This is a genomic window from Pseudomonas sp. (assembly GCF_049645325.1).
Classification (GTDB): domain Bacteria; phylum Pseudomonadota; class Gammaproteobacteria; order Pseudomonadales; family Pseudomonadaceae; genus Aquipseudomonas.
In genome coordinates, this window is sequence record NZ_JBARTQ010000112.1 from 1 (window position 1) to 56,542 (window position 56,542).

A 56,542-nucleotide genomic window follows, 5' to 3' on the forward strand; every position below is an offset into this window, starting at 1 on the left:
GCGCCGGCAACCCCGCGCGCCACGCCCGTGGCTTGATGCCGAAGGTGTGGAGGATTTTCTTGCAGGCCAGCACCGCGTGTTGCGGTTCATCCGCCGCGTCCGGCCGGGCTGCGTGGGCCTGGGCGGTGGGGGATTCAATCGCCAGCGGGTGAAAGTTGCGTGCTTCGGTGAGGATCGCCTGGCCCAGCGCCAACGGAGTGGTCGCCTCATGCCCGGCGTAGTGATAAGTGCCCCACAGCGGCGCCGCGCAATCGAGTTGTTTCAGCACCGAAATGATCACCCGCGCGGCGTCATCCACCGGCGTCGGATTGCCACGACGATCGTCCGCCATCAGCAACTCATCCGGCTTTTCGGCCCGGGCCAGGAAGCGCCCAAGCGTGCCGTCGACGCTGTCATCCAGCAGCCAGCCAAACCGCAGCAGCACATGTTGCGGGCAAGTGGCGCGCACACTCTGTTCAATGCGCCACAACGCCTGGCCGCGCAGGCCCAGCGGCACCGGCTCGTCTTTTTCGCTGTAGGCGGTGGCGCGGGAGCCATCGAACACGCGGTAGCTGGACGGTTGCACCAAGGTGATGTTGTGGTGCTGGCACAGTTCGGCCAGGCGTTCGATGGCGAACTCCTGGGAAGCCAAGCGGGTTTCGCTGACGGCTTCGGACTGAAACCAGTCGAAATAGTAGGCGAGGTTGATCAACGCATCGGGACGGGTGTCGTCGAGCAATTGGGTGAGGCTCGCGGCATCCCAGCCGTCTTGGGGCGGTTTGGGTGCGAGGAAACCAATGTCTTCCTCTGCACCGAGGCGAATCAGCGCCTGCCCGAGGGCATTCCCGCCGCCCAATAACATAAGGCGCATTCGCATAGATTGAGCAGGCCCGGTCTGTTTGGAACGATGGCTATTGTCGACAGGCAAGTGAAGCCTGTCGTAGGTATTTGCCAGAATCGTTGCATTTTGCGGGTTTGTAGCGCAACCGTCACGGATAAAGTGCGGGGTTGCAACTTGGCCCGGGTGGTTGCATATAAGGGTTATGAACCTTCCTGAATCAACGGACACGGTCCTGGACGGCTTTCACCCTGCCGTCAGCGCCTGGTTCCGCAGCACGTTCCCCTCGGTCACAGGCGCCCAGGCCCAGGCATGGCCGCTGATCCGCCAGCGCCGCTCGACCCTGATCGCCGCGCCCACCGGGTCCGGCAAAACGCTGACGGCCTTCCTCGCGGTGCTCGACGACCTGGTTCACCGAGGCCTCGCCAATGGCGGGCAACTGCCGGATGAAACCCTGGTGGTCTACGTGTCGCCGCTCAAGGCGCTGTCCAACGACATCCAGATCAACCTGCAAAACCCGCTGGCCGGGATCACCACGCACTTGCAGCGCCTGGGCCTGCCGCCGTTGGTGATCCGTACCGCCGTGCGCACCGGCGACACCCCGCAAAAAGACCGCGCGCTGATGCGCAAGCGCCCGCCGCATATCCTCGTCACCACGCCAGAATCGCTTTACGTGCTGCTCGGCTCGGACTCCGGCCGGCAGATGCTGGCCAGCACGCGCACGGTGATCGTCGATGAGATCCACGCGATCGCCGCCGGTAAACGCGGCAGCCACCTGGCCCTGAGCCTGGAACGCTTGCAAGGCTTGTGTGCGGAACCGTTGACGCGCATCGGCCTGTCGGCCACGCAAAAGCCGATCAAGGCAGTGTCGCGCTTTCTGGTGGGCACGGGGCGTGACTGCGCGATTGTCGACATCGGCCACGCCCGCCCGCGCGACCTGGACATCGAAGTACCGCCGGTGCCGCTCTCGGCGGTGATGGCCAACGATGTGTGGGCGTTGGTCTACGACCGTCTCGCGGCACTGGCCCGCGAACACCGCACCACGCTGATTTTCGTCAACACCCGGCGCCTGGCCGAACGCCTGGCGCGGCATTTGAGTGAACGCCTGGGCAAATCCGCCGTGGCCGCGCACCACGGCAGCCTGGCCAAGGAACTGCGCCTGGACGCCGAGCAACGCCTCAAGGCGGGCGCGTTGCAAGTGTTGATCGCCACCGCGTCGCTGGAGTTGGGGATTGATATCGGCGACGTGGACCTGGTGTGCCAGATCGGCTCGCCGGGCTCGATCAACGGCTTTCTGCAACGGGTGGGCCGCTCCGGGCATCAGGTCGGCGGCACGCCCAAGGGGCGCTTGTTCGCCACCACCCGCGATGACTTGATTGAATGCGCCGCCCTGCTCGACTGCGTGCGCCGGGGCGAACTGGACACGCTGCACATTCCGGTCGCGCCGCTGGACGTACTGGCCCAGCAAATCATCGCCGAAGTCAGCGTGCAGGAATGGTCGGAGCCGGCGCTGCTTGACCTGATCCGTCGCGCCGCGCCTTATGCGGCGCTGGATGAGCGCCATTATCAGGCGCTGCTGCACATGCTCGCCGACGGCTACAACGGCCGCCAGGGCATCCGCAGCGCCTACCTGCACCGCGACGCCGTGACGCGCACGCTCCGCGGCCGGCGTGGCGCCAAGCTGACCGCCGTGACCAGCGGCGGCACCATTCCCGACAACGCCGACTACAGCGTGTTGCTGGAACCCCAGAGCCTGAACATCGGCAGCGTCAATGAAGACTTCGCGGTGGAAAGCATCGCCGGGGATATCTTCCAGCTTGGTAATACGTCCTACAGAATCTTGCGGGTTGAAGCCGGCAAAGTGCGGGTTGAAGACGCCCACGGGCAGCCGCCGACCATTCCCTTCTGGCTCGGCGAAGCGCCGGGCCGCAGTAACGAATTGTCCGCGGCAGTGGCGCGGTTCCAGGGGCAGTTGGACGCGTTGCTCAGCGCCACGCCCGGCGACCTCCAACCCGCGCAAGCCTGGCTCACCGACACCCTGGGCCTGAACCTCGCCAGCGCCGAGCAAGTCCTCGACTATCTGGCCCGCACTCGCCTGGCCCTCAGCGCCCTGCCGTCCCAGGACACGCTGATCATGGAGCGGTTTTTCGATGCGTCAGGCGGCACTCAACTGATCATCCACACGCCGTTCGGCAGCCGCATCAACCGCGCCTGGGGCTTGGCGCTGCGCAAGCGCTTTTGCCGCACCTTCAATTTCGAGCTGCAGGCGGCGGCCAGCGAAAATGCGATCGTGTTGTCGCTGTCCACCAGCCACAGCTTCGAGCTGGATGAGGTGTGGCGCTACTTAAACAGCCACAGTGCCGAACACATCCTGATCCAGGCCGTGCTCGATGCGCCGCTGTTCGGTGTGCGCTGGCGCTGGAATGCCGGTGTGGCCCTGGCATTGCCGCGCTTTACCGGCGGGCGCAAGGTGGCGCCGCAGATCCAGCGCATGAAAAGTGAAGACTTGATCGCCAGCGTGTTTCCCGACCAGATCGCCTGCCTGGAAAACCTCGCCGGCGAACGCGAAGTGCCCGACCACCCGCTGGTGGAACAGACCCTCGACGACTGCCTGCACGACGCCATGGACAGCGACGGCTGGCTGGCCCTGCTGCGGCGCATGGAGCGCGGCGAGGTGCATCTGATCAGCCGCGACCTGCCCGCGCCCTCGCCCATGGCGGCAGAAATTCTCAGCGCACGGCCCTACACCTTTCTCGATGACGCGCCGTTGGAAGAACGCCGCACCCAGGCCGTGCTCAACCGACGCTGGAGTGACCCGCAAAGCACCGACGACCTCGGTGCGCTGGACCTCGACGCTATCGCCGGGGTGCGCGAAGAAGCCTGGCCGGCGCCGCATGGCCTGGATGAAATGCACGAAGCGTTGATGAGCCTGGCGTGTATCGCCCCCAGTGAAATCACGCCGCAATGGGCCGACTGGCTGCACGCGTTGGCCAAGGCCGGCCGCGCCTATCAACTGCACAACGGCTTGTGGGTCGCGGTGGAACGTTTGAGTTGTGTGCAGGCGATCTACCCCCACAATTTACCGCTGCTGCCCGGCTTCGATGAGCCCTGGACCTTCGATGACGCACTGGCCGAAGTGCTGCGCGCACGCCTGGGCGGCTTCGGCCCGCTGAGCCTGATCGAGATCGCCGCGCCCCTGGCTTTGCCGGTCGCCGACGTGGCCCAAGCCCTCGCCCGCCTGGAGCAGGAAGGCTACGTCATGCGCGGCCATTTCAGCCCTGGCGCCAGCGCCGAGCAATGGTGTGAACGCCACCTGCTGGCGCGCATTCATCGTTACACGGTCAAGCGCCTGCGCCGCGAAATAGAGCCGGTGGCGTTACAGGATTTCATGCGCTTTCTGTTCGACTGGCAGCACCTGGCCGACGGCACGCGCGGTCAGGGCAGCGCAATGCTGGCGCAGATCGTTGCGCAATTCGAAGGCTATGCCGCCGCCACTTCGGCCTGGGACAGTGACTTGCTCAGCGCGCGGCTCAAGGACTATTCCTCCACCTGGCTCGACGAGCTGTGCCGCAGCGGCAAGCTGGTGTGGACGCGCCTGAGCAACAAGGCCAGCGCCATGGCGCTGCGCAGTACTCCGGTGGTGCTGTTGCCGCGCGCTCAAGTGCCGTTATGGAGTGGGCTGACCGAGCAAACCGACAGCACCACTCTGTCGCCCAAGGCGCAGAAAGTCCACTTGGCCTTGCGCGAGCATGGCGCGCTGTTTTTCGATGAACTGGTACACGAAGCCCATCTGCTGCGCAGTGAGCTGGAGACCGCCTTGCAGGAGTTGGTGGGCGCCGGACTGGTGAATGCCGACAGCTTCGCCGGCCTGCGCGCCCTGACGACGCCCGCCAGCAAACGCGTGGCTCGCAGCAGCCGGCGTGGGCGCGGTGCGTTTGTCGGCGGCATGGACGACGCCGGGCGCTGGGCCTTGGTGCGGCGCTCGCCAAACACTGCCGGGCCGCACTCCACCGAAACCCTGGAGCATGTGGCGATGACCCTGCTGCGCCGTTATGGTGTGGTGTTCTGGCGCTTGCTGGAGCGCGAGGCGGACTGGTTGCCGAGCTGGCGCGAGTTGCTGCGCACCTTCCATCGCCTGGAGGCGCGCGGGGAGATTCGCGGCGGGCGGTTTGTGAGTGGCTTGGCCGGCGAACAGTTTGCGTTGCCGGAGGCGATTCCGTTGCTGCGCGAAGTACGGCGCCGGCCCCATGACGGCAGCTTGATTGCCGTGTGTGGCGCGGACCCGCTGAACCTGGTGGGCACGCTGTTGCCGGGCAATAAGGTGCCGGCGGTGAGCGGCAACCGGATTGTGTACCGGGATGGGTTGCCGGCCGCGGTGAGGGTGGCGGGCAAGCAACAGATACTGCTGGACCAGGACCTGCAGGCGGTGCAGGAGAAGTTGATCAGGCATTGAATCGGGCGTTGAAACTACTGGCTCTATCGCAGGCAAGCCAGCTCCCACATTTGATTGGGTTCACACGGTCAACATGTGGACATGGGTCAAGCCAGCTCTCACATTTTGACTGAGTGAACCCCATTCAAATGTGGGAGCGGGCTTGCTCGCGAAGGCGTCAGCCCAGGCAACATCAATCACTGCGTACGCGGCTGCTCCGTCAGCACCACCGGAGCCGGTACCTCGGCCTCCGGCTCGTCTACGTGTGGCTGCGCCGCGCGCTTGGGCAACCAAACCTGCTGTGGATAAGTTTGCGCGAAGTGCACCTCGTCGCAGTTATCCACAAGCTTTTTCAAGCGCTGGTTAAATGCGCGACTGACCGCGTATTGCCCACCCGACACCGTGCGAAATTGCGCGGTGATTACCACGCCATTGAGGTCCATCTTGTCGACGCCAAACACCTCCAGCGGCCCTTGCAGGTTGTACTTGAGGAACACGTCGTCGCGGATCGACTGCCCGGCATCGCGGATCAACTCCACGGCCTTGTCCACATCGGTGTCGTAGGTGAACTGCACCGAGAAGAACGCATAGGCAAATTGCCGCGACTGGTTGGTGACCGCCTTGATCTGCCCGAACGGCACCGAGTGCACAAAGCCCTTGCCGTCACGCAAACGCAAGGTGCGGATGGTCAGGCCTTCAACCGTGCCGGCGTGGCCGGAGTCGAGCACTACCCAGTCGCCAATGGAAAGCGTGTCTTCAATGATGATGAACAGCCCGGTGATCACATCCTGCACCAACTGCTGCGAACCGAAACCGATGGCCAGGCCGACCACACCGGCACCCGCCAGCAGCGGCGCGACATTGATGCCCAGGTTGGCCATGGTGGTAATCGCGCAAATCACCACCAGGATGATTTTCACCGCATTGCGCAGCAACGGCAGGATGGTTTTGACCCGCGTGCTGGGCTGGCGGCTTGAGCGCTTGTTGACCGGCGGCTTGAGCGCTTCCTGGATGGCCGTGTCGAGCACCACCCAGAACAGCCAGGTCATCAGCAGGATCAGCCCGATGCTGCTCAGGGAGTCGCTGATCGCCCGGCCCACCGAGTTGCGCTGGGCGAATTCGAAGAGCGACACGCCCCAGATACGCCCGAGAATTTCGATAAAGGCGATGGCCATGACAATGCGCAAAATCGCGTGCAACAGACTCAGGAAGCGCTCTTTGTAGGCGCTGCTGCGCTGGATGGCCACTTGGCTGCGGGACTTGAACAGGTGCTGGAGCACCGTGCTGAGAAACACCGTGCCGATCAACAGAATCGTGGTGAACAGCGCGCAACGCAGGGCCTTCTGGTTGTCGTCACCGGCGCCGATCAGGTTGATCGCCGAGACCAGCACCATCAACAGGATCGGCCAGTACCAGAGCCCCGAAAATACCCGCAGCGACTGCTGCAAGGCCGGGTGTTTGAGGCGTTGGCTCAGTGGCCGGTTGCGGATCAAATGCGCCACCGGTCGGCGCAGGCGGATCACCAGCATGCCGAAGATCAGCGCCGCAAACAGCCCGGTGAACACCGCGATGCTGCTGGTGATATTGCCACCCAACTGGCGCGCGATTTGCGGGCTGGTCAGGGCGTCGCTGAGGGCGGCGAGGAAGCCGATCAGGAACAGCGGCTTGGGGCAATAATCGCGAATAATCTGCACGGCCGGGCGCTTATGTCCGACGTTGAACATGACAATGACGCACAACAGCATTGAGGTGGAAAAGATGCCGCTGCTGGTGGCATAGGCGAAACACAGCGCCAGCGCGCGGCCCACAGATGTGGGCAGAAAATGACTGACATACAGCGTCAGCGGCAGGCAAATCAGCGCGGGAATCGTATAGGGCACCACGTAGCCGAGTACGGCTTGCAGGCGTTTGCGGCGCTCGACAAATGCGCGCCGACTCAGGCGCTGTACGAAAAATCGCCCCAGCAGCGTCAGCACCGCAAAGGCGCCGATCCACACCCCCGACAACAACAGGAAATCACCGGCCACGCTCCACGGCGAGCGCGCGGCGGTCTGGTCCACCAGCCGACCGACTTCATCCGCCGCTCGATCGGCACGCAGGCGCCAGGCATCGATCAGGTTTTGATTGAGGTCGAGTTTGTCTTGCACGTCGTCGATGCTGGAACTGATGGCGCCGAGCAGGCCGCCTTCGACCAGTAATTCCGGCTTGGCCGGTGCGGCGGCCGCGGCGGGTGCAGCCGGTGTCGCCGGTGCCGTCGCAGGCGCAGCGGTCGCGGCGTGCAAGGCGCCGTTGCCGAACAACAACAGCGCGCCAAGCAGTAATGCGGTCTTTGAATTCAGCAAAACACCGGGCTCCTTCAGCAGGGTCTGTAAGGAACTGACGGGTTTGAGCGTTGATCGTTCCCGCGCGCAGCAAAGGAATGCAGCCTTGCACGCTTTGCGTCCGCGCTGGAATGCGTGACGCAGAGCGTCACTGGAGGCATTCCCAGGCAGAGCGCGGGAGCAATCTTTGCGCATGAGGCAAATATCAAATGCCGATACCTGTCTGTTTCCGCACAAGCCAACACCCGACACTGCGCTCCTGATTCAAACCCACCGGAGTTGCAGCCATGCCCATTGCCTTGCTCGCGCTGACCCTCAGCGCTTTCGCCATCGGGACGACCGAGTTCGTCATCGTTGGCTTGTTACCCACCATCGGCGCCGACCTTGGCGTCGACCTGCCGTCCGCCGGCCTGCTGGTCAGCCTTTACGCCTTGGGCGTGGCCATCGGCGCGCCAGTGCTCACTGCCCTCACCGGCAAGGTGCCGCGCAAGTTCCTGCTGCTGTCGCTGATGGTGCTGTTCACCCTCGGCAACCTGCTGGCCTGGCAAGCGCCGAGTTATGAATCCCTGGTGCTGGCGCGGATTGTCACCGGCCTGGCCCACGGCGTGTTTTTCTCGATTGGCTCGACCATCGCCACCAGCCTGGTGCCCAAGGAGAAAGCCGCCAGCGCGATTGCGATCATGTTTACCGGCCTGACCGTCGCGCTGGTGACGGGCGTGCCACTGGGCACGTTTATCGGCCAACACTTCGGCTGGCGTGAAACCTTTCTCGCTGTCTCGGCCCTGGGCGTGCTCGCGTTTATCGGCAGCCTGATCTATGTGCCGAAAAACATCCCCCACAGCAAACCCGCCTCGTTGCTGCAACAGTTGCAGGTGCTCAAGCAACCACGCTTGCTGCTCGTTTACGCCATGACGGCGATCGGCTACGGCGGCTCGTTTATCGCGTTTACTTTCCTGGCGCCGATCCTTCAAGACATCGCCGGTTTCAGCGCCGGCACCGTCAGCCTGGTGTTGCTGGTGTACGGCGTGTCGGTGGCCGCCGGGAATATCTGGGGTGGCAAGCTGGCGGATAAACGCGGCCCTATCAGCGCGTTGAAAATCATCTTTGCGCTGCTCGCCGCCGTGCTGTTCGTGCTGACCTTCACTGCCAGCAACCCGTGGCTGGCCCTGGCCACCGTGCTGGTGTGGGGCGCGGTCGCCTTCGGCAACGTGCCGGGCTTGCAGGTGTATGTGGTGCGCCAGGCGGAACATCACACCCCACACGCGGTGGATGTGGCCTCGGGCCTGAACATCGCTGCGTTCAACCTGGGGATCGCCGGTGGCGCCTGGGGCGGTGGCTTGATCGTGGCGCACCTGGGGTTGATCCACACCGCGTGGATTGGCGGCCTGGTGGTGTTGGTGGCCCTGGCATTGACGGCGTGGAGTGGTCGCCTTGATCGACTCGGCCCGGTGTATGCCGAGCGCTCGACACGCACGGTAGCCGAGCACTGATCCAGCAACACCAACCACCCAATGTGGGCGGGAGCAATGCTCCCTCCCACATTTTTTTGCCGTGTACCGTCTGTAGGAACATGGAAACTTTCCGGCAAAAACCGCAGTCATCCCAACACGGAGGTCACTTGACCCTGCATTCACGGGAGCAACCATGGCGGCGATTCACATCGGCATTTCCGGCTGGCGCTACACGCCCTGGCGCGGGGGTTTCTACCCCGAAGGGCTGACCCAGAAACGCGAGTTGCAGTTTGCCTCACGCGCCGTCAATGCCATCGAAATCAACGGCTCGTTCTACGCGCTGCAAACCCCCAAGCGCTATGCCGAGTGGTACGCCGACACGCCGCAGGGCTTCCTGTTCAGCGTCAAGGCGCCGCGCTACATCACGCATATCCTGAGGTTGCGCGAGGTGCACAAGCCTATGGCCAATTTCTTCGCGTCCGGGGTCTTGGAGCTGAAGGAAAAACTCGGGCCGATCCTCTGGCAGTTCCCGCCCAGCTTCACATTCGACCCGCCATCGTTCGAAGCCTTTCTGCAGGAACTCCCCACCGACACCCAACAGGCCGCAGCGCTCGCCCGCCAGCATGAACCGCGTCTCAACGGCAAGGCGAGCATGAAGGCGCATGGCAAAAAGCCCCTGCGCCATGCGGTAGAGATCCGGCATAAAAGTTTTGCCGTACCCGAGTTTGTGCACCTGCTCGATAAGCACGGCGTGGCGCTGGTGGTGGCCGACACCGCCGGCAAATGGCCGTATCTGGAAGACGTTACCGCCAACTTCCTGTACCTGCGCCTGCACGGCGACAAGCAACTCTACGCCAGCGGCTACACACCTGAGGCGCTCACGCGCTGGGGCGATCGCATTGAGCGTTGGAGCCAGGGCAAACAACCAACGGATGCGCACCTCGCGGCCCCGGACCATAAGCCCCGCGCCCGCAAGCAGCGCGACGTGTACTGCTTTTTCGACAACGATGTCAAAGTTCGCGCGCCCTTCGATGCGCGCCAATTGCTGCAGCGTTTCGGGCTGGACCAGCATCTGGCTACCGAGCCCGGAAATCTGCCTGAAGCCGGGGTGCTGCCATGACGCATCCAGAATTGATTCCGGCCACGCCCACCACCGCCATTACTCACTTCACGGTGTTGACGGTCAACATCCACAAGGGTTTCACCGCCCTGAACCGGCGCTTTATCCTGCCCGAGTTGCGCGAAGCGGTGCGCAGCGTGGGCGCCGACATGGTGTTCCTGCAGGAAATTCACGGCACTCACGAACGCCATCCGCAGCGCTACAGCGACTGGCCGAACATGCCGCAGTACGAGTTCCTCGCCGACAGCATCTGGCCGCAGTTCGCCTACGGGCGCAACGCGGTCTACCCGCATGGCGACCATGGCAACGCGCTGCTGTCGAAATTTCAGATCGTGCGTTACGACAACCTCGACATCTCCCAGAGCGGCCATGAAAACCGTGGCCTGTTGCACTGTGTGCTGCGCCTGCCGGGCACCGGCCAGGAGGTGCATGCGATCTGCATTCACCTGGGCCTGCGCGAAGTACATCGCCAGCAGCAATTGCGTTTGCTGGAACAGCGCGTCAGCGAGATTCCGGCGGATGCGCCGTTGGTGGTTGCAGGCGACTTCAACGATTGGCGCCAGCGCGCCGACCTCAGCCGCAGCGGGTTGCGGGATGTCTTCATCGAAACCCACGGCACGCTTCCACGCACCTTCCCGGCGCGCCTGCCGTTGCTGGCGCTGGACCGCATCTATGTGCGCAATGTGAACATCCACACGCCTCGGGCGCTGACCTCCCGGCCCTGGTCCCACCTGTCGGACCATGTACCGCTGTCGGTGGAGATTGAGCTATGAACATTGCGGTAGAGCACATCGCCACCGACCAGCCGCCAGATGAAGCCAAGGCCCGTGACCTGGATTACGGCTGGCAGGCGGGTAACCGCATTGCGCTGCTGGAAAATGGCGAGGCGTACTTTCCCAAGGTGTTCGACGCCCTGCGTGAGGCGCGACGGGAGATTCTGCTGGAGACCTTTATCCTGTTTGAGGACAAGGTCGGCCATGAGCTTAAGGGCATTTTGATCGAGGCGGCGCAGCGCGGGGTGAAGGTGGTCATCAGCCTGGATGGTTTTGGCTGCGGCGAGCTGAGCCCCTCGTTTCTCGGCGAGCTGGCGCAGGCCGGGGTGACGGTGCAGATGTTTGACCCGGCGTCGAAAACCTTGGGCTTTCGCACCAACTGGTTTCGGCGCCTGCACCGCAAGATCGTGGTGGTGGACGCCGCCGTGGCGTTTATCGGCGGGATCAATTTTTCCGCCGATCACCTGGGAGATTTCGGCCCCGAAGCCAAGCAGGATTACGCCGTGCAGGTGACGGGCCCGGCGGTGGCTGACCTGCATCATTTCGCCCTCGCGCAAAGCGGCCGCCAGGTGCGCACGCGCCGCGGCTGGCGGCGGCGCCAGCAACGGCCATCGTTGTGGTCGACCACCCACGACGATGGCCTGGTGCGCCTGATTTACCGCGACAACGTGCAGCACCGCGATGACATCGAAGAGGCGTATATCCATGCCTTGAGCAAGGCGCAGCGGCGAGTGGTGATCGCCAACGCCTACTTCTTCCCCGGCTACCGGCTATTGCGCGAGATCCGTAACGCCGCGCGACGTGGCGTCCACGTGCAACTGATCATGCAGGGCCAGCCCGACGTGCTGCTGGCCAAGCTCGCGGCGCGCATGCTCTACGACTATCTGCTCAAGGACGGCGTGGTGATCCACGAATATTGCCAGCGCCCGCTGCACGGCAAGGTCGCGCTGGTGGACGACGAATGGAGCACCGTGGGCTCAAGCAACCTCGACCCATTGAGCCTGTCGCTGAACCTGGAAGCCAACGTGCTGATCCGCGACCGTGGTTTTAATCAGCAGCTCTACGAAAGCCTGGAGACACTCGCCAGGAATCACTGCCAGACCATGCCGGAAAACCGCAAGCCACGCCTTTGGCTGTGGCGGCTGACCGTGGGGTTCCTGGTGTTTCATGTGATGCGCCACTTCCCCGCGTTGACGGGTTGGCTGCCGGCGCACAAGCCACGACTGAAACCGGTCGAGTGCCCGCCCCATGACGTCTGAAGCCGGCAGCTCACGCTTCAAGCGCTGGAAGAAGCCACTGACCATTGCCTTCTTCCTGCTGCTGATCGCGCTGTTTACGCTGCTCGCCCGGCGTATCGACTGGAGCGAAGTGTTCCAGACACTCGGCGACTTCAAACTGCGTACATTGCTGATCGCCGGCGGGCTGACATTGTGCAGTTTCCTCGTTTACGCCAGCTTCGACCTGATTGGCCGCACCTACATCCGCCAGCCCTTGGGCTGGAAGCAGATTCTGCCGGTGGGCATCATCAGCTATGCGTTCAACCTCAACCTCAGCGCGTGGGTCGGCGGGATCGCCATGCGTTACCGGCTGTATTCGCGGCTGGGGGTGAGCACGGGCAATATCGCCAAGATTCTGGGCCTGAGCCTGGCCACCAACTGGTTTGGCTACATGGCGCTGGCCGGTGCGGTGTTCATCAGTGGCTTGGTGACCATGCCGCCGGGCTGGAAGGTCAGCAGCACGGCGTTGCAGGGCATTGGCGCGCTGTTGGTGCTGGTGAGCCTGGGATACCTGGCCGCCTGCCGGTTTTCGAAAAAACGCGCGTGGTCAATCAAGGGCGTCGAGATCAACCTGCCGTCGCTGCGCATGGCGTGTATGCAACTGGCGTTGGGCGCGCTGAATTGGTCGTTGATGGCGGCGGTGATCTTCACCCTCTTGCCGGCCAAGCTGGACTATCCGCTGGTGCTGGGGGTGTTGCTGATCAGCGCGATTGCCGGGGTGGTCACTCACATTCCTGCCGGGCTTGGGGTGCTGGAAGCGGTGTTTATTGCGCTGTTGCAGCATGAAGCGTCACGGGGCAGCTTGCTGGCCGGGCTGATTGCGTATCGGGCGGTTTACTTTATTTTGCCGCTGCTGATCACGCTGGCGATGTATTTGGTGGTGGAGGCCAAGGCCAAGGCGTTGCGGGTGAAGAAGACACCGGCGTGAGACGGCGTTGGCTGACATATCGCCTTCGCGAGCAAGCCCGCTCCCACAGTTGACCGCGTCCTACGGATAAAACACGGTCAACTGTGGGAGCCGGGCTTGCCCGCGATAGCGGTCTAAAAGGCACCGCCTCATTGGGATTGAATGATGCTCAACCGCTCACCCACCACCATCTCGGTAATCCAGTCCACCAGGATCGAGGTGTAAGCCTGCTGCGAGACCGGATCACTCAAGGAATGGTCGGCGCCATCAATGATGCGGTGCGTCAGCGAATGCGTCTGCTGGCACGCCGCGCGGTAACTCATGATGGTGGCGTGGGGCACGTGGTCGTCGGTTTCCGATTCGACAATCAACACATCGCCCGTGAACTGCGCGCAGGCGTGCAAGGCACGGTTGGTTTCGGCGTGTACCAAGGTGCTGCGGTAATCCATCAAGTCAGCTTTGTTCAGGTCACGCTTGGGCTTGAGCCATTCCTGGTCGCGGTACAGCGCCGGCACCCGCAGCGCCAGCCAGCGCACCGGGCGCAGGGACGTAAGAATCGCCGCCAGGTAGCCGCCGTAACTGGTGCCCACCACCGCCACCGCCGAAGTGTCGATGGCCGGGTGGGAGAGCAGCCGGTCGTAGGCAGCCAGCAGGTCACGCAGGTTGTCCTCGCGGGTCACGCGGTTCAGCGGAATACCAGTGCCGGCGTGGCCGCGCAGGTCGAAGGTCAGGCACACGCAACCCAGCCCGGCGATGCCTTTGGCGCGTTCCAGGTCACGCTCCTGGCTGCCGCCCCAACCGTGCACAAATAACACGCCAGGGACTTTGGATTTGGGGCTCAGGAAGGTGCCGCTCATCTGTTCGTCGTCGATATCGATCGCAATGCTTTCGCTTCTAGCCGTCATAAGATTTAACCGTCACGTACTTGAGAAGAAAGTCGCTGTTTTCCGCCGGGCCGCGATACACCTCGATGGCATCCGCCGGCAGCGCTTGGTCCACGTAGGTTTCCACCGAAGACACATGAATGGCGCGCAGGCCCGGGTGATTGATGAAGCTCTGCAGCGCCGCGACTTCCGCGCTGCTGGCCCCGCCCATGCGCCAGGACTGTTCGAGTACACCGCTGCGGCGCTGGCCTTCAGTGTCCAGGCCCTGGGCGATGTCGTAATTGCGCCGTGAGGCGTAGAAACCAGGGTAAGCCTCATCGGCCGCCGTGTCGAAAACCTGGGCCTGTTCGATGGCTTCGCGCACATCGGCGGGCAGGTCGAGCGTCAACAGGTCTTCGTAGTAGCCGGGCACCACCAGCAGATTGGAGCCGCCGTAGACGTCTTCGCCCTGCCCGTCTTGTGTCAGGTATTGCTCGCCGCAGTAACTGAACACGTGGTCGCCGATAAAGCTCTGGCCCACGCTATGGGTGACCACGTCGTGCAGGTCCTGCTCCAGCACCACGCCATCGTTGAACAGTTGCGCCACGCCCGGCCGCGCCAGCAAGGCTTCGAATGCGTCGAGGCTGTGGATAACTTCCTGGCCACGCCCGGCACAGGCGTGCACCGGTTTCAGGCGGATCGGCCCGCTGTAGAGCAGGCGCGTGGCGGCTGGCAAGGCATCTTCCAGAGCGAACACGCTCAGGCCATCCAGCACGACTTTGCGCACGCGTTCGCCGAACAACGGCGACCAGCCTTCAGGCGTCTTGGCCTCAGCGCTGAGCGTGCCATGGCTGATGGCCTTGGTGCAGATGAAGTCGTGGTCGACATAACCGCCCCACAGGTCCTCGGGGCCTTTGATATTGAGTTCATGCGCTTGGTGCAGGCCAACCAACGTCTGGGTGGGCAGCAAATAAAGATCTCTCCCGGCGTGCACCTGCGGGTCGTAACTGCCGCCAAACTTGAGCCCCAGGATCTGCGCCAGCCAGCGGGCCAGCGCGCGGTTGGTTTCGACCTCGTGCTCGGGTGCATCCTCGCGGGTCGAGTGAGCGACGACGAGTTTCTTGCGTTGAGTTGGGGTCATGCGTCCCCCTTAGCCATCTTGCCCAGTGTGTGCAAGGAAGGTTGCAGGGATCAGGCCAAGGCGCGCGGGGCAAAGAGGGCTTTGAAATCAGTCAGTTGCTGAAAAACCAATGGCATTTGGCCTGCTTTATTCTGCACGACGCGCTTTCAAACGCGCGGCGTTCTGCACGATTCACACGCCAAAGCGGCTGCGGTAATCACTTGGCGCCAGGCCCGTGATTTTCTTGAACGTGGCACGAAACGCGCTGGGGTCCTGGTAGCCCACGGTCCAGGCGATATGGTCAATGGTGCCATTGGTGAACTCCAGCATCTGCCGCGCCTTGCCCACCCGCAGATGCTGGCAATACTCCGTCGGTTTCAACCCCGTGGCATTCCTGAAGCGCCGCAGGAACGTACGCTCTTCCAGGCCCGCCTCCTGCGCCATCGCTGCGACCGACACGTCCACCGCACCGCCGGCTTGCAGCCAATGCTGGACCTTGAGAATCGCGCCATCGCCGTGCCCGAGGATCGGTGCAAAGTTGCTGCCGCACTGGCTCGCGCTGTCGCTGTGTTCTATCACCAGGAAACGGGCGGTGTCGGCGGCGATGCTCGGCCCCATCAGGCGATCGACCAGGCGCAGACCCAGTTCGGACCAGGCCATCAGCCCGGCAGTGGTGATCAGGTCGCCATCATCGACGATGGGTTTATCCGCCTCCAGGCGCACGGCCGGGTAGCGCGTGGCAAAGGAGGCGGCGGACGACCAATGCGTGGTGGCGCTGCGCCCGTCCAGCAGGCCACTGCGCGCCAGCATGATCGAGCCGATGCACACGCCGCCCAGCACCGTACCGGCCGCGTGTTGCTGGCGAATCCATTCCAGTAATGCCGGCGGCGCCTGCTCTTCGCTGAACTCGCCAATCGACGGCGGCACCAGCAGCGCCATCATGGGCTGATCCGGCCCCGGGTGACTGTCGAATGCGCGCGTGGGCGTGCCATGGGCATCCACGTGCCAGTGACTGACCCGCAGCAATGGCAATTGCGCGGACTGGTGCGCAGCGGCGATCCGGTTGGCCACCCCGAACAGGTCGGTCAGGCCATGCACGGCGGCCAGTTGCGCCCCCTGGTAGATCAACACGCCCAGTTCCACAACCGCCATTGTCAGTTTTCCCCCTGTTATTGTCGGTGCTGCCAATCCTCGGCTCGGGCGCCAGCTAACATACTGGGCCCATCAACCCATCACGAGGCAACACACATGGCCAAGCAAGCGCTCATCCTAATCGATATCCAGAACGACTACTTCCCCCAGGGCAAGTGGCCACTCGACGGCGTAGAAGCAGCAGCCGACAAGGCCGCGCAGGTGCTGAAAGCTTTTCGCCAGGCGGGCGATGCGGTGATTCACGTGCGCCATGAGTTCACCTCCGAGGACGCACCGTTCTTCACCCCGGGCTCCGAAGGCGCGCACCTGCATGCCAAGGTGCTGAATGAAGCCAATGAGCCGGTGGTGCTTAAACATTTCGTCAACGCGTTCCGCGAAACCAACCTGCGTACGCTGCTTGAGCAGCGCAGCATCACCGACGTGGTGGTGGTCGGCAGCATGAGCCACATGTGCATCGATGCCGTGGCGCGTGCGGCGGCGGACCTGGGCTACAAAGTCACTGTCATCCATGACGCCTGCGCAACACGGGACCTGGAATTCAACGGGCAGGTAATCCCCGCAGCGCAGGCGCATGCGGCGTATATGGCGTCATTGGGGTTTGCGTACGCTGAAGTGGTGTCGGCGGATGAATACCTGACGGCACAAGCGGCGGCGGCTTGACCGCCACCTGCTTGCCAGGCCTTAACGGGTCGCGACGATGAACAGGCGCGGGAACGGCAGCAACACGGTGCCATCGGCCAAGGCCGGGTAAGCCTGGGTGATCCGCGCCTGATACTCACGCAGGAAGGCGGCTTTTTCAGCGTCGGTCAAAGGCGCAAGGAATGGCCGCAGCGCCGATGCCTTGAACCACTCCACCACCGCCGCATGATCTGCCAGCGGGTGCTGGTAAGTGGTGCGCCACACGTCGACGGTGCTGCAGTGTTTGCTCAGCAATTCGAAGTAGTAGCTCGCCGCGTGGCGCTCATTGTGTTTCACCGCGCCAATTTTTGCCGACCACGGACCATCGGCGGCAACTTCGCGGGCAAGGCGGTGGGCGGGTTCGTCAAGATTGTCCGGGGTTTGCACGGCCAGGGTGCCGCCAGGCGTCAGCTGGTTGACCAGGTGCGGGTAAAGCGTGGCATGGTCCGGCAACCATTGCAGGGAAGCGTTGGCCAGAATCACATCGATTTTCTGCGCCGGGCGCCAGGTACCGATATCCGCCAATTCAAAACTCAGCGCCGGCAGGCGTTTACGCGCATCCACCAGCATGTCGTCGGAGCTGTCCATTCCCGTGACGTGTGCCTGCGGGTAGCGCTCGGCCAACACTTCAGTGGAGTTGCCGGGGCCGCACCCCAGGTCGACAGCGGTGCGCACATCAGCAGTTGGAATGGCCGCGACCAGATCACGCACGGGACGGGTACGTTGCTGTTCAAACATCGTGTATTGCTTGGCTGACCAGGTCATCGCGGCGTTCCTTCTTTTTGAGGTTGGTCACAGCCTAAATCTTGTGAGCCATGAGAACAAATGCCAGGATTGGCGCTCTCCCATACCTGAAAAGTATCCCTATGTTGGAACTGCGCCAGCTTAAAGCCTTCGTTGCGATCGCCGAGGAAGGCTATATCACCCGTGCGGCCGAACGCCTGGGGATGCAACAGCCACCGTTGACGCGGATGCTGCAAAGCCTTGAAACCGAGCTGGGCGTGGTATTGATGGAGCGCTTGCCCCGTGGCGTACGCGCCACCACTGCCGGGTTGGCCCTGCTGGATGAAGCGCGGGGCATTCTCGCTCTGGTTGAAGGCGTGGCTGACGTCGTCAGCCGCGCCGCACGGGGTGAGCGCGGTCGTCTGGCGATAGGCTTCACCAGTTCCGCTGCGCTGCACCCGTTCGTACCGAGCGTGCTGCGGTTGTTTCGCGAAACCTTTGTCGGCGTCTCGGTGATGCTTGAGGAAGCAGGCACCGGCGAACTGTTGGACGCGTTGATGCATGAAAAGCTCGATGCGGCGTTCATCCGCTCACCGCTCAGTGGCACGCAATCGTTGCAGGATGAACCGATCCTGGTAGAGCCGATGCTGCTGGCGCTGCCCACTGATCACCCGCTGGCCATCGATGCCCAATCGCCCCTGCCGTTGGCCGCGCTGGCGACAGAATCGTTCGTGCTTTACCGTCGGCGCGTGGGGCTCGGTTTGTATGACGCGATTCTGGTCGCCTGCCGTGAAGCAGGCTTCAGCCCGCACGTGGTCCAGGAAGCGCCACGCATGACGGCGACATTGAGCCTGGTGGCGGCGGGCCTTGGCGTATCCATCGTGCCGGCGTCCATGCAGCGGTTGCGGGGGGACGGCATCGTCTATCGCGAACTGACGCAATGCCAAAGCCTGGTCGCGCCGTTGCATCTGGCGACGCGAGCGGGAGACAGCTCGACCGTATTGCGTCGGTTCAAGGAAATGGTAGTGAAGGCAGCTTCGGCAGAGGCCTGATCCTGGGCAATAAAAAACCCCCGAGGCGTTGGCCTGCGGGGGTTTTCGTTCTGGGGCTTAAACCCTAGAACGGGATATCGTCATCAAAGCTGTCGAAATCCGGAGCCGGTTGCGGAGCGGCCTGCTGTGGAGGTGGCGCCTGACGCGACTGCTGCGGTGCCGACTGCTGCGGGCGTGGAGCCTGCTGGCGTGGAGCAGGTGCGGACTGCTGATAGTTATTGCCCCCGCCTTGTTGCTCGCCCTGCTGTGGACGGCCGCCCAGCAGTTGCATGGTGCCTTGCATGTCGACCACGATTTCTGTGGTGTAACGCTTGATGCCGTCTTTTTCCCACTCGCGGGTTTGCAGTTTGCCTTCGATGTAGACCTGCGAACCTTTGCGCAGGTATTCACCGGCGATCTCTGCAACCTTGCCGAACATCGACACACGGTGCCATTCGGTTTTCTCGACCTTCTGGCCGGTTTGCTTGTCGGTCCACTGTTCGCTGGTCGCCAGACTCAGGTTGGTCACGGCGTTACCGTTAGGCAAGTAGCGAACTTCGGGATCCTGGCCGCATGTACCGACCAATATGACTTTGTTAACCCCACGGGCCATAACGTTCTCCTAGGCTGGGCGCGCTGTCGGCACTGGGTTGACCAGTTGCTCAAGCGTCGCGCGATCCAATAATTCGGTGTCCAATTTGATGTAGATGGCGGCTTCTTCCGCAATCACTACTGCATCCGTTACCCCCACGACGGCCTTGAGGCGCTCTACCAGACCGCTTTCACGGATCGCCTCAGGCGATAGCGGCAAACGCAGACTTGTGACGTAGGGAGGTTCGCGCATGGTAACAGCAAAGGCCAGCCAAAGTGCAGCCAGCCCGGCGCATCCGAGGAACACAACCGACAAACCGCCATGCTGAAACATCCAGCCGCCCATGATGCCGCCAAGCGCGGAGCCGAGGAACTGGCTGGTGGAATACACCCCCATCGCCGTGCCTTTGCCGCCGGCCGGTGAAACTTTACTGATCAGCGAAGGCAATGACGCCTCCAGCAGGTTGAACGCGGTGAAAAACACCACCGTGCCGATTACCAGTGCCCGCAGGCTGTCGCCGAACTGCCAGAAGAATAGCTCAGTGAGCATCAATGTCGCGACGGCGCCGAGGAGAACTCGTTTCATTTTGCGTTTCTTCTCGCCGTAGATGATGAACGGGATCATGGCGAAGAATGAAATCAACAGCGCGGTGAGGTAGACCCACCAGTGCTGCTCCTTGGGCAGGCCGGCTTTTTGAACCAGGGCCAGGGGCAAGGCGACGAAGCTGCACATCAGCATGGCGTGCAACACGAAGATACCTAAATCCAGGCGCAGCAGGTCTGGGTGCTTGAGCGTCGGCAGTAATGCCTTGCGCGCGACACCGGACTCACGGTGCGCCAACGTGCCGGTGGAGCGCGGCACCATAAAGACCACGATCACGATGCCGAACAGCGCCATGCCACCCGTCGCGAGGAACAGCCCGTGCAAACCAAACGCGCGCGTGAGCAAGGGGCCGACCACCATGGCGACGGCGAACGACAGGCCGATGGTCATGCCGATCATGGCCATGGCCTTGGTGCGGTGTTGTTCGCGAGTCAGGTCGGAAAGCAGCGCCATGACGGCGGCGGAAATCGCACCGGCGCCTTGCAGGACGCGTCCGGCAATCACGCCCCAGATCGAATCGGACTGCGCCGCAAGCACGCTGCCCAGGGCGAACACGATCAGCCCGAGGTAGATCACCGGGCGGCGGCCAATGCGGTCGGAAATAATCCCGAATGGAATCTGAAAAAGCGCCTGGGTCAGGCCATAGGCACCAATGGCGAGGCCGATCAACGCCGGGGTTGCGCCTGCCAGGTCCATCCCATAGGTCGCCAGCACCGGCAACACCATAAACATGCCCAGCATACGGAAGGCGAACACCAGGGCCAGACCGCTTGCTGCTCGGGTCTCGCCGCTACTCATGCGTTCGCTGTGGGGATCGTGCATGGAAAAACCTCGTGTGAACCGGCGGCGATTCTACCAGTCCCATCGATTAAGAGGGTATATGCGGCGGTTTGCCGCGCAGCTTTCATCTAGGGCTGCAAGCGGCCTTTTGACAGTGTATATTCATCCAGTCTTTAGCCGTATACTCCGGCATTATTTACGCCCGCCGTGCGAGGCCATCTTGGACAAGATCCTGATTCGTGGGGCTAGAACCCACAACCTGAAGAACATCGACCTGACCCTGCCCCGGGACAAACTGATCGTCATCACCGGTTTGTCGGGCTCCGGCAAATCGTCCCTGGCCTTCGACACGCTGTATGCCGAAGGCCAGCGCCGCTATGTGGAATCGTTGTCGGCCTATGCCCGCCAGTTCCTGTCGATGATGGAAAAGCCCGACGTCGACACCATTGAAGGCCTGTCGCCGGCTATTTCGATCGAACAGAAGTCGACCTCCCATAACCCGCGCTCCACCGTGGGCACCATCACCGAAATCTACGACTACCTGCGCCTGCTGTATGCGCGCGTGGGTATTCCGCGTTGCCCGGACCACGACATTCCCCTGGAAGCCCAGACCGTCAGCCAAATGGTCGACCTGGTGCTGGCCCAGCCGGAAGGTGCCAAGCTGATGCTGCTGGCGCCGGTGATTCGTGAGCGCAAGGGTGAACACCTTTCTGTCTTTGAAGAGCTGCGTGCGCAGGGTTTTGTACGCGCGCGCATCAACGGCAAGCTGTATGAGCTGGATGAAGCGCCGAAGCTCGACAAACAGAAGAAGCACTCCATTGATGTAGTCGTCGACCGTTTCAAGGTCCGCGCCGACCTGCAGCAACGTTTGGCGGAATCGTTCGAAACCGCGCTGAAGCTGGCGGACGGCATTGCACTCGTCGCGCCAATGGACGACGAGCCCGGCGAAGAGATCATCTTCTCCGCGCGTTTCGCCTGCCCGATCTGTGGCCACGCGATCAGCGAGCTTGAACCCAAGCTGTTCTCCTTCAACAACCCCGCCGGCGCCTGCCCGACCTGTGATGGCCTGGGGGTTAAGCAATTCTTCGACATCAAGCGCCTGGTCAACGGTGACCTGACATTGGCAGAGGGCGCGATACGCGGGTGGGACAGGCGTAACGTCTATTACTTCCAGATGCTCGGCTCGTTGGCGTCCCACTATAAGTTCAGCCTGGAAGTGCCGTTCAACGAGCTGCCGGCTGAACAGCAGAAAGTCATCCTGCACGGCAGTGGTTCGCAAAACGTCGACTTCAAGTACCTGAACGATCGCGGCGATATCGTTAAGCGCTCACACCCGTTCGAAGGCATCGTGCCGAACCTGGAGCGTCGTTATCGCGAGACCGAATCGGCGAGCGTTCGCGAAGAGCTGGCGAAATTCCTCAGCACCCAACCGTGCCCGGATTGCCGCGGCACGCGCCTGCGCCGTGAGGCTCGGCATGTGTGGGTCGGCGAGAAGACGTTGCCGGCGGTGACTAACCTGCCAATCGGCGATGCCTGTGAGTACTTTGGCGGGCTCAAGCTGACGGGGCGCCGCGGTGAAATTGCCGACAAGATCCTCAAGGAAATCCGTGAGCGCCTGCAGTTCCTGGTCAACGTTGGCCTGGACTACCTGTCGCTTGACCGTAGCGCCGATACGTTGTCTGGCGGTGAAGCCCAGCGTATTCGCCTGGCGAGCCAGATCGGTGCCGGCCTTGTCGGCGTGCTGTATATCCTCGATGAACCGTCGATTGGCTTGCACCAGCGTGACAACGACCGGTTGCTGGGCACGCTGAAACACCTGCGCGATATCGGCAACACAGTGATCGTGGTCGAGCACGACGAGGACGCGATTCGCCTGGCGGATTACGTCGTTGATATCGGCCCGGGTGCGGGTGTGCATGGCGGGCATATTGTCGCCGAGGGCACGCCGGCAGAAGTGATGGCACATCCAGATTCCCTGACCGGCAAGTACCTGTCGGGCCGAGTGAAGATCGCCGTGCCGGCCAAACGTACGCCGCGCAACAAAAAGATGGCGTTGCATCTCAAGGGCGCTCGCGGCAACAACTTGCGCAATGTCGACCTGGAAATTCCGCTGGGCCTGCTGACCTGCGTGACCGGTGTTTCCGGCTCGGGCAAGTCGACGCTGATCAACAACACGCTGTTCCCCCTCAGTGCTACCGCCCTTAATGGCGCGACCACCCTGGAAGCGGCGGCGCATGACAGCATCAAGGGCCTGGAGCTGCTGGACAAGGTGGTCGATATCGACCAAAGCCCGATTGGCCGCACACCGCGCTCCAACCCGGCGACCTATACCGGGCTGTTCACGCCGATACGCGAACTGTTTGCCGGCGTGCCGGAATCCCGCTCGCGGGGCTACGGGCCTGGCCGGTTCTCGTTCAACGTCAAGGGCGGGCGCTGTGAGGCGTGCCAGGGCGATGGCCTGATCAAGGTGGAGATGCACTTCCTGCCGGACATCTACGTGCCGTGCGACGTGTGCAAGAGCAAGCGCTATAACCGCGAAACCCTGGAGATCAAGTACAAGGGCAAGAGCATCCACGAAACCCTGGAGATGACCATCGAAGAAGCGCGGGTGTTCTTCGACGCGGTTCCGGCGTTGGCGCGCAAGCTGCAAACATTGATGGACGTGGGTTTGTCGTACATCAAGCTGGGGCAATCGGCGACCACGCTGTCGGGTGGTGAGGCGCAGCGGGTGAAACTGTCTCGCGAGCTGTCCAAGCGCGATACCGGCAAGACCTTGTACATACTTGATGAGCCGACCACGGGCCTGCACTTTGCAGACATTCAGCAATTGCTGGACGTACTGCACCGTTTGCGCGACCACGGCAACACGGTCGTAGTCATCGAGCACAACCTGGATGTGATCAAGACGGCCGACTGGCTGGTGGACCTGGGGCCGGAAGGCGGTTCCAAGGGCGGCCAGATCATTGCAGTGGGCACCCCGGAGCAGGTTTCGGAAATGCCGCAATCTCACACCGGTTACTACTTGAAACCGTTGTTGGCGCGCGACAGGGCCTGATTTCTCAGGCCCATGAAAAAGCCCCTGTCACCTCGCGGTGACAGGGGCTTTTTTGTAGCCGGGGAGTCAGAACTGCGATTGCAGGTAGTTTTCCAGGCCAATCAACTTGATCAGGCCCAACTGCTTTTCCAGCCAGTAGGTGTGATCTTCTTCGGTGTCGTTCAACTGCACCCGCAGAATTTCGCGAGTGACATAGTCGTTATGCTGCTCACAGAGCTCGATGCCCTTGCACAGCGCGGCACGGACCTTGTACTCAAGGCGAAGGTCGGCTGCGAGCATGTCAGGCACCGAGGTGCCCACGTCCAAGTCGTCGGGACGCATGCGCGGCGTGCCTTCGAGCATCAGGATGCGGCGCATCAGCGCGTCGGCGTGCTGCGCCTCTTCTTCCATTTCGTGGTTGATACGTTCATAGAGCTCGGTAAAGCCCCAATCTTCGTACATGCGCGAGTGGATGAAATATTGGTCACGAGCTGCCAGTTCGCCCGTCAGCAACGTGTTGAGGTAATCGATTACGTCGGGGTGACCTTGCATCGCCCTACATCTCCCTGCTTCAAAGTCTGTAGTTTGAACCAACATGACTCCAAGGTCACGGGACCAACGGCAGAAAAGCGAAGATATTCTGAGAAAAGTAGCTGAATTAACGCAAAAACCGCCCAAATGAGGGCGGTTCTGCTTCTCGTTTAGAGTCAGCTAAGCGTTACGCCCAGCGCTGTCGCGATGCCCTGGCCGTAAGCAGGGTCGGCTTTGAAAAAGTGCTGCAGTTGGCGCTGAACCACATCGCTGCTGACACCGGCCATGGCCCCAGCAATGTTGTTGATCAGCAGGGCCTTCTGCCCCGCATCCATCAAACGGAACAGCGCACCCGCGTGGCTGTAGTAATCAGTGTCTTCGCGATGATCGTAGCGGGTTGCAGCCCCACTCAACGCCAAAGCTGGCTCGGCGTATTGTGGCGCTTGTTTCGGTGCGTCAGCGTAACTGTTTGGCTCGTAGTTCGGCGCCGCGCCACCGTTATCGCCAAATGCCATCGAACCATCGCGCTGGTAGCTGTGCACAGGGCTGCGCGGAGCATTCACCGGCAATTGCTGGTGGTTGGTGCCAATACGATAGCGATGAGCGTCGGCGTATGCGAAAACGCGCCCCTGCAGCATACGGTCGGGCGACAGGCCTACGCCTGGGACCATGTTGCTCGGACCGAATGCGGATTGCTCGACTTCAGCGTGGTAGTTGAGCGGGTTACGGTTCAACTCCAACTCGCCGACTTCAATCAACGGAAACTCCTGCTGCGACCAGGTTTTGGTTACGTCAAAAGGGTTCTCATAGTGCGCGGCAGCCTGTGCCTCGGTCATGACCTGAATATTGACACTCCATTTCGGGAAGTCACCACGCGCGATCGCACCGAAAAGATCACGCTGGGCGTAATCGGGGTCGCTACCCGCCAGACGCTCCGCCTCTGCCGGTGTCAGGTTCTTGATGCCTTGTTTGGTCTTGTAATGCCATTTGACCCAGTGACGCTCACCTGCCGCGTTGATAAGGCTATAGGTGTGGCTACCAAAACCATGCATATGGCGATAGCCGTCTGGCGTGCCGCGGTCCGAAAACAGAATCGTGACTTGGTGCAGCGCCTCAGGCGAGTGCGACCAGAAATCCCACATCGCTTGACCGCTTTTCAGGTTGGTCTGCGGCAGGCGCTTTTGGGTATGGATGAAATCCGGGAACTTGAGAGGATCGCGAATGAAGAACACCGGCGTGTTGTTCCCCACAATGTCCCAATTACCTTCCTCAGTGTAAAACTTGAGCGCGAAGCCGCGTGGGTCGCGGTCAGTATCGGCCGAGCCCCGTGAACCGCCCACAGTGGAAAATCGCAGAAAGGTCGGGGTTTGCTTGCCGACGGATTCAAACAATTTGGCGCTGGTGTATTGGGTGATGTCACGATTAACCGTGAATGTGCCGTACGCGCCCGAGCCTTTAGCGTGCACGCGACGCTCGGGGATGTTTTCCCGATTGAAGTGCGCGAGTTTCTCGATCAGGTGGAAATCGTCGAGCAGCAACGGGCCACGCGGGCCGGCAGAGCGGGAGTTCTGATTGTCAGCGACGGGTGCGCCACTGGCGGTAGTAAGTGTTTTCTGGCTCATGCTCAATCTTCCTCAGGTCAGTCATGGAACTGCCGGCTAATCGGCTTGGAGGGAGTATTGACCATCAAGATGACACCATCAAATTTATTAAATCATGGACTTTGATAGAAAATAACTAACGTACCACCAGGGTAGATAGCTGTGGGCTCAGCGGCGGCAGTGAAGTGTTGAGAGTAGTCCTCTTTTGTAGCGCCCACAAAAAACCGGGCACTGGGCCCGGTTCTTCGTTACAGCTTATCGTCTTACTCGGCGCTTACAGCTTCGCCGGCAGTAGCACGATCAACCAACTCGACGTACGCCATAGGCGCGTTGTCGCCAGTGCGGAAACCGCACTTGAGGATGCGCAGGTAGCCACCCTCACGGGTAGCGTAGCGCTTGCCCAGGTCGTTGAAGAGCTTACCAACGATAGCTTTCGAACGCGTACGGTCGAAAACCAAACGGCGGTTAGCCAGGCTGTCTGTCTTGGCCAAAGTGATCAGCGGCTCAGCAACGCGACGCAGTTCTTTAGCTTTTGGCAGTGTAGTTTTGATCAGCTCGTGCTCGAACAGCGACACCGCCATGTTTTGAAACATGGCCTTGCGGTGCGAGCTGGTACGGCTCAGGTGACGACCACTTTTACGATGACGCATGGTTCATTCCTTACCAAACTCACGTTCGGTGATTACGACGATCAGGCAGTCGCCTTGTCGTCCTTCTTAAGACTTGCAGGCGGCCAGTTGTCGAGGCGCATGCCGAGGGACAGACCGCGGGAGGCCAGAACGTCCTTGATTTCAGTCAAGGATTTCTTGCCCAGGTTCGGAGTCTTCAACAGTTCTACTTCGGTGCGCTGAATCAGATCGCCGATGTAGTAAATGTTTTCCGCCTTAAGGCAGTTAGCCGAACGTACAGTCAGTTCCAGATCGTCAACCGGGCGAAGCAGGATCGGATCGATCTCGTCTTCCTGCTCGATTACCACTGGTTCGCTGTCACCTTTGAGGTCGACGAACGCAGCCAACTGCTGTTGCAGAATGGTTGCAGCGCGACGGATAGCCTCTTCAGGATCCAGAGTACCGTTGGTTTCCAGATCAATAACCAGCTTGTCCAGGTTAGTACGCTGCTCGACACGGGCGTTTTCCACCACGTATGCGATACGGCGAACCGGGCTGAACGAAGAGTCAAGCTGCAAGCGACCAATGCTGCGGCTTTCGTCTTCATCGCTCTGACGCGAGTCGGCCGGTTCATAACCACGACCACGAGCTACAGTGAGCTTCATGTTCAGGGCGCCGTTAGACGCCAGGTTAGCGATTACGTGATCGGGATTAACGATCTCGACATCATGATCCAGCTGAATATCGGCAGCGGTAACCACCCCCGAACCCTTCTTCGACAAGGTCAGCGTAACTTCGTCACGGCCGTGCAGCTTGATAGCCAGACCTTTAAGGTTCAACAGGATTTCAATTACGTCTTCCTGTACACCTTCGATGGCGCTGTACTCGTGGAGCACACCGTCAATCTCGGCCTCGACTACTGCACAGCCGGGCATTGAGGACAACAGGATGCGTCGCAGCGCGTTGCCCAGGGTGTGGCCAAAACCACGCTCGAGAGGCTCGAGAGTGATCTTGGCGCGGGTTGGACTGACAACCTGCACATCAATGTGACGGGGTGTCAGGAACTCATTTACCGAAATCTGCATGGATGCACCTATTTTCTAGCCCTTACTTGGAGTAGAGCTCGACAATCAGGCTTTCGTTGATGTCGGCGGACAGATCACTGCGAGCAGGAACGTTCTTGAAAACGCCCGACTTCTTCTCAGTGTCTACTTCTACCCATTCTACGCGGCCACGTTGGGCACACAGATCGAGAGCTTGGACAATGCGAAGTTGATTTTTTGCTTTCTCGCGAATCGCGACCACGTCACCAGCACGAACCTGGTACGACGGGACGTTAACGGTTTGGCCGTTTACGCTGACGGATTTGTGCGATACCAGCTGACGGGATTCGGCACGAGTCGAACCAAAGCCCATACGGTATACAACGTTGTCCAGACGGCATTCGAGCAGTTGCAGCAGGTTTTCACCGGTTGCACCTTTCTTGCCAGCAGCTTCTTTGTAGTAGCCGCTGAACTGACGCTCGAGAACGCCGTAAATACGACGGACCTTCTGCTTTTCACGCAGTTGGGTGCCGTAATCGGACTGGCGACCGCGGCGTTGGCCGTGGATACCAGGTGCTGCTTCAATGTTGCACTTCGATTCGATCGCGCGCACGCCGCTCTTCAGGAAGAGATCGGTGCCTTCACGACGAGCGAGTTTGCATTTTGGACCAATGTAACGAGCCATTCTTTACAATCTCCTGGATTACACGCGGCGCTTCTTCGGCGGACGGCACCCGTTGTGCGGGATTGGCGTCACGTCGGTGATGCTGGCGATCTTATAGCCACAGCCGTTCAATGCACGGACAGCAGACTCACGACCTGGACCTGGACCTTTGACGTTGACGTCGAGGTTTTTCAGGCCATATTCCAGCGCAGCTTGACCAGCACGTTCAGCAGCTACTTGAGCAGCAAACGGGGTGGACTTGCGGGAACCGCGGAAACCCGAACCACCAGAGGTAGCCCAAGACAGCGCGTTACCTTGACGGTCGGTGATGGTCACGATTGTGTTGTTAAAAGATGCATGGATGTGGGCGATGCCATCAACCACTGTCTTTTTAACTTTTTTACGAGGACGAGCAGCAGGTTTTGCCATGATTAATTTCCTGTCGATTCGCGTGGGCGATTACTTGCGGATCGGCTTACGCGGACCTTTACGGGTACGCGCGTTAGTCTTGGTACGCTGACCGCGTACTGGAAGACCACGACGATGACGCAGACCGCGGTAGCAACCGAGGTCCATCAAACGCTTGATTTTCATGTTGATTTCGCGACGCAGGTCACCTTCAGTGGTGAACTTCGCCACTTCGCCACGCAACAGCTCAATCTGCTCGTCGCTCAGATCTTTGATCTTTGCGGCTGGGTTGACCCCAGTGTCTGCACAAATTTTCTGCGCAGTAGTGCGACCAACACCATAGATGTAGGTCAGCGAGATAACAGTGTGCTTGTTATCTGGAATGTTAACGCCTGCAATACGGGCCATTCAGTGGGACTCCAATTGACAGCTACCTACGCCCCGGAAGCCAAGAAATAGGGCGCGAGATAATATCGCTGTAATAACAAATAATCAACCCGGCAGCGCACTAGCTGCCGGGCTTCAAGCGGATCACACTCAGCCTTGGCGCTGTTTGTGACGCGGTTCCGCGCTGCAAATTACTCGAACAACACCTTCGCGGCGAATAATTTTGCAGTTACGGCACAGCTTTTTCACCGATGCACGAACTTTCATCACCAACTCCTCGAACCTTATGGGTACTCAGCGCAACATGCCGCTGCCGTAACCCTTCAGGTTGGCTTTCTTCATCAGGGATTCGTACTGGTGCGAAACGAGGTGCGATTGTACTTGGGACATGAAGTCCATCACAACCACGACCACGATCAGCAACGAGGTCCCGCCAAGGTAGAACGGAACGTTTGCTGCAACCACCAGGAACTGGGGAAGCAAGCACACGGCCGTCATATATAGAGCACCGAACAGGGTCAAACGAGTCAGAACGCCATCAATGTAGCGTGCAGACTGCTCACCTGGACGGATGCCCGGAATAAAGGCACCGGACTTCTTCAGGTTTTCCGCTACGTCTTTCGGATTGAACATCAACGCCGTATAGAAGAAGCAGAAGAAAATAATCCCTGCACTAAACAGCAGAATATTCAACGGCTGACCAGGAGCGATCGACTGAGAGAGGTCCTGCAGCCAGCCCATATTTTCAGACTGACCAAACCAGGTACCCAACGAAGCCGGAAACAGCAAAATGCTGCTCGCGAAAATTGCCGGGATAACACCGGCCATATTCACTTTCAGCGGCAAGTGGCTGGTCTGCGCGGCAAAGACCTTACGGCCCTGCTGACGCTTGGCGTAGTGAACAGCAATACGACGCTGGCCACGCTCAATGAACACCACAAAACCGATAATCGCTACTGCCAGCAAACCGATGGCAACCAGAGCGAAGATATTGATATCACCCTGACGTGCAGACTCGAAAGACTGCCCAATTGCTCTCGGAAGACCGGCGACGATACCTGCGAAAATCAACATCGAGATACCGTTACCAACACCACGCTCAGTAATCTGCTCACCCAGCCACATCATGAACATCGCACCAGCCACAAATGTGGATACCGCGACGAAATAGAAGCCAAAGTCACCAGTGAACGCAACACCCTGCCCCGCCAAGCCAACGGACATGCCGATAGCTTGAACCAGAGCGAGGATGACAGTGCCGTAGCGGGTGTACTGGCTAATCTTGCGACGGCCAGCTTCACCTTCCTTCTTCAACTGCTCCAACTGCGGGCTGACGGCGGTCATCAGTTGCATGATGATCGATGCCGAAATGTACGGCATGATCCCCAGTGCAAAAATGCTCATCCGTTCCAGCGCACCGCCGGAAAACATGTTGAACAAGCTAAGAATGGTCCCCTCATTCTGTCGAAACAGGTCTGCGAGTCGGTCCGGGTTGATACCTGGAACCGGGATGTGTGCGCCTATTCGGTAGACGATAATCGCCAGGAACAGAAAACGCAGACGAGCCCAAAGTTCAGACATACCGCCTTTGCCGAGCGCTGAGAGAGCACCTTGCTTAGCCATTTATTCCTCGAACTTGCCGCCAGCTGCTTCGATAGCCGAACGCGCACCTTTGGTGGCGCCGATTCCCTTGCCGATAGTGACAGCGCGAGTCACTTCACCGGACAGCATGATTTTCACACGCTGTACGTTGACGTTGATCACGTTGGCATCTTTCAGGGTCTGCACAGTAACGATGTCGCCTTCCACTTTAGCCAGCTCGGACAAACGCACTTCTGCGCGATCCATGGCTTTCAGGGATACGAAACCGAACTTAGGCAGGCGACGATGCAGCGGCTGTTGACCGCCTTCAAAGCCTGGAGCGATGGTGCCACCGGAGCGGGAGGTTTGACCTTTGTGGCCACGGCCACCAGTCTTACCCAAACCGCTACCGATACCACGGCCCGGACGATGCTTTTCGCGACGGGAACCCGGCGCTGGACTCAGATCATTGAGTTTCATCGATTAACCCTCTACACGCAGCATGTAGTAAGCCTTGTTGATCATCCCGCGATTCTCGGGAGTATCCTGGACTTCTACAGTGTGACCGATGCGACGCAGACCCAAACCTTTAACACACAGTTTGTGGTTAGGAATGCGGCCGGTCATGCTTTTGATCAGCGTTACTTTAACGGTAGCCATGATCAGAAGAGCTCCTTGACAGTCAGACCACGCTTCGCAGCGATGGACTCAGGAGATTGCATAGCTTTCAAACCTTTGAAAGTGGCGTGAACCACGTTTACCGGGTTAGTCGAGCCGTAGCACTTGGCCAGAACGTTCTGAACGCCAGCAACTTCGAGGACAGCACGCATAGCGCCGCCAGCGATGATACCGGTACCTTCAGAGGCAGGCTGCATGTACACCTTCGAAGCGCCATGGGCGGACTTCATTGCGTACTGCAGAGTGGTGCCGTTCAGGTCAACTTGGATCATGTTGCGACGAGCAGCTTCCATTGCCTTCTGGATCGCAGCAGGCACTTCACGTGACTTGCCACGGCCGAAGCCAACGCGCCCTTTACCATCACCAACCACGGTCAACGCGGTGAAAGTGAAGATACGGCCGCCTTTAACGGTTTTGGCTACGCGGTTAACTTGAACCAGCTTCTCAATGTAGCCTTCGTCGCGCTTTTGGTCGTTATTTGACATAACTTAGAACTCCAGCCCAGCTTCACGAGCAGCATCAGCCAGCGCTTTCACGCGGCCGTGGTACTTGAAGCCAGAGCGGTCGAAAGCCACTTGCGAGACGCCAGCGGCCTTAGCACGCGTAGCGACCAGCTGGCCAACCTTTGTGGCCGCGTCGATGTTGCCAGTGGCACCATCACGCAGTTCTTTATCCAAAGTCGAGGCACTTGCCAAGACTTTGTTGCCGTCGGCCGAGATGACCTGGGCGTAGATGTGCTGCGACGAGCGGAACACGCAGAGACGCACGACTTCGAGTTCGTGCATTTTCAGGCGTGCTTTGCGAGCGCGACGCAGTCGAGTAACTTTTTTGTCGGTCATTTGCTATGCCCTACTTCTTCTTGGCTTCTTTACGACGGACGACTTCGTCCGCGTAGCGCACACCTTTGCCTTTGTACGGCTCTGGTGGACGGAAGTCGCGGATCTCAGCGGCCACCTGACCTACCAGCTGCTTATCAATACCCTTGATCAGGATATCGGTTTGGCTAGGGGTCTCAGCGGTGATGCCTTCCGGCAGTTCGTAATCCACTGGGTGCGAGAAGCCAAGGGCCAGGTTCAAAACCGTGCCTTTTGCTTGCGCTTTGTAACCAACACCGACCAGCTGGAGCTTACGCTCGAAGCCTTGGCTTACGCCTTGGACCATGTTGTTTACCAACGCACGCGTGGTACCTGCCATTGCGCGAGTTTGTTGATCGCCATTGCGAGCAGCGAAACGCAGCTCACCAGCTTCTTCAACGATCTCAACGGACGAATGGATATTCAGTTCAAGAGTGCCCTTGGCACCCTTCACCGAAAGCTGTTGGCCTGCGAATTTGACTTCGACACCGGCTGGCAGCTTAACGGGGTTCTTAGCGACGCGAGACATGCTTATCCCCCCTTAGAACACAGTGCAAAGAACTTCGCCGCCGACACCGGCAGCGCGCGCAGCACGATCCGTCATCACACCTTTGTTGGTGGAGACGATAGACACGCCCAGACCGCCACGAACTTTCGGCAGATCTTCAGCGGACTTGTACTGACGCAGGCCTGGACGGCTAACGCGCTTCACTTCTTCGATGACCGAACGGCCTTCGAAGTACTTCAGCTCGATGGACAGCAGTGGTTTGATTTCGCTGCTGATCTGATAACCCGCAATGTAGCCTTCGTCTTTCAGGACTTTGGCAACAGCTACCTTCAACTTGGAAGATGGCATGCTTACGACGGACTTTTCAGCCATCTGGGCATTACGGATACGAGTTAGCATGTCCGCTAACGGGTCCTGCATACTCATGGGCTAGACGCTCCTAATACAAAAAAATTAGCCTTGCGGCTACATATGTCGCCGAGAATCTCCGGGCATAAAAAACACGGGCTCAGGCGAGCCGCGTATTTTAGACATACTCCAGAAATGAAACAAGCCCCAAAAGGGGCTTGATCCAGATTCAAGGCCACCGGCGGTCAGTATCTTGCGATCCTGAGCGCCGGGACGCTGAAAGTACTTACCAGCTGGCTTTAACCAGACCTGGTACGTCACCACGCATTGCCGCTTCACGCAGTTTGTTACGGCCGAGGCCGAACTTGCGGTAAACGCCGTGTGGACGACCGGTCAGGCGGCAGCGGTTACGCATGCGCGAGGCGCTTGCGTCACGTGGCTGCTTCTGCAGAGCAACTGTCGCTTCCCAACGTGCTTCTGGACTTGCGTTCAGATCAACGATGATTGCTTTCAGTGCTGCACGCTTCTTGGCGTACTTGGCAACCGTGAGCTGACGCTTCAGCTCGCGGTTTTTCATGCTCATCTTGGCCATGGTCCTACTCCAATCAGTTGCGGAACGGGAATTTGAACGCACGCAGCAGAGCGCGGCCTTCATCATCGTTCTTGGCAGTGGTGGTCAGGGTGATGTCCAGACCGCGGAGAGCATCGATCTTGTCGTAGTCGATTTCCGGGAAGATGATCTGCTCTTTAACGCCCATGCTGTAGTTACCACGACCATCGAAGGACTTGGCATTCAGGCCGCGGAAGTCGCGAACCCGAGGCAGGGAGATCGACAGCAGACGATCCAGGAATTCATACATACGCTCACGGCGCAGAGTCACTTTGACGCCGATCGGCCAACCTTCACGGACTTTAAAGCCAGCGATGGATTTCCGAGCGTAAGTCACAACGACTTTTTGACCGGTGATCTTTTCCAGGTCAGCAACAGCGTGCTCGATGACTTTTTTGTCGCCGACCGCTTCGCCCAGACCCATGTTCAGGGTGATTTTGGTAACGCGTGGAACTTCCATCACGTTCGAAAGCTTAAGTTCTTCCTTAAGTTTCGGTGCGATTTCTTTCCAGTAAATCTCTTTTAGTCGTGCCATGGTCTTCTACCTAGCAGTGTTCAAGCATCAACCGCTTTTTGGGTCGACTTGAAGACACGAATTTTCTTGCCATCTTCTACTTTGAAACCAACGCGGTCAGCCTTGTTGGTTTCGCCGTTGAAAATGGCGACGTTAGAAGCGTCCAGTGGAGCTTCTTTTTCGACGATACCGCCTTGTACGCCCGACATCGGGTTAGGCTTGGTATGACGCTTAACCAGGTTCAGACCACCAATAACCAGACGGTTATTTGCGAGAACCTTAAGCACCTTACCGCGCTTACCTTTGTCTTTGCCGGCGATCACGATGATCTCGTCGTCACGACGAATCTTTTGCATGTCGGATCTCCTTACAGCACTTCTGGGGCGAGCGAGACGATCTTCATGAACTTCTCAGTACGAAGTTCACGGGTCACTGGCCCAAAGATACGGGTGCCGATCGGCTCTTGCTTGTTGTTCAGAAGAACAGCAGCGTTGCCATCAAAGCGGATAATGGAGCCATCAGCACGACGTACGCCGTGACGAGTGCGGACTACAACAGCAGTCATCACTTGGCCTTTTTTCACTTTACCGCGAGGAATTGCTTCCTTCACGGTAACCTTGATGATGTCACCGATACCAGCGTAACGACGATGGGAGCCACCCAGCACCTTGATGCACATAACACGGCGAGCGCCGCTGTTATCGGCCACATCGAGCATGGATTGAGTCTGAATCATATAATTTCTCCGACCCCTAGTCCTTAGACTTCCACAGCGCGTTCGAGAACATCAACCAGCGCCCAAGACTTGGTCTTGGCCAGCGGACGAGTTTCACGAATAGTGACTTTGTCGCCGATGTGGCACTGATTGGTTTCGTCGTGCGCGTGCAGCTTAGTCGAACGCTTAACATATTTACCGTAGATCGGGTGCTTAACGCGACGCTCGATCAAAACGGTGATGGTTTTGTCCATCTTGTCGCTGACAACACGGCCAGTCAGCGTACGGACAGTCTTTTCGGCTTCAGCCATGATCACTTACCTGCCTGCTGGTTGAGCACAGTCTTCACGCGAGCAATGTCACGCTTAACTTGCGAGAGCAGATGAGACTGCCCCAACTGGCCAGTTGCTTTCTGCATACGCAGATTGAACTGGTCGCGCAGCAAGCCGAGCAGTTGCTCGTTCAGCTGCTGTGCGGATTTTTCACGAAGTTCATTCGCTTTCATCACATCACCGTCCGTTTAACAAAGGCGGTGGCGAGCGGCAGCTTTGCAGCAGCCAGGGCAAAAGCCTCACGCGCCAGCTCTTCAGTTACACCCTCGATTTCATACAGGACTTTGCCTGGCTGAATCTGGGCTACCCAGTATTCCACGTTACCCTTACCTTTACCCATCCGAACTTCGAGGGGCTTTTTGGAGATCGGCTTGTCCGGGAATACACGGATCCAGATCTTGCCGCCACGTTTAACGTGACGGGTCAGTGCACGACGCGCTGACTCGATCTGACGAGCGGTGAGACGACCACGAGCTACAGACTTCAGCGCGAACTCGCCGAAGCTGACTTTGCTACCGCGCTGAGCCAGACCACGGTTGTGGCCTGTCATCTGCTTGCGGAACTTCGTACGCTTTGGTTGCAACATTTGGCGTACCCCTTACTTAGCAGCTTTTTTACGAGGCGCTGGTGCTTGTGGTTTCAGTTCTTCTTGGCGACCACCAATTACTTCGCCTTTGAAGATCCAAACCTTTACACCGATCACACCGTAAGTGGTGTGAGCTTCGTAGTTGGCATAGTCGATGTCGGCACGCAGGGTGTGCAGTGGCACACGACCTTCGCGATACCATTCAGTACGTGCGATTTCAGCACCGCCGAGACGACCGCTCACTTGGATTTTGATGCCTTTGGCACCAATGCGCATGGCGTTCTGTACAGCGCGCTTCATAGCGCGACGGAACATTACGCGACGCTCCAGCTGCTGAGCTACGCTCTGCGCAACCAGCATACCGTCGAGCTCCGGCTTACGGATCTCTTCGATATTGATGTGCACAGGCACACCCATTTGCTTGGTCAGGTCCTGACGCAGTTTCTCAACATCTTCACCTTTCTTCCCGATAACGATACCTGGACGAGCGGTGTGGATGGTGATACGTGCAGTTTGCGCCGGACGATGGATATCGATACGGCTTACGGACGCGCTTTTTAGTTTGTCTTGGAGATACTCACGCACCTTCAGATCAGCGAACAAATAGTCCGCATAAGTCCGACCGTCTGCGTACCAGACGGAGGTGTGCTCCTTGACGATTCCCAGGCGAATGCCAATGGGATGTACTTTCTGACCCATCTCTTCGACTCCGTTACTTGTCAGCAACCTTGACAGTGATATGGCAAGACCGCTTGACGATGCGATCAGCACGGCCTTTGGCACGCGGCATGATGCGCTTCAGCGAACGCCCTTCGTTGACGAAAACGGTGCTGACTTTAAGGTCATCAACGTCTGCGCCTTCGTTATGCTCGGCGTTGGCTACGGCCGACTCCAGCACTTTCTTGATGATCTCGGCGGCTTTCTTACTGCTGAAAGCCAACAGGTTGAGCGCTTCGCCCACCTTCTTCCCGCGGATCTGGTCGGCGACCAAGCGGGCTTTCTGGGCGGAGATTCGAGCGCCCGACAACTTAGCGGCTACTTCCATTTCCTAACCCCTTAACGCTTGGCTTTCTTGTCTGCCACGTGCCCACGATAAGTGCGGGTACCGGCAAACTCGCCTAGTTTGTGGCCGACCATGTCTTCGTTCACGAGAACTGGGACGTGCAAGCGACCGTTGTGTACAGCGATGGTCAAACCGACCATTTGTGGCAGGATCATCGAACGACGCGACCAGGTTTTCACCGGTTTGCGATCGTTCTTTTCCGCCGCCACTTCGATCTTCTTCAGTAGGTGAAGATCAATAAAAGGACCTTTTTTCAGAGAACGTGGCACTGTCGTATCCCTCTATTTACTTGCGACGACGGACGATCATTTTGTCGGTACGCTTATTACCACGAGTCTTCGCGCCCTTAGTCGGGAAGCCCCATGGCGATACCGGATGACGACCACCAGAGGTACGACCTTCACCACCACCGTGTGGGTGGTCAACCGGGTTCATGGCAACACCACGAACGGTTGGGCGAACGCCACGCCAGCGTTTGGCACCAGCTTTACCCAGCGAACGCAGGCTGTGCTCGGAGTTCGAGACTTCACCCAGGGTCGCGCGGCATTCAGCCAGCACTTTACGCATCTCACCAGAACGCAGACGCAGGGTCACGTAGACACCTTCACGAGCGATCAGCTGAGCCGAAGCACCAGCGGAACGAGCGATTTGCGCGCCTTTACCTGGCTTCAATTCGATGCCGTGTACGGTGCTACCAACTGGAATGTTACGCAGTTGCAGAGCGTTGCCCGGCTTGATCGGTGCCAGAGCACCTGCGATCAGCTGGTCGCCAGCACTCACGCCTTTAGGGGCGATGATGTAGCGACGCTCGCCATCTGCGTACAGCAGCAGAGCGATGTGAGCAGTACGGTTTGGATCGTATTCGATACGCTCGACAGTGGCACTGATGCCATCTTTGTCGTTGCGACGGAAATCGACCAGACGATAATGCTGCTTATGGCCACCACCGATGTGACGAGTGGTAATACGACCATTGTTGTTACGACCACCAGTCTTCGATTTTTTCTCGAGCAGCGGTGCGTGAGGAGCGCCTTTATGCAGCTCCTGGTTGACCACCTTGACCACAAAACGGCGGCCAGGGGAAGTCGGTTTGCATTTAACGATTGCCATGATGCACCCCTTCCTTACTCAGCACTGCTGCTGAAATCGAGATCTTGGCCTGGCTGAAGGGAGATAACTGCCTTCTTCCAGTCATTACGCTTGCCCAGACCGCGAGCAGTGCGCTTGCTCTTACCCAGAACATTCAGGGTAGTAACACGCTCTACTTTCACGCTGAACAGGCTTTCGACGGCCTTCTTGATTTCCAGCTTGGTTGCGTCAGTTGCAACCTTGAAAACGAACTGGCCTTTCTTGTCAGCCAGAACCGTAGCCTTTTCGGAAACGTGCGGGCCAAGCAGAACTTTAAATACGCGTTCCTGGTTCATCCCAGCAGCTCCTCGAATTTCTTCACGGCCGACACGGTGATCAACACCTTGTCGTATGCGATCAGACTAACTGGATCGGAACCTTGCACGTCACGTACATCAACGTGTGGCAGGTTGCGAGCAGCCAGGTACAGGTTCTGATCAACAGCTTCAGACACGATCAAGACGTCAGTCAGGCCCATGCCGGTCAGCTTGTTCAACAGATCTTTGGTTTTCGGTGCTTCAACAGCGAAGTCCTGAACCACGACCAGACGATCAGTACGCACGAGTTCAGCAAGGATGGAGCGCAGTGCTGCGCGATACATCTTCTTGTTGAGCTTCTGGGTGTGATCCTGTGGACGAGCTGCGAAAGTGGTACCGCCGCCGCGCCAGATTGGGCTACGGATAGTACCGGCACGAGCACGGCCAGTACCTTTCTGACGCCAAGGGCGCTTACCGCCACCACGAACGTCGGAACGGGTCTTTTGCTGCTTGCTACCTTGACGGCCGCCGGCCATGTAGGCCACGACTGCTTGGTGAACCAGCGTCTCGTTGAACTCGCCGCCAAACGTCAGTTCGGAAACTTCGATCGCTTGAGCGTCATTTACATTTAATTGCATGTCAGCTTCCCCTTAACCGCGAGCCTTGGCCGCTGGACGTACAACCAGGTTGCCGCCAGTAGCGCCAGGAACAGCACCCTTGACCAACAACAGATTGCGTTCAGCGTCGACGCGCACTACTTCGAGGGACTGCACGGTCACGCGCTCAGCGCCCATATGACCGGACATTTTTTTGCCCTTGAATACACGACCAGGAGTCTGGCACTGGCCAATAGAGCCCGGGACGCGGTGGGAAACGGAGTTACCGTGAGTGTTGTCTTGACCACGGAAATTCCAACGCTTGATCGTACCCTGAAAGCCTTTACCCTTGGACTGACCGGTTACATCAACCAGTTGACCAGCGGCGAAGATTTCAGCGTTGATCAGATCGCCAGCCTGGTAGTCGCCATCTTCAAGACGGAACTCCATAACAGTGCGACCCGCTGCAACGTTTGCTTTAGCGAAGTGACCTGCTTGAGCAGCAGTCACACGCGAAGCACGACGCTCGCCGACAGTGACTTGCACTGCACGATAGCCATCGGTCTCTTCAGTTTTAAACTGGGTGACGCGATTCGGTTCGATCTCAATGACCGTAACCGGAATGGAGACACCTTCTTCGGTGAAAATACGGGTCATACCGCATTTACGACCGACTACACCAATAGTCATGTTGTAAACCTCATGAGTGTACGGGGCTTTCACCCGCTATGGCCGCCCATTTCAGAGCGTTACACGACTAAGACCCGAGTCTTAGCCGAGGCTGATCTGTACTTCCACACCGGCCGCCAGATCAAGCTTCATAAGTGCATCAACGGTTTTATCCGTTGGCTGGACGATGTCCAGAACGCGCTTATGAGTACGGATCTCGTACTGGTCACGCGCGTCTTTGTTGACGTGCGGGGAGACCAGAACGGTGAACCGCTCTTTACGGGTAGGCAGTGGAATTGGACCACGCACTTGAGCACCAGTACGTTTCGCGGTTTCCACGATTTCCTGGGTGGATTGGTCGATCAGGCGATGGTCAAAAGCCTTCAACCTGATACGGATTTGCTGATTTTGCATTGGATTTCAGACTCCGGCTGCTATTCCCAGCGAGCGCAATACGCCCGTTAAAAGGAGGCGCAATTCTATAGACGCCCCAGATGGGTGTCAACCCAATAAAAAAGGCCCCCGCTAAGCGGAGGCCTTCTCAAAACATCGAGGCTATCTCAGAAGAGATAATTACTCGATGATTTTAGCTACAACGCCAGCACCAACGGTACGGCCGCCTTCACGGATTGCGAAGCGCAGACCGTCTTCCATAGCGATGGTTTTGATCAGGGTGACAACCATTTTGATGTTGTCGCCTGGCATTACCATTTCTACGCCTTCCGGCAGTTCGCAGTTACCAGTAACGTCGGTAGTGCGGAAGTAGAACTGTGGACGGTAGCCTTTGAAGAACGGAGTGTGACGACCGCCTTCTTCTTTGCTCAGCACGTACACTTCAGCTTCGAACTTGGTGTGCGGCTTAACCGAACCCGGCTTAACCAGAACCTGGCCACGCTCAACGTCGTCACGCTTGGTACCACGCAGCAGAACGCCGCAGTTCTCGCCCGCACGACCTTCGTCGAGCAGTTTACGGAACATTTCAACACCGGTGCAGGTGGTGACGGTAGTGTCACGCAGACCAACGATTTCCAGTGGATCTTGAACCTTAACGATACCGCGCTCGATACGACCAGTCACAACAGTACCGCGACCGGAGATCGAGAATACGTCTTCGATTGGCATCAGGAACGGCTTGTCGATAACACGAACTGGATCTGGGATGTAGCTGTCCAGAGTCTCAACCAGTTTACGAACGGACGTGGTGCCCATTTCGTTATCGTCTTTGCCTTCCAGAGCCATACGAGCAGAACCGATGATGATCGGAGTGTCGTCGCCTGGGAAGTCGTAAGTCGACAGCAGGTCACGAACTTCCATCTCAACCAGTTCCAGCAGCTCAGCGTCGTCTACCAGGTCAGCCTTGTTCAGGTAAACCACGATGTACGGAACGCCAACTTGGCGGGACAGCAGGATGTGCTCACGGGTTTGTGGCATCGGACCATCAGCGGCCGAGCAAACCAGGATCGCGCCGTCCATCTGGGCAGCACCGGTGATCATGTTCTTCACATAGTCAGCGTGACCTGGGCAGTCAACGTGAGCGTAGTGACGGATCAGCGAGTTGTATTCAACGTGAGCGGTGTTGATGGTGATACCACGAGCTTTTTCTTCTGGCGCGCTGTCGATTTTGTCGAAGTCAACGATAGCCGAACCGAAAATTTCGGAGCAAACACGAGTCAGAGCAGCAGTCAGCGTAGTTTTACCGTGGTCAACGTGACCGATGGTGCCAACGTTGACGTGCGGTAGGGAACGATCAAATTTTTCTTTAGCCACGACAATTAACTCCTTGCCTAAAGGACTGAATCAGCCTTGTTTTTTGGATACAGTTTCAGCGATGTGCGCCGGAGCTGTGTTGTATTTTTTGAATTCCATAGAGTAGCTTGCGCGACCCTGAGACATGGAACGAACGTCGGTCGCATAACCGAACATCTCGCCCAACGGAACCTCGGCACGAATCACTTTGCCGGAAACCGTATCTTCCATACCCAAGATCATGCCGCGACGACGGTTAAGGTCGCCCATCACGTCACCCATGTAGTCTTCAGGCGTAACGACTTCTACTGCCATGATTGGCTCAAGCAACTCACCACCGCCCTTCTGGGCCAGTTGCTTGGTAGCCATGGAAGCAGCCACCTTAAACGCCATCTCGTTGGAGTCGACGTCATGGTAAGAACCGTCAAAAACGGTCGCCTTCAGGCCGATGAGCGGATAGCCGGCAACAACACCGTTCTTCATCTGCTCTTCGATACCCTTCTGGATAGCCGGGATGTATTCCTTAGGAACAACACCGCCCACTACTTCGTTCACGAATTGCAGACCTTCCTGACCTTCATCAGCAGGAGCAAAACGGATCCAGCAATGGCCGAACTGGCCACGACCGCCGGATTGACGAACGAATTTGCCTTCGATTTCACAGTTCTTCGTGATGCGCTCACGATAGGAAACCTGAGGCTTACCGATGTTGGCTTCGACGTTGAACTCACGGCGCATCCGGTCAACCAGGATGTCCAGGTGAAGCTCGCCCATGCCGGAGATGATCGTTTGACCAGTCTCTTCATCAGTTTTGACGCGGAAAGATGGATCTTCCTGAGCAAGTTTGCCCAGAGCGATACCCATTTTTTCCTGGTCATCCTTGGTCTTAGGCTCTACGGCAACCGAAATAACCGGCTCCGGGAAGTCCATGCGAACCAGGATGATTGGCTTGTCAGCGTTGCACAAGGTTTCACCAGTGGTGACGTCCTTCATGCCGATCAAGGCCGCGATGTCACCAGCGCGTACTTCCTTGATCTCTTCGCGGGCGTTTGCGTGCATTTGCACCATACGGCCCACGCGCTCTTTCTTGCCTTTAACCGAGTTGATCACGCCGTCGCCGGAGTTCAACACGCCCGAATAAACACGGACGAAGGTCAAGGTACCCACGAATGGGTCAGTGGCAATTTTAAATGCCAGAGCGGAGAACGGTTCTGCGTCGTCTGCATGACGCTCCAGCTCGATAGTCTCGTCATCCGGGTCAGTACCCTTGATGGCAGGAATATCAACCGGCGCAGGCAGGTAGTCGATCACAGCATCGAGAACCAGGGGAACGCCCTTGTTCTTGAACGACGAACCGCAAACAGCCAAGACGATCTCACCAGCGATAGTACGCTGACGCAGAGCGGCCTTGATTTCCACGTTGGTGAGTTCTTCACCTTCGAGGTACTTGTTCATCAGCTCTTCGTTGGCTTCAGCCGCAGCTTCAACCATGTTGTTGCGCCACTCGTCAGCCAGTTCCTGCAGTTCAGCAGGGATAGGCTTACGAACAGGAACCATACCTTTGTCAGCATCGTTCCAGTAAACAGCTTCCATGGTCACCAGATCGATCTGGCCCTGGAAGTTGTCTTCGGAACCGATAGCCAACTGGATTGGCACCGGAGTGTGACCCAGACGCTGCTTGATCTGACCGATCACGCGCAGGAAGTTGGCACCAGCACGGTCCATCTTGTTCACGTAAACAAGACGTGGAACGCCGTATTTGTTGGCTTGACGCCATACGGTTTCCGACTGAGGCTCAACACCCGAGGTGCCGCAGAACACAACGACAGCGCCGTCGAGTACGCGCAGGGAACGCTCAACTTCAATGGTGAAGTCTACGTGGCCCGGGGTATCGATTACGTTGAAGCGGTGCTCATCCTTGTACTGCTTCTCGGAACCTTTCCAGAAGGCGGTGATAGCAGCAGAAGTAATGGTAATACCACGCTCCTGCTCCTGAACCATCCAGTCTGTGGTCGCGGCGCCGTCATGCACCTCGCCCATCTTGTGACTTTTGCCGGTGTAAAACAGTACGCGCTCGGTGGTGGTGGTTTTACCAGCATCCACGTGAGCGACGATACCGATGTTACGGTAGCGGCTAATCGGAGTAGTACGAGCCATAAAGCCCTCGCAAAATTAGTGAAGCTAAAATTAGAAGCGGTAGTGCGAGAAAGCTTTGTTAGCTTCAGCCATACGGTGCACGTCTTCACGCTTCTTAACAGCAGCACCTTTACCTTCAGCAGCGTCCAACAGTTCGCCAGCCAAACGCAGGGCCATAGACTTCTCGCCGCGCTTACGGGCGAAGTCTACCAACCAGCGCATTGCCAGGGCGTTACGACGGGACGGGCGAACTTCAACCGGAACCTGGTAAGTAGCACCGCCTACACGGCGCGACTTCACTTCGACCAGCGGAGCGATGGCGTCGAGAGCTTTCTCGAAGATTTCCAGGGGGTCGCTGTTCTTGCGTTCTTTAACCTTTTCCAGCGCGCCATAAACGATACGCTCGGCAACGGCTTTCTTGCCGCTTTCCATTACGTGGTTCATGAACTTGGCCAGGATTTGGCTTCCGTATTTTGGATCGTCAAGCACTTCGCGCTTGGCTGCTACGCGTCTTCTTGGCATGGATAAGCCCTCAAACGGTCTTCAGGTTCGTTCGGAATCGGTGCCCTTTCGGGACGCCTCCGACCTTACTCTTATCGACTCAGAAAATAAGATGATTCAGTTTTACAAAAAGCCGCTACTACTTAGGCTTCTTGGTACCGTACTTCGAACGACCCTGGTTACGACCTTTAACGCCGGAAGTATCCAAGGAGCCGCGTACGGTGTGGTAACGAACACCTGGCAAGTCTTTTACACGACCGCCGCGGATCAGTACCACGCTGTGCTCTTGCAGGTTGTGGCCTTCACCGCCGATGTACGAGGAAACCTCGAAACCGTTGGTCAGACGCACACGGCATACTTTACGCAGTGCCGAGTTAGGTTTTTTCGGCGTGGTGGTATACACACGAGTGCATACGCCACGACGTTGCGGGCAGTTCTGCAGCGCAGGTACGTCGGATTTCTCGACGATACGCTTACGCGGCTGACGTACCAGCTGGTTGATAGTTGCCATCTACTAGCTCCACTGTTGTCTTGCGACGCTATTGTCTTGCAAGAAAAGCAAAATGGCAGGAACGAATTCCCGCCAAATTTAGGGGTACAAGAGTCTAAAGAGGATCTTGCCCCCAGTCAAGGCAAGGCCCCGACCTCCCCTCTCATCGAAGCGGGGCAAAATTGCCTCGATCCGACGAATGGGGCTGCCAGGGCCCGGACTCATTTATCGCAGAACTCAGTTACCGCTTGAGTTCAGCGCTTCGGTCAGTGCAGCTTCCACTTCACTGGCGCTTACGCGCAGCGGCTTGTCAGCCTCACGGCGACGCTTACGCTCGCTGTGGTAAGCCAAACCGGTACCCGCCGGGATCAGACGACCCACAACCACGTTTTCTTTCAGGCCGCGCAGGTAATCGCGCTTGCCGGTTACCGCTGCTTCGGTCAGTACACGAGTGGTCTCCTGGAAGGAGGCCGCCGAGATGAACGACTCAGTGGACAACGACGCCTTGGTGATACCCAGCAACACACGAGTGAACTTGGAAACGAATTTCTCGTCGCCAGCCAGACGCTCGTTTTCTACCAGTACGTGAGTCAGTTCCATCTGGTCGCCCTTGATGAAACTCGAATCGCCGGATTCAGCGATTTCAACTTTACGCAGCATCTGACGCAGGATGGTCTCGATGTGCTTGTCGTTGATCTTCACGCCTTGCAGACGATAAACGTCCTGGATCTCGTTAACGATGTACTTGGCCAGCGCACTCACACCCAGCAGACGCAGGATGTCGTGTGGATCGCTCGGGCCGTCGGAGATAACTTCGCCGCGGTTTACCTGTTCGCCTTCGAAGACGTTCAGGTGACGCCACTTCGGAATCAGCTCTTCGTACGGATCGCTACCGTCGTTCGGGGTAATGACCAGACGGCGCTTGCCTTTGGTCTCTTTACCGAACGCGATGGTGCCGCTGACTTCAGCCAGAATCGACGCTTCTTTCGGACGACGAGCTTCGAACAAGTCGGCAACACGCGGCAGACCACCGGTGATGTCACGGGTCTTCGAAGTTTCTTGCGGGATACGCGCGATAACATCACCGATCGCGATCTTCGCACCATCCGCCACACCGACCAGGGCGTTGGCTGGCAGGAAGTACTGAGCGATAACGTCAGTGCCTGGCAGCAACAAGTCCTTGCCGTTGTCATCGACCATCTTCACGGCAGGACGGATGTCTTTGCCGGCAGCTGGACGATCTTTCGCGTCGAGTACTTCAATGTTGGTCATACCGGTCAATTCGTCAGTCTGACGCTTGATCGTGATGCCTTCTTCCATGCCCACGTAGGTCACGGTACCTTTCATTTCGGTAACGATTGGGTGAGTGTGCGGATCCCACTTGGCCACGATTGCGCCAGCGTCGACCTTGTCACCCTCTTTAACCGAAATCACAGCACCGTACGGCAGCTTGTAACGCTCGCGCTCACGACCGTAGTCATCAGCGATTGCCAGCTCACCGGAACGGGACACAGCAACCAGGCAACCATCCACTCGCTCAACGTGCTTCAGGTTGTGCAGACGGACGGTACCGCCGTTCTTCACCTGAACGCTGTCTGCAGCGGAGGTCCGGCTTGCCGCACCACCGATGTGGAACGTACGCATGGTCAGCTGGGTACCCGGCTCACCGATGGACTGTGCAGCGATTACGCCGACAGCTTCACCGATGTTCACCTGGTGACCACGAGCCAAGTCACGGCCGTAGCACTTGGCGCAAATGCCATAGCGGGTTTCACAGCTGATCGGCGAGCGAACAATCACTTCGTCGATGCTGTTGAGTTCGATGAACTCGACCCACTTCTCGTCTACCAGGGTGCCGGCAGGAACGATAATTTCCTCGGTACCTGGCTTGAATACGTCACGGGCGATTACTCGGCCCAGTACGCGCTCACCCAACGGCTCTACAACGTCGCCGCCTTCGATGTGCGGAGTCATCAGCAGACCGTGTTCGGTCCCGCAGTCAACTTCAGTCACAACCAAGTCTTGCGCAACGTCTACCAGACGACGAGTCAGGTAACCGGAGTTAGCGGTTTTCAACGCGGTATCCGCCAGACCTTTACGAGCACCGTGAGTAGAGATGAAGTACTGAAGTACGCTCAAACCTTCACGGAAGTTCGCAGTAATCGGCGTTTCGATGATGGAGCCGTCCGGCTTGGCCATCAGGCCACGCATACCGGCGAGCTGACGGATCTGCGCAGCAGAACCCCGTGCGCCCGAGTCGGCCATCATGTACATCGAGTTGAAGGATTCCTGGTCAACTTCGACACCATGACGGTCGATGACTTTCTCTTTCGAGAGGTTGGCCATCATCGCCTTGGAAACTTCGTCGTTAGCCTTCGACCAAAGGTCGATCACCTTGTTGTACTTCTCGCCCTGGGTTACCAGGCCGGAGGCGTACTGGCTCTCGATCTCTTTCACTTCATCGGTCGCAGACGCGATGATGCGAGCTTTTTCATCCGGGATAACGAAGTCGTTAACACCGATGGAAACGCCGGAAATGGTCGAATAGGCAAAACCGGTGTACATCAACTGGTCAGCGAAGATCACGGTCTCTTTCAAACCAACCACGCGGTAGCACTGGTTGATCAGCTTGGAGATCGCCTTTTTCTTCATTGGCAGGTTGACGACGTCGTACGACAGACCTTTTGGCACAACCTGATACAACAGCGCACGGCCGACAGTGGTGTCGACAATACGAACGTTGCTCACGCTGCCGCCGTCACGGTCGTTGACGGTTTCGTGGATCCGCACTTTGACCTTGGCGTGCAGTGCGGCTTCGCCGGCACGGAACACACGGTCAACTTCCTGCAGATCCGCGAACACACGACCTTCGCCCTTGGCATTGATCGCTTCACGCGTCATGTAGTACAGACCCAATACAACGTCCTGCGACGGAACGATGATTGGCTCACCGTTGGCTGGCGACAGGATGTTGTTAGTCGACATCATCAACGCACGCGCTTCCAACTGGGCTTCCAGTGTCAGCGGTACGTGCACGGCCATTTGGTCGCCGTCGAAGTCGGCGTTGTACGCAGCACAGACCAGAGGGTGCAGCTGGATAGCCTTACCTTCGATCAGTACCGGTTCAAACGCCTGGATACCCAGACGGTGAAGGGTCGGTGCACGGTTGAGGAGAACCGGGTGTTCGCGAATCACTTCAGCGAGAACGTCCCAAACCTCTGGCAGTTCGCGCTCGACCATTTTCTTGGCCGCTTTGATGGTGGTCGCGAGACCGCGCATTTCCAGCTTGCCGAAGATGAACGGCTTGAACAGTTCCAGAGCCATCTTCTTAGGCAGACCGCACTGGTGCAGACGCAGGGTCGGGCCTACGGTAATTACCGAACGACCGGAGTAGTCAACACGCTTACCGAGCAAGTTCTGACGGAAACGACCTTGCTTACCCTTGATCATGTCAGCCAAGGATTTCAGAGGACGCTTGTTCGAACCGGTGATAGCGCGGCCACGACGACCGTTGTCGAGCAAGGCATCGACAGCTTCTTGCAACATACGCTTTTCGTTGCGCACGATGATGTCCGGAGCGGACAGATCAAGCAGGCGCTTCAAGCGGTTGTTACGGTTGATCACGCGACGGTACAGGTCGTTGAGGTCGGAAGTCGCGAAGCGACCGCCATCCAACGGTACCAGCGGACGCAGGTCTGGCGGCAGAACCGGCAGAACGGTCAGTACCATCCACTCTGGCAAGTTGCCGGAACCCTGGAAGGCTTCCATCAACTTCAGACGCTTGGACAGTTTCTTGATCTTGGTTTCGGAGTTGGTTTGCGGAATTTCTTCACGCAGACGGCCAATCTCGTGTTCCAGGTCGATAGCGTGCAGCAGTTCACGGACAGCTTCGGCACCCATGCGGGCATCGAAATCGTCGCCGAACTCTTCCAGCGCTTCGAAGTACTGCTCGTCGTTCAGCAACTGACCTTTTTCAAGGGTGGTCATGCCTGGATCGATAACGACATAGCTCTCGAAGTAGAGAACACGTTCGATATCACGCAGGGTCATGTCCATCAGCAAGCCGATACGGGACGGCAGCGATTTCAGGAACCAGATGTGGGCAACCGGCGAAGCCAGTTCGATGTGCGCCATGCGCTCACGACGAACCTTGGCCAGTGCAACTTCAACGCCGCACTTCTCGCAGATCACACCACGGTGCTTCAAGCGCTTGTACTTACCGCACAGGCACTCGTAATCCTTTACCGGGCCAAAGATCTTGGCGCAGAACAGGCCGTCACGCTCAGGTTTGAACGTACGGTAGTTGATGGTTTCCGGCTTTTTAACTTCACCGAACGACCACGAACGGATCATCTCAGGCGATGCCAACCCAATACGGATGGCGTCGAACTCTTCGACTTGACCCTGGTTTTTCAGCAAATTCAGTAGGTCTTTCAAGGCCTTTCCTCCTGGCGGAGCAGAGAGCGGGCTAAACAACCCCGCTCTCGATTCGCGTCACGTGTTATTCGGTTTCCAGATCGATATCGATGCCGAGGGAACGAATTTCTTTGATCAACACGTTGAAGGACTCGGGCATGCCCGGCTCCATACGGTGATCGCCGTCCACGATGTTTTTGTACATCTTGGTCCGGCCGTTCACATCGTCCGACTTCACTGTGAGCATTTCTTGCAGAGTGTATGCAGCACCGTATGCTTCCAGTGCCCAGACCTCCATCTCCCCGAAACGCTGACCACCGAACTGAGCCTTACCACCCAGCGGCTGCTGGGTAACCAGGCTATACGAACCGGTAGAACGAGCGTGCATCTTATCGTCTACCAAGTGGTTCAGCTTCAGCATGTACATGTAGCCAACAGTAACCGGGCGCTCAAACTTGTTGCCGGTACGGCCGTCGAACAGCTGCATCTGGCCGCTTTCCGGCAGGTCTGCCAGTTTCAGCATGGCCTTGATTTCGCTTTCCTTGGCACCGTCGAACACCGGGGTAGCCATTGGAACGCCGCCGCGCAGGTTCTTCGCCAGATCCAGGATTTCCTGGTCGGTGAAGGTGTCCAGCTCTTCGTTGCGACCGCCGATCTCGTTGTAGATCTCGTGCAGGAACTTGCGCAGGTCAGCAACCTTGCGCTGCTCTTCGATCATGCGGTTGATCTTCTCGCCCAGACCTTTGGCCGCGAGGCCCAGGTGGGTTTCAAGGATCTGACCAACGTTCATACGCGAAGGTACGCCCAACGGGTTGAGGACGACGTCGACCGGGGTGCCATTGGCATCGTGCGGCATGTCTTCAACCGGCATGATCACGGAGACCACACCTTTGTTACCGTGACGACCGGCCATCTTGTCGCCCGGCTGGATGCGGCGACGGATTGCCAGGTAAACCTTGACGATTTTCAGCACGCCTGGAGCCAGGTCATCGCCCTGCTGCAGTTTGCGCTTCTTGTCTTCGAACTTGTCGTCCAGCAGACGGCGGCGATCAACGATGTAGGCCTGAGCCTTCTCGAGCTGCTCGTTCAGAGCATCTTCAGCCATGCGCAGTTTGAACCACTGGCCGTGCTCAAGACCGTCGAGGATTTCGTCGGTGATGTCCTGACCCTTCTTCAGACCTGCGCCGCCTTCAGCCTTGCGGCCTACCAGAGCGGAACGCAGACGTTCGAAGGTCGCGCCTTCAACGATACGGAACTCTTCGTTCAGGTCCTTGCGGATCTCGTCGAGTTGAGTCTTCTCGATGGACAGTGCACGAGCATCACGCTCAACGCCGTCACGGGTGAAGACCTGTACGTCGATGACAGTACCTTTGGTGCCGGTTGGCACACGCAGGGAGGTGTCTTTAACGTCGCTGGCTTTTTCACCGAAGATGGCACGCAACAGCTTCTCTTCCGGAGTCAGTTGGGTCTCGCCTTTCGGAGTGACCTTACCGACCAGAATGTCGCCTGCGCCAACTTCAGCACCTACGTAAACGATACCGGCTTCGTCCAGCTTGTTCAGTGCAGCTTCACCCACGTTCGGGATGTCTGCAGTGATTTCCTCTGGCCCAAGCTTGGTGTCACGTGCCACACAGGTCAGTTCCTGAATGTGGATCGTGGTGAAGCGATCTTCTTGAACAACTCGTTCCGACAGGCAGATGGAGTCTTCGAAGTTGTAACCGTTCCAGGCCATGAACGCGATGCGCATGTTCTGACCCAGCGCCAGCTCACCCATGTCGGTGGACGGGCCGTCAGCCATGATGTCGCTGCGCTGTACCCGATCACCTTTACGCACCAGCGGACGCTGGTTGATGCAGGTGTTCTGGTTGGAGCGGGTGTATTTGGTCAGGTTGTAGATGTCGACACCGGCTTCGCCAGTTTCAACTTCGTCATCGGCAACACGAACCACGATACGGCTGGCATCAACGGAATCGATCACGCCGCCACGACGAGCCACGACGCAAACGCCGGAGTCACGGGCTACGTTACGCTCCATGCCGGTACCTACCAGCGGCTTGTCAGCGCGCAGGGTGGGTACAGCTTGACGCTGCATGTTGGAACCCATCAACGCACGGTTGGCGTCATCGTGTTCCAGGAACGGGATCAGCGACGCTGCAACCGAAACTACCTGCTTCGGCGATACGTCCATCAAGGTGACGTCTTCCGGCGCCTTGACGGTGAACTCGTTCAAGTGACGAACAGCTACCAGTTCGTCGATCAGCATTTTCTTGTCGTTCATCGTGGCCGAAGCCTGAGCGATCACGTGATCAGCTTCTTCGATGGCGGACAGGAACACGATCTCGTCGGTGACCAAAGCGTCTTTCACCACACGGTACGGGCTCTCGAGGAAACCATACTGGTTGGTGCGCGCATAAGCGGCCAGGGAGTTGATCAGGCCGATGTTCGGACCTTCCGGCGTTTCGATCGGGCAAACACGACCGTAGTGCGTCGGGTGTACGTCACGAACTTCAAAGCCAGCACGCTCACGAGTCAAACCGCCAGGGCCGAGTGCAGACACACGACGCTTGTGGGTGATCTCGGACAGCGGGTTGTTCTGGTCCATGAACTGGGAAAGCTGGCTGGAACCGAAGAACTCTTTCACCGCCGCAGCCACTGGCTTGGCATTGATCAGGTCTTGCGGCATCAGGCCTTCGCTTTCTGCCATCGACAGACGCTCTTTGACCGCACGTTCAACACGTACCAGGCCAACGCGGAACTGGTTCTCGGCCATCTCGCCTACGCAGCGAACACGACGGTTACCCAGGTGGTCGATGTCATCGACGATGCCTTTACCGTTACGGATGTCGACCAGAGTCTTCAGAACCGCGACGATGTCTTCTTTGCACAACACGCCCGAACCTTCGATCTCGGTACGACCGATACGACGGTTGAACTTCATCCGGCCGACCGCAGACAGGTCATAGCGCTCAGGGCTGAAGAACAGGTTGTTGAACAGGGTCTCGGCAGCGTCTTTGGTTGGCGGCTCGCCAGGACGCATCATCCGATAGATCTCGACCAGCGCTTCCAATTGGTTGCTGGTGGAGTCGATCTTCAGTGTGTCGGAGACGAACGGACCGCAGTCGATGTCGTTGGTGTACAGGGTCTCGATGCGAACAACCTGGGCCTTGGCGATTTTTGCCAGGATCTCGGTGTTCAGCTCGGTGTTGCACTCAGCCAGGATTTCGCCAGTGGCCGGGTGAACGATGACCTTGGCGGTGGTGCGGCCCAGGACGTAGTCCAGAGGCACGTCCAGCGACTTGATACCGGCTTTTTCGATCTGGTTGATGTGGCGCGCAGTAATACGGCGGCCCGCTTCAACGATGACCTTGCCATTTTCATCCTGGATGTCCAGGACAGCAATTTCACCACGCAGACGCGGAGCAATCAGCTCCAGGCTGAGGGTTTCATCCTTCAGGCTGAATACGTTGGTGGTGTAGAAAGCGTCCAGCACTTGCTCAGTGGTATAGCCGAGCGCGCGCAGCAGTACCGAGGCAGGCAGCTTGCGACGACGGTCGATACGCACGAACACGCAGTCTTTCGGGTCGAACTCGAAGTCCAACCACGAGCCGCGGTACGGAATGATCCGCGCGGAGTACAGGAGCTTACCGGAGCTGTGCGTCTTGCCGCGGTCGTGGTCGAAGAACACGCCCGGGGAACGGTGCAGCTGGGAAACGATAACGCGCTCGGTACCGTTGATAACGAAAGTACCGTTTTCAGTCATCAGTGGGATTTCGCCCATGTAGACTTCTTGCTCTTTGATGTCCTTGATCGCTTTGTTCGACGATTCTTTGTCGAAAATGATCAGACGGACTTTTACCCGCAAAGGTACGGCGTACGTAACACCGCGCAACACGCATTCTTTGACATCAAATGCCGGTTCGCCCAGGCGATAACCCACGTACTCCAGCGCAGCATTGCCGGAGTAGCTGATGATCGGGAAAACGGATTTGAAGGCCGCATGCAGGCCCACGTCGCGGAACTGATCTTTAGTCGCTCCCGCTTGCAAGAATTCACGATACGAATCCAGCTGGATAGCCAGAAGGTACGGGACATCCATGACGTCCGGCAACTTGCTAAAGTCCTTGCGGATACGTTTTTTCTCAGTATATGAGTAAGCCATCAGCGTTCCCCAGCTTGGTCACCTGCTTGTTTGGCCCCTCCGACGGGAGCAGCCAGAAAATCTCGCAAACCCCATGGTTTGCACCACCGCATCGGGTGGCTACAGCACGTTAATGGCGGCGACCGAGTCGACAGCCAAGAACGGAAAAAGGCCGGTGGCAAGAGCCACCAGCCATCAGCCTTCAGCTTAACGCTTGGGCTGGAGACGCAAGGTCGATGCTTACTTCAGCTCGACTTTAGCGCCTGCTTCTTCCAGAGTGGCCTTGGCTTTGTCAGCTGCGTCTTTCGACACTGCTTCCAGAACCATGCCAGGAGCAGCGTCAACTACAGCCTTGGCTTCTTTCAGGCCCAGACCGGTCAGTTCACGAACTGCCTTGATCACGTTTACTTTTTTCTCGCCGGATTCCAGCAGCATAACGTTGAATTCGGTTTGCTCTTCAACCACGGCAGCAGCAGCAGCTGGACCAGCGGAAGCAGCGGCAGCGGAAACGCCGAATTTTTCTTCGAAAGCTTTGATCAGCTCAACAACCTGCAGAACCGACATTTCAGCTACGGCGTTGAGGATATCGTCTTGGGAGATAGACATTGCTGTATTTCCTGAATTGGGGGACGGCCTACGCGGCCATCGAAATAAACAAAAAAACGCGAGAGAGGTTGCTCAGCCTTAGGCTGCGGCAGCTTCTTTTTGCTCGCGAACTGCGGCCAGAGTACGAGCCAACTTGCTGGTAGCGCCTTGAATCACGCTCATCAGCTGAGAAATAGCTTCGTTACGGGTCGGCAGTGTTGCCAGTACGTCGATTTGGTTAGCTGCGAGGAACTTGCCCTCGAACGCAGCTGCCTTGATCTCGAACTTATCCTGACCCTTGGCGAATTCCTTGAACAAACGAGCAGCAGCGCCCGGGTGATCTTTGGAGAACGCAATCAGGGTCGGGCCTGTGAACACGTCGTTGAGGACACTGTATTCAGTGTCAGCAACAGCGCGCTTGAGCAGGGTGTTACGTACTACACGTACGTATACGCCAGCTTCACGAGCCTCTTTACGGAGTCCGGTCATAGCGCTTACTGTCACACCACGGGCATCAGCCACGACAGCGGACAGAGCAGCTTTGGCAGCCTCGTTGACTTCAGCGACGATGGCCTTCTTGTCTTCGAGATTAATTGCCACGGGTTAAACTCCTGCTTGTTACCGTTTCATCTGGCCGAGGCCGGATGTCGTTTTGGTGTCTGATTCGGTAAGGAACCGGGAGCACCATCTGCGTAGGCTTGAGGTTTAAGACTTGCGCCGCCTACGGTCTTGGATAGCCCCCGCCAGGCAGGGACCCCAATTTTTTCAATTGACGCAATCGCTCGCGTCAACTTGTGTCTTATACGTCCAGCGAGCCTTGGTCGATGACCAGACCTGGGCCCATAGTGGTGCTCAGGGTAACGCGCTTGACATAGATACCTTTCGAGGAAGCTGGCTTGATACGCTTCAGATCAGCGATCAGGGCTTCAACGTTTTCCTTCAGCTTGACGGCGTCGAAGCCGACTTTGCCAACGGAGGTGTGAATGATGCCGTTTTTGTCGGTGCGATAACGGACCTGACCAGCCTTGGCGTTTTTAACCGCGGTAGCTACGTCTGGCGTTACCGTGCCGACTTTAGGGTTAGGCATCAGGCCACGTGGACCGAGGATCTGACCCAACTGACCTACAACGCGCATTGCATCCGGGGAAGCAATAACGACGTCATAGTTCAGGTCGCCGCCTTTCATTTCGGCAGCCAGGTCGTCCATGCCAACGCGATCGGCGCCGGCGGCCAGAGCAGCTTCAGCTGCCGGGCCTTGGGTGAAGACAGCAACACGTACAGTCTTGCCAGTACCGTGTGGCAGCACAGTAGCGCTACGAACGACCTGGTCGGATTTACGCGGGTCAACACCCAAGTTTACAGCAACGTCAACAGACTCGCTGAACTTGACAGTCGACAGCTCGGTCAGCAGGGCAGCAGCGTCTACAAAATTGTAGGCCTTGCCTGCTTCGATTTTGCCGGCGATAGCCTTTTGGCGCTTGGTCAGCTTAGCCATTACACACCCTCCACGTTAAGGCCCATGCTACGAGCAGAACCGGCGATGGTACGCACGGCTGCATCCATATCAGCTGCAGTCAGATCCGCGTTTTTGGTTTTCGCGATTTCTTCCAGCTGAGCACGAGTTACAGTGCCAACCTTAACGGTGTTAGGACGAGCGGAACCGCTAGTCAGACCAGCAGCTTTCTTCAGCAAAACCGAAGCCGGGGTCGACTTGGTTTCGAAAGTGAAGCTACGGTCACTGTATACAGTGATGATCACTGGAGTCGGCAGACCTGGCTCAAGACCCTGAGTACGGGCGTTGAAGGCCTTGCAGAATTCCATGATGTTCACACCGTGTTGGCCCAAAGCTGGACCGACGGGTGGACTTGGATTGGCCTGAGCGGCCTTCACTTGCAGCTTGATGTAAGCGGTAATCTTCTTGGCCATGAGGCACTCCAATTACGGGTTCAAGCGCCTCGAAAGGCTCCCCGGTTACTTGCGCGTTTATCCCAGTGACGACAAAACCCCACAGCCTAGGCTGCGGGGTTGGGATGCTTGCTCAGCTAGACCTTTTCGACCTGACTGAACTCCAACTCTACCGGAGTAGAGCGTCCGAAAATGAGCACCGCCACTTGGATCCGGCTCTTTTCGTAGTTAACTTCTTCGACAGTACCGTTGAAATCAGCAAACGGACCGTCTGTGACACGAACAACCTCACCCGGCTCGAACAACGTCTTCGGCTTAGGCTTGTCGCTACCGTCAGCAACACGACGCAGAATGGCTTCTGCCTCTTTGTCAGTGATCGGAGCAGGCTTATCAGCGGTACCGCCAATGAAACCCATGACACGAGGAGTATCCTTGACCAAGTGCCAAGTACCTTCATTCATGTCCATCTGAACCAGCACGTAGCCAGGGAAGAACTTACGTTCACTTTTGCGCTTCTGGCCATTCCGCATTTCAACCACTTCTTCAGTGGGAACCAGAATTTCGCCGAAGCCATCTTCCATGCCTGCCAGCTTTACGCGCTCCAGCAAAGAGCGCATAACATGCTTCTCGTAACCCGAGTAAGCATGCACAACGTACCAACGCTTAGCCACGGGACACCCTTAGCCAACAATCAAGGAAACAAGCCAGCCGAGCAGGGAATCAAGCCCCCACAACAGCAACGCCATAACCAGAACAACAGCCACAACAATCAACGTGGTCTGCGTGGTTTCTTGGCGAGTCGGCCAAACGACTTTACGAATTTCGGTGCGAGCTTCCTTTACCAGGACCGCGAAGGACTTGCCTTTAGCAGTCTGCAGGCCTACAAAGGCAGCTACAGCAGCAAGGGCAAGCAAAGCGAGTACACGGTACAGGATCGGCGAAGCAGAGTAGTACTGATTGCCAACAACGCCTACGACCACCAAGGCGACTACTGCGAGCCACTTGACCAGATCGAAACGAGAGCTTTGAGCTTCAGCCTTAGGAGTCATCTATGAAGATCCTGTGAAAAGAAAGCCAGACACACCACGTGAATCTGGCAGGTCAGGAGGGAATCGAACCCCCAACCTACGGTTTTGGAGACCGTCGCTCTGCCAATTGAGCTACTGACCTAAAACAAAATCAGGCCGACCATTATGCAGGCCTGAAAAAGACTTTACAACAACCAACCCCTAGAGACCTGAAATAACCCAGCAACAAAGCCAGGTGAATC

General features: G+C 58.2%; 59 protein-coding genes and 1 tRNA gene. 9 read left to right on the forward strand and 51 right to left on the reverse strand.

Annotated features, from left to right (window positions below):
• The coding region (locus WBB95_RS04725; RefSeq protein WP_424486535.1) for a sugar nucleotide-binding protein at positions 1 to 856 on the reverse strand (856 nt) is incomplete at its 3' end.
• Between the two features lie 166 nt (positions 857 to 1,022).
• On the opposite strand from WBB95_RS04725, the gene WBB95_RS04730 reads away from it, so the two are divergent.
• Positions 1,023 to 5,270: a DEAD/DEAH box helicase gene (locus tag WBB95_RS04730; RefSeq protein ID WP_424486536.1), complete on the forward strand. Its 4,248-nt coding sequence runs from the start codon at positions 1,023 to 1,025 to the stop codon at positions 5,268 to 5,270.
• Positions 5,271 to 5,446: 176 nt separating this feature from the next.
• Here WBB95_RS04730 and WBB95_RS04735 read toward each other — a convergent pair whose 3' ends face one another.
• Positions 5,447 to 7,591, reverse strand: coding sequence for a mechanosensitive ion channel family protein (locus WBB95_RS04735; RefSeq protein ID WP_424486537.1), 2,145 nt, complete (start codon positions 7,589 to 7,591; stop codon positions 5,447 to 5,449).
• Positions 7,592 to 7,857: 266 nt separating this feature from the next.
• Here WBB95_RS04735 and WBB95_RS04740 point away from each other — a divergent pair, with 266 nt between their 5' ends.
• From WBB95_RS04740 to WBB95_RS04760, 5 genes are all read left to right on the forward strand, one after another.
• Entirely contained in the window at positions 7,858 to 9,060 is a 1,203-nt protein-coding gene (locus WBB95_RS04740; RefSeq protein WP_424486538.1) for an MFS transporter, read from the forward strand.
• 154 nt (positions 9,061 to 9,214) lie between these two features.
• Positions 9,215 to 10,141, forward strand: coding sequence for a DUF72 domain-containing protein (locus tag WBB95_RS04745; RefSeq protein ID WP_424486539.1), 927 nt, complete (start codon positions 9,215 to 9,217; stop codon positions 10,139 to 10,141).
• Entirely contained in the window at positions 10,138 to 10,914 is a 777-nt protein-coding gene (locus WBB95_RS04750; RefSeq protein ID WP_424486540.1) for an endonuclease/exonuclease/phosphatase family protein, read from the forward strand. Before WBB95_RS04745 ends, WBB95_RS04750 begins: the two co-directional genes overlap by 4 nt.
• Positions 10,911 to 12,173: a cardiolipin synthase ClsB gene (gene clsB, locus WBB95_RS04755; protein WP_424486541.1), complete on the forward strand. Its 1,263-nt coding sequence runs from the start codon at positions 10,911 to 10,913 to the stop codon at positions 12,171 to 12,173. Before WBB95_RS04750 ends, clsB begins: the two co-directional genes overlap by 4 nt.
• Positions 12,163 to 13,119 carry a lysylphosphatidylglycerol synthase domain-containing protein gene (locus WBB95_RS04760; RefSeq protein WP_424486542.1) on the forward strand — a complete coding sequence of 319 codons (957 nt, stop codon included), beginning with the start codon at positions 12,163 to 12,165 and terminating at the stop codon, positions 13,117 to 13,119. The genes clsB and WBB95_RS04760 overlap by 11 nt, the downstream gene beginning before the upstream one ends.
• A gap of 128 nt (positions 13,120 to 13,247) precedes the next feature.
• Here the strand turns inward: WBB95_RS04760 and WBB95_RS04765 are convergent, their stop codons facing one another.
• From WBB95_RS04765 to WBB95_RS04775, 3 genes are all read right to left on the reverse strand, one after another.
• Positions 13,248 to 14,003 (reverse strand): alpha/beta hydrolase family protein, encoded by a 756-nt coding sequence (locus WBB95_RS04765; RefSeq protein WP_424486543.1) that lies wholly within the window; start codon positions 14,001 to 14,003, stop codon positions 13,248 to 13,250.
• Positions 13,993 to 15,102, reverse strand: coding sequence for a DUF3182 family protein (locus WBB95_RS04770; protein ID WP_424486544.1), 1,110 nt, complete (start codon positions 15,100 to 15,102; stop codon positions 13,993 to 13,995). Before WBB95_RS04770 ends, WBB95_RS04765 begins: the two co-directional genes overlap by 11 nt.
• A 171-nt stretch (positions 15,103 to 15,273) precedes the next feature.
• A complete protein-coding gene (locus tag WBB95_RS04775; protein WP_424486545.1) occupies positions 15,274 to 16,233 on the reverse strand; it encodes a GlxA family transcriptional regulator in 960 nt (319 codons plus the stop codon).
• Positions 16,234 to 16,329: 96 nt separating this feature from the next.
• On the opposite strand from WBB95_RS04775, the gene WBB95_RS04780 reads away from it, so the two are divergent.
• Positions 16,330 to 16,893, forward strand: coding sequence for a cysteine hydrolase family protein (locus WBB95_RS04780; RefSeq protein WP_424486546.1), 564 nt, complete (start codon positions 16,330 to 16,332; stop codon positions 16,891 to 16,893).
• Positions 16,894 to 16,914: 21 nt separating this feature from the next.
• Here WBB95_RS04780 and tam read toward each other — a convergent pair whose 3' ends face one another.
• Complete coding sequence (tam, locus tag WBB95_RS04785; protein WP_424486547.1) at positions 16,915 to 17,676, reverse strand: trans-aconitate 2-methyltransferase; 762 nt, start codon at positions 17,674 to 17,676, stop codon at positions 16,915 to 16,917.
• 101 nt (positions 17,677 to 17,777) lie between these two features.
• Between tam and WBB95_RS04790 the strand changes: the two genes are divergently transcribed.
• Positions 17,778 to 18,686 (forward strand): LysR substrate-binding domain-containing protein, encoded by a 909-nt coding sequence (locus WBB95_RS04790; protein ID WP_424486548.1) that lies wholly within the window; start codon positions 17,778 to 17,780, stop codon positions 18,684 to 18,686.
• 64 nt (positions 18,687 to 18,750) lie between these two features.
• Here the strand turns inward: WBB95_RS04790 and WBB95_RS04795 are convergent, their stop codons facing one another.
• Together WBB95_RS04795 and WBB95_RS04800 are read right to left on the reverse strand one after the other, a co-directional pair.
• Positions 18,751 to 19,278 carry a single-stranded DNA-binding protein gene (locus WBB95_RS04795; RefSeq protein WP_049711300.1) on the reverse strand — a complete coding sequence of 176 codons (528 nt, stop codon included), beginning with the start codon at positions 19,276 to 19,278 and terminating at the stop codon, positions 18,751 to 18,753.
• Positions 19,279 to 19,287: 9 nt separating this feature from the next.
• Positions 19,288 to 20,682: an MFS transporter gene (locus tag WBB95_RS04800; protein WP_424486549.1), complete on the reverse strand. Its 1,395-nt coding sequence runs from the start codon at positions 20,680 to 20,682 to the stop codon at positions 19,288 to 19,290.
• A 178-nt stretch (positions 20,683 to 20,860) separates the two neighbouring features.
• On the opposite strand from WBB95_RS04800, the gene uvrA reads away from it, so the two are divergent.
• Positions 20,861 to 23,695 (forward strand): excinuclease ABC subunit UvrA, encoded by a 2,835-nt coding sequence (uvrA, locus tag WBB95_RS04805; RefSeq protein WP_424486550.1) that lies wholly within the window; start codon positions 20,861 to 20,863, stop codon positions 23,693 to 23,695.
• Positions 23,696 to 23,761: 66 nt separating this feature from the next.
• Here uvrA and bfr read toward each other — a convergent pair whose 3' ends face one another.
• From bfr to WBB95_RS05020, 43 genes are all read right to left on the reverse strand, one after another.
• Positions 23,762 to 24,226, reverse strand: coding sequence for a bacterioferritin (gene bfr, locus WBB95_RS04810; protein ID WP_248078726.1), 465 nt, complete (start codon positions 24,224 to 24,226; stop codon positions 23,762 to 23,764).
• A gap of 155 nt (positions 24,227 to 24,381) precedes the next feature.
• On the reverse strand, positions 24,382 to 25,827 hold the full coding sequence (locus WBB95_RS04815; RefSeq protein WP_424486551.1) for a catalase: 1,446 nt from the start codon (positions 25,825 to 25,827) through the stop codon (positions 24,382 to 24,384).
• 242 nt (positions 25,828 to 26,069) lie between these two features.
• Positions 26,070 to 26,456, reverse strand: coding sequence for a 50S ribosomal protein L17 (rplQ, locus tag WBB95_RS04820; protein WP_017135967.1), 387 nt, complete (start codon positions 26,454 to 26,456; stop codon positions 26,070 to 26,072).
• Between the two features lie 41 nt (positions 26,457 to 26,497).
• The gene (locus tag WBB95_RS04825) at positions 26,498 to 27,499 is read right to left on the reverse strand and encodes a DNA-directed RNA polymerase subunit alpha (protein ID WP_003176403.1); all 1,002 of its coding nucleotides are present in this window, start codon (positions 27,497 to 27,499) and stop codon (positions 26,498 to 26,500) included.
• Between the two features lie 22 nt (positions 27,500 to 27,521).
• Entirely contained in the window at positions 27,522 to 28,142 is a 621-nt protein-coding gene (gene rpsD, locus WBB95_RS04830) for a 30S ribosomal protein S4 (protein ID WP_003210056.1), read from the reverse strand.
• An 18-nt stretch (positions 28,143 to 28,160) separates the two neighbouring features.
• Complete coding sequence (gene rpsK, locus WBB95_RS04835; RefSeq protein ID WP_002555466.1) at positions 28,161 to 28,550, reverse strand: 30S ribosomal protein S11; 390 nt, start codon at positions 28,548 to 28,550, stop codon at positions 28,161 to 28,163.
• Between the two features lie 30 nt (positions 28,551 to 28,580).
• Positions 28,581 to 28,937, reverse strand: coding sequence for a 30S ribosomal protein S13 (rpsM, locus tag WBB95_RS04840; protein WP_003210063.1), 357 nt, complete (start codon positions 28,935 to 28,937; stop codon positions 28,581 to 28,583).
• A gap of 129 nt (positions 28,938 to 29,066) precedes the next feature.
• A complete protein-coding gene (gene rpmJ / locus WBB95_RS04845; protein WP_002555468.1) occupies positions 29,067 to 29,183 on the reverse strand; it encodes a 50S ribosomal protein L36 in 117 nt (38 codons plus the stop codon).
• 27 nt (positions 29,184 to 29,210) lie between these two features.
• Positions 29,211 to 30,539: a preprotein translocase subunit SecY gene (gene secY, locus WBB95_RS04850; protein ID WP_071485371.1), complete on the reverse strand. Its 1,329-nt coding sequence runs from the start codon at positions 30,537 to 30,539 to the stop codon at positions 29,211 to 29,213.
• A complete protein-coding gene (gene rplO, locus WBB95_RS04855) occupies positions 30,540 to 30,977 on the reverse strand; it encodes a 50S ribosomal protein L15 (protein ID WP_003176407.1) in 438 nt (145 codons plus the stop codon).
• A 3-nt stretch (positions 30,978 to 30,980) separates the two neighbouring features.
• Positions 30,981 to 31,157, reverse strand: a complete 177-nt coding sequence (gene rpmD, locus WBB95_RS04860; protein ID WP_003176408.1) for a 50S ribosomal protein L30 — start codon at positions 31,155 to 31,157, stop codon at positions 30,981 to 30,983.
• 2 nt (positions 31,158 to 31,159) lie between these two features.
• Positions 31,160 to 31,660, reverse strand: coding sequence for a 30S ribosomal protein S5 (rpsE, locus tag WBB95_RS04865; protein WP_375064951.1), 501 nt, complete (start codon positions 31,658 to 31,660; stop codon positions 31,160 to 31,162).
• A 3-nt stretch (positions 31,661 to 31,663) separates the two neighbouring features.
• Positions 31,664 to 32,014, reverse strand: coding sequence for a 50S ribosomal protein L18 (gene rplR / locus WBB95_RS04870; RefSeq protein ID WP_003186037.1), 351 nt, complete (start codon positions 32,012 to 32,014; stop codon positions 31,664 to 31,666).
• Positions 32,015 to 32,024: 10 nt separating this feature from the next.
• A complete protein-coding gene (rplF, locus tag WBB95_RS04875; RefSeq protein WP_003176412.1) occupies positions 32,025 to 32,558 on the reverse strand; it encodes a 50S ribosomal protein L6 in 534 nt (177 codons plus the stop codon).
• 12 nt (positions 32,559 to 32,570) lie between these two features.
• Entirely contained in the window at positions 32,571 to 32,963 is a 393-nt protein-coding gene (rpsH, locus tag WBB95_RS04880) for a 30S ribosomal protein S8 (RefSeq protein WP_003176413.1), read from the reverse strand.
• 208 nt (positions 32,964 to 33,171) lie between these two features.
• Positions 33,172 to 33,477 (reverse strand): 30S ribosomal protein S14, encoded by a 306-nt coding sequence (gene rpsN, locus WBB95_RS04885; protein ID WP_003176414.1) that lies wholly within the window; start codon positions 33,475 to 33,477, stop codon positions 33,172 to 33,174.
• Positions 33,478 to 33,490: 13 nt separating this feature from the next.
• Positions 33,491 to 34,030 carry a 50S ribosomal protein L5 gene (rplE, locus tag WBB95_RS04890; RefSeq protein ID WP_003176415.1) on the reverse strand — a complete coding sequence of 180 codons (540 nt, stop codon included), beginning with the start codon at positions 34,028 to 34,030 and terminating at the stop codon, positions 33,491 to 33,493.
• A gap of 20 nt (positions 34,031 to 34,050) precedes the next feature.
• Positions 34,051 to 34,365 (reverse strand): 50S ribosomal protein L24, encoded by a 315-nt coding sequence (gene rplX / locus WBB95_RS04895; protein ID WP_003176416.1) that lies wholly within the window; start codon positions 34,363 to 34,365, stop codon positions 34,051 to 34,053.
• Positions 34,366 to 34,376: 11 nt separating this feature from the next.
• The gene (rplN, locus tag WBB95_RS04900) at positions 34,377 to 34,745 is read right to left on the reverse strand and encodes a 50S ribosomal protein L14 (RefSeq protein WP_002555479.1); all 369 of its coding nucleotides are present in this window, start codon (positions 34,743 to 34,745) and stop codon (positions 34,377 to 34,379) included.
• A gap of 23 nt (positions 34,746 to 34,768) precedes the next feature.
• The gene (gene rpsQ, locus WBB95_RS04905) at positions 34,769 to 35,035 is read right to left on the reverse strand and encodes a 30S ribosomal protein S17 (protein ID WP_003176419.1); all 267 of its coding nucleotides are present in this window, start codon (positions 35,033 to 35,035) and stop codon (positions 34,769 to 34,771) included.
• 2 nt (positions 35,036 to 35,037) lie between these two features.
• Positions 35,038 to 35,229: a 50S ribosomal protein L29 gene (rpmC, locus tag WBB95_RS04910; protein ID WP_002555481.1), complete on the reverse strand. Its 192-nt coding sequence runs from the start codon at positions 35,227 to 35,229 to the stop codon at positions 35,038 to 35,040.
• On the reverse strand, positions 35,229 to 35,642 hold the full coding sequence (gene rplP, locus WBB95_RS04915; protein WP_003232424.1) for a 50S ribosomal protein L16: 414 nt from the start codon (positions 35,640 to 35,642) through the stop codon (positions 35,229 to 35,231). Before rplP ends, rpmC begins: the two co-directional genes overlap by 1 nt.
• A 12-nt stretch (positions 35,643 to 35,654) precedes the next feature.
• A complete protein-coding gene (gene rpsC, locus WBB95_RS04920) occupies positions 35,655 to 36,341 on the reverse strand; it encodes a 30S ribosomal protein S3 (protein ID WP_003176422.1) in 687 nt (228 codons plus the stop codon).
• A gap of 13 nt (positions 36,342 to 36,354) precedes the next feature.
• On the reverse strand, positions 36,355 to 36,687 hold the full coding sequence (rplV, locus tag WBB95_RS04925) for a 50S ribosomal protein L22 (protein WP_003210077.1): 333 nt from the start codon (positions 36,685 to 36,687) through the stop codon (positions 36,355 to 36,357).
• Between the two features lie 11 nt (positions 36,688 to 36,698).
• A complete protein-coding gene (gene rpsS, locus WBB95_RS04930) occupies positions 36,699 to 36,974 on the reverse strand; it encodes a 30S ribosomal protein S19 (protein WP_003232420.1) in 276 nt (91 codons plus the stop codon).
• 16 nt (positions 36,975 to 36,990) lie between these two features.
• Positions 36,991 to 37,815, reverse strand: coding sequence for a 50S ribosomal protein L2 (rplB, locus tag WBB95_RS04935; protein ID WP_003176423.1), 825 nt, complete (start codon positions 37,813 to 37,815; stop codon positions 36,991 to 36,993).
• Positions 37,816 to 37,829: 14 nt separating this feature from the next.
• On the reverse strand, positions 37,830 to 38,129 hold the full coding sequence (gene rplW / locus WBB95_RS04940) for a 50S ribosomal protein L23 (protein ID WP_002555488.1): 300 nt from the start codon (positions 38,127 to 38,129) through the stop codon (positions 37,830 to 37,832).
• Positions 38,126 to 38,728: a 50S ribosomal protein L4 gene (gene rplD / locus WBB95_RS04945; RefSeq protein ID WP_424486552.1), complete on the reverse strand. Its 603-nt coding sequence runs from the start codon at positions 38,726 to 38,728 to the stop codon at positions 38,126 to 38,128. The genes rplW and rplD overlap by 4 nt, the downstream gene beginning before the upstream one ends.
• A gap of 12 nt (positions 38,729 to 38,740) precedes the next feature.
• Positions 38,741 to 39,376: a 50S ribosomal protein L3 gene (rplC, locus tag WBB95_RS04950; RefSeq protein WP_003194649.1), complete on the reverse strand. Its 636-nt coding sequence runs from the start codon at positions 39,374 to 39,376 to the stop codon at positions 38,741 to 38,743.
• A gap of 81 nt (positions 39,377 to 39,457) precedes the next feature.
• The gene (gene rpsJ / locus WBB95_RS04955; RefSeq protein ID WP_003186070.1) at positions 39,458 to 39,769 is read right to left on the reverse strand and encodes a 30S ribosomal protein S10; all 312 of its coding nucleotides are present in this window, start codon (positions 39,767 to 39,769) and stop codon (positions 39,458 to 39,460) included.
• A gap of 159 nt (positions 39,770 to 39,928) precedes the next feature.
• Positions 39,929 to 41,122: an elongation factor Tu gene (tuf, locus tag WBB95_RS04960; RefSeq protein ID WP_247396021.1), complete on the reverse strand. Its 1,194-nt coding sequence runs from the start codon at positions 41,120 to 41,122 to the stop codon at positions 39,929 to 39,931.
• 30 nt (positions 41,123 to 41,152) lie between these two features.
• Complete coding sequence (gene fusA, locus WBB95_RS04965) at positions 41,153 to 43,258, reverse strand: elongation factor G (RefSeq protein WP_322147855.1); 2,106 nt, start codon at positions 43,256 to 43,258, stop codon at positions 41,153 to 41,155.
• Between the two features lie 30 nt (positions 43,259 to 43,288).
• Positions 43,289 to 43,759 carry a 30S ribosomal protein S7 gene (rpsG, locus tag WBB95_RS04970; protein WP_002555493.1) on the reverse strand — a complete coding sequence of 157 codons (471 nt, stop codon included), beginning with the start codon at positions 43,757 to 43,759 and terminating at the stop codon, positions 43,289 to 43,291.
• A 118-nt stretch (positions 43,760 to 43,877) separates the two neighbouring features.
• The gene (rpsL, locus tag WBB95_RS04975) at positions 43,878 to 44,249 is read right to left on the reverse strand and encodes a 30S ribosomal protein S12 (protein WP_002555494.1); all 372 of its coding nucleotides are present in this window, start codon (positions 44,247 to 44,249) and stop codon (positions 43,878 to 43,880) included.
• A 216-nt stretch (positions 44,250 to 44,465) separates the two neighbouring features.
• A complete protein-coding gene (gene rpoC / locus WBB95_RS04980) occupies positions 44,466 to 48,665 on the reverse strand; it encodes a DNA-directed RNA polymerase subunit beta' (protein WP_424486553.1) in 4,200 nt (1,399 codons plus the stop codon).
• A 64-nt stretch (positions 48,666 to 48,729) separates the two neighbouring features.
• The gene (gene rpoB, locus WBB95_RS04985) at positions 48,730 to 52,803 is read right to left on the reverse strand and encodes a DNA-directed RNA polymerase subunit beta (protein WP_424486554.1); all 4,074 of its coding nucleotides are present in this window, start codon (positions 52,801 to 52,803) and stop codon (positions 48,730 to 48,732) included.
• 219 nt (positions 52,804 to 53,022) lie between these two features.
• Positions 53,023 to 53,388, reverse strand: coding sequence for a 50S ribosomal protein L7/L12 (gene rplL, locus WBB95_RS04990; protein WP_424486555.1), 366 nt, complete (start codon positions 53,386 to 53,388; stop codon positions 53,023 to 53,025).
• Between the two features lie 78 nt (positions 53,389 to 53,466).
• Positions 53,467 to 53,967, reverse strand: coding sequence for a 50S ribosomal protein L10 (gene rplJ / locus WBB95_RS04995; protein WP_032861608.1), 501 nt, complete (start codon positions 53,965 to 53,967; stop codon positions 53,467 to 53,469).
• Between the two features lie 199 nt (positions 53,968 to 54,166).
• Positions 54,167 to 54,862, reverse strand: coding sequence for a 50S ribosomal protein L1 (gene rplA, locus WBB95_RS05000; protein WP_003232403.1), 696 nt, complete (start codon positions 54,860 to 54,862; stop codon positions 54,167 to 54,169).
• Positions 54,862 to 55,293 (reverse strand): 50S ribosomal protein L11, encoded by a 432-nt coding sequence (gene rplK, locus WBB95_RS05005; RefSeq protein ID WP_003176435.1) that lies wholly within the window; start codon positions 55,291 to 55,293, stop codon positions 54,862 to 54,864. The genes rplA and rplK overlap by 1 nt, the downstream gene beginning before the upstream one ends.
• Positions 55,294 to 55,409: 116 nt before the next feature.
• A complete protein-coding gene (gene nusG / locus WBB95_RS05010) occupies positions 55,410 to 55,943 on the reverse strand; it encodes a transcription termination/antitermination protein NusG (protein ID WP_003176436.1) in 534 nt (177 codons plus the stop codon).
• A gap of 9 nt (positions 55,944 to 55,952) precedes the next feature.
• Positions 55,953 to 56,321 (reverse strand): preprotein translocase subunit SecE, encoded by a 369-nt coding sequence (gene secE / locus WBB95_RS05015; protein WP_003194658.1) that lies wholly within the window; start codon positions 56,319 to 56,321, stop codon positions 55,953 to 55,955.
• A gap of 45 nt (positions 56,322 to 56,366) precedes the next feature.
• Positions 56,367 to 56,442: transfer RNA gene (locus WBB95_RS05020), tRNA-Trp, on the reverse strand.
• Positions 56,443 to 56,542 lie beyond the last annotated feature (100 nt).

Bases quoted from the DNA above. Each gene is read 5' to 3' on its own strand.
- rplR (WP_003186037.1), bottom strand. From the start codon at position 32,014: ATGACCGACAAAAAAGTTACTCGACTGCGTCGCGCTCGCAAAGCACGC.
- WBB95_RS04745 (WP_424486539.1), top strand. From the start codon at position 9,215: ATGGCGGCGATTCACATCGGCATTTCCGGCTGGCGCTACACGCCCTGG.
- rplP (WP_003232424.1), bottom strand. From the start codon at position 35,642: ATGTTGCAACCAAAGCGTACGAAGTTCCGCAAGCAGATGACAGGCCAC.
- fusA (WP_322147855.1), bottom strand. From the start codon at position 43,258: ATGGCTCGTACTACTCCGATTAGCCGCTACCGTAACATCGGTATCGTC.
- secY (WP_071485371.1), bottom strand. From the start codon at position 30,539: ATGGCTAAGCAAGGTGCTCTCTCAGCGCTCGGCAAAGGCGGTATGTCT.
- rpsG (WP_002555493.1), bottom strand. From the start codon at position 43,759: ATGCCAAGAAGACGCGTAGCAGCCAAGCGCGAAGTGCTTGACGATCCA.
- rpmJ (WP_002555468.1), bottom strand. From the start codon at position 29,183: ATGAAAGTTCGTGCATCGGTGAAAAAGCTGTGCCGTAACTGCAAAATT.
- clsB (WP_424486541.1), top strand. From the start codon at position 10,911: ATGAACATTGCGGTAGAGCACATCGCCACCGACCAGCCGCCAGATGAA.
- rplO (WP_003176407.1), bottom strand. From the start codon at position 30,977: ATGAAACTCAATGATCTGAGTCCAGCGCCGGGTTCCCGTCGCGAAAAG.
- rplF (WP_003176412.1), bottom strand. From the start codon at position 32,558: ATGTCTCGCGTCGCTAAGAACCCCGTTAAGCTGCCAGCCGGTGTCGAA.
- rpsE (WP_375064951.1), bottom strand. From the start codon at position 31,660: ATGTCAAATAACGACCAAAAGCGCGACGAAGGCTACATTGAGAAGCTG.
- rpsD (WP_003210056.1), bottom strand. From the start codon at position 28,142: ATGGCTCGTTACATTGGTCCAAAATGCAAACTCGCTCGTCGTGAAGGC.
- rplK (WP_003176435.1), bottom strand. From the start codon at position 55,293: ATGGCCAAGAAGATTACCGCTTACATCAAGCTGCAAGTGAAGGCCGCT.
- rpsQ (WP_003176419.1), bottom strand. From the start codon at position 35,035: ATGGCTGAAGCCGAAAAGACTGTCCGTACGCTGACTGGCCGTGTTGTC.
- rpoB (WP_424486554.1), bottom strand. From the start codon at position 52,803: ATGGCTTACTCATATACTGAGAAAAAACGTATCCGCAAGGACTTTAGC.
- rpsN (WP_003176414.1), bottom strand. From the start codon at position 33,477: ATGGCCAAGATGAGCATGAAAAACCGCGAGCTGAAGCGTCAGCTCACG.
- rplW (WP_002555488.1), bottom strand. From the start codon at position 38,129: ATGAACCAGGAACGCGTATTTAAAGTTCTGCTTGGCCCGCACGTTTCC.
- rpsK (WP_002555466.1), bottom strand. From the start codon at position 28,550: ATGGCAAAACCTGCTGCTCGTCCTCGTAAAAAAGTTAAAAAGACAGTG.
- rpmD (WP_003176408.1), bottom strand. From the start codon at position 31,157: ATGGCTACCGTTAAAGTAACGCTGATCAAAAGCATGACCGGCCGCATT.
- WBB95_RS04815 (WP_424486551.1), bottom strand. From the start codon at position 25,827: ATGAGCCAGAAAACACTTACTACCGCCAGTGGCGCACCCGTCGCTGAC.
- rpsH (WP_003176413.1), bottom strand. From the start codon at position 32,963: ATGAGTATGCAGGACCCGTTAGCGGACATGCTAACTCGTATCCGTAAT.
- rplD (WP_424486552.1), bottom strand. From the start codon at position 38,728: ATGCAATTAAATGTAAATGACGCTCAAGCGATCGAAGTTTCCGAACTG.
- rpsC (WP_003176422.1), bottom strand. From the start codon at position 36,341: ATGGGTCAGAAAGTACATCCCATTGGCATTCGCCTGGGAATCGTCAAG.
- tam (WP_424486547.1), bottom strand. From the start codon at position 17,676: ATGACCTGGTCAGCCAAGCAATACACGATGTTTGAACAGCAACGTACC.
- rplV (WP_003210077.1), bottom strand. From the start codon at position 36,687: ATGGAAGTAGCCGCTAAGTTGTCGGGCGCTCGAATCTCCGCCCAGAAA.
- WBB95_RS04765 (WP_424486543.1), bottom strand. From the start codon at position 14,003: ATGACGGCTAGAAGCGAAAGCATTGCGATCGATATCGACGACGAACAG.
- rplA (WP_003232403.1), bottom strand. From the start codon at position 54,862: ATGGCTAAGCTGACCAAGCGCCAAAAGGCTATCGCCGGCAAAATCGAA.
- rpsL (WP_002555494.1), bottom strand. From the start codon at position 44,249: ATGGCAACTATCAACCAGCTGGTACGTCAGCCGCGTAAGCGTATCGTC.
- rplX (WP_003176416.1), bottom strand. From the start codon at position 34,365: ATGCAAAAGATTCGTCGTGACGACGAGATCATCGTGATCGCCGGCAAA.
- WBB95_RS04770 (WP_424486544.1), bottom strand. From the start codon at position 15,102: ATGACCCCAACTCAACGCAAGAAACTCGTCGTCGCTCACTCGACCCGC.
- WBB95_RS04775 (WP_424486545.1), bottom strand. From the start codon at position 16,233: ATGGCGGTTGTGGAACTGGGCGTGTTGATCTACCAGGGGGCGCAACTG.
- bfr (WP_248078726.1), bottom strand. From the start codon at position 24,226: ATGCAAGGTCACCCCGACGTAATCGATTACCTCAACACGTTGCTGACG.
- WBB95_RS04760 (WP_424486542.1), top strand. From the start codon at position 12,163: ATGACGTCTGAAGCCGGCAGCTCACGCTTCAAGCGCTGGAAGAAGCCA.
- rplE (WP_003176415.1), bottom strand. From the start codon at position 34,030: ATGGCACGACTAAAAGAGATTTACTGGAAAGAAATCGCACCGAAACTT.
- rpmC (WP_002555481.1), bottom strand. From the start codon at position 35,229: ATGAAAGCGAATGAACTTCGTGAAAAATCCGCACAGCAGCTGAACGAG.
- rplB (WP_003176423.1), bottom strand. From the start codon at position 37,815: ATGGCAATCGTTAAATGCAAACCGACTTCCCCTGGCCGCCGTTTTGTG.
- WBB95_RS04790 (WP_424486548.1), top strand. From the start codon at position 17,778: ATGTTGGAACTGCGCCAGCTTAAAGCCTTCGTTGCGATCGCCGAGGAA.
- WBB95_RS04750 (WP_424486540.1), top strand. From the start codon at position 10,138: ATGACGCATCCAGAATTGATTCCGGCCACGCCCACCACCGCCATTACT.
- WBB95_RS04795 (WP_049711300.1), bottom strand. From the start codon at position 19,278: ATGGCCCGTGGGGTTAACAAAGTCATATTGGTCGGTACATGCGGCCAG.
- WBB95_RS04800 (WP_424486549.1), bottom strand. From the start codon at position 20,682: ATGCACGATCCCCACAGCGAACGCATGAGTAGCGGCGAGACCCGAGCA.
- rplC (WP_003194649.1), bottom strand. From the start codon at position 39,376: ATGACTATTGGTGTAGTCGGTCGTAAATGCGGTATGACCCGTATTTTC.
- rplN (WP_002555479.1), bottom strand. From the start codon at position 34,745: ATGATTCAGACTCAATCCATGCTCGATGTGGCCGATAACAGCGGCGCT.
- secE (WP_003194658.1), bottom strand. From the start codon at position 56,321: ATGACTCCTAAGGCTGAAGCTCAAAGCTCTCGTTTCGATCTGGTCAAG.
- WBB95_RS04780 (WP_424486546.1), top strand. From the start codon at position 16,330: ATGGCCAAGCAAGCGCTCATCCTAATCGATATCCAGAACGACTACTTC.
- WBB95_RS04730 (WP_424486536.1), top strand. From the start codon at position 1,023: ATGAACCTTCCTGAATCAACGGACACGGTCCTGGACGGCTTTCACCCT.
- rpsJ (WP_003186070.1), bottom strand. From the start codon at position 39,769: ATGCAAAATCAGCAAATCCGTATCAGGTTGAAGGCTTTTGACCATCGC.
- WBB95_RS04825 (WP_003176403.1), bottom strand. From the start codon at position 27,499: ATGCAGATTTCGGTAAATGAGTTCCTGACACCCCGTCACATTGATGTG.
- rplQ (WP_017135967.1), bottom strand. From the start codon at position 26,456: ATGCGTCATCGTAAAAGTGGTCGTCACCTGAGCCGTACCAGCTCGCAC.
- WBB95_RS04740 (WP_424486538.1), top strand. From the start codon at position 7,858: ATGCCCATTGCCTTGCTCGCGCTGACCCTCAGCGCTTTCGCCATCGGG.
- rpsM (WP_003210063.1), bottom strand. From the start codon at position 28,937: ATGGCCCGTATTGCAGGCGTTAACATTCCAGATAACAAGCACACTGTT.
- rplL (WP_424486555.1), bottom strand. From the start codon at position 53,388: ATGTCTATCTCCCAAGACGATATCCTCAACGCCGTAGCTGAAATGTCG.